Genomic DNA, 55423 nt, shown 5'->3' with positions numbered 1-55423 from the left:
AAAGGCAGATCTGCGCGGCCAGCTGGTCGAGGTGATGGAAAAGGTCATCAAGTGGCATCGGTTGCAATTGCAGACAGCGGCGGCGGCCGAGGCGCGCGATTATCTGGCACGGCGCGGCCTGAGCGCGCAGGCGCTGGCGCGGTGGGATATCGGCTTTGCACCTGCGCAGGGCGGGGCGCTGGCGCATCTGACCGCACAGGGGGTGGATGCCAAGCTGGTGATCGCCGCGGGCATCGCCGCTGAAAGCGACCGAGGTGGTGCGCCTTATGACCGGTTTCGGGGCAGGATCATCTTTCCGATCCGTGATGCGCGAGGCCGCGCCATCGGGATGGGGGGTCGCGCGATGGACCCCAACGCGCCTGCGAAATATTACAATTCCCCCGAAACGCCGCTGTTCGACAAGGGCCGCAGCCTGTTCAACCATGGCCCCGCGCGCGAGGCGGCGGGCAAAGGCAAGCCTTTGATCGTGGCCGAAGGCTATATGGATGTGATCGCGCTGGCAGAGGCGGGATTTACCGCGACGGTGGCCCCCCTTGGCACCGCGATTACCGAGGATCAGTTACGCCTGCTCTGGCGGATTGCCCCCGAACCGATCATCGCGCTGGATGGTGATACCGCCGGTCTGCGTGCCGCGATGCGCTTGATCGATATCGCGCTGCCGCTGTTGGAATCGGGGCAAAGCTTGCGTTTCGCGCTGATGCCGCCGGGGCTGGACCCTGATGATGTGATCAAGACGCAAGGCGCGGGCGCGATGCAAAAACTGCTCGATGCCGCGATCCCGATGGTGCAGCTGTTGTGGCAGCGCGAGACCGAAGGCAAGACTTTCGACAGCCCCGAACGCAAGGCCGCTTTGGACAAGGCGCTGCGTGACAAGATCAAGCTGATCGCCGATCCATCGATTCGCAGCCATTACGGCGAGGCGATCAAAGAGATGCGCTGGGCCTTGTTCAGCACCCGCCGTCCCGCCGCGCCCAGGGCCCAAGGCGGGACATGGTCGCGCAATGCCGATCCGTGGAAACGCACGATCAGCCCCGTGGCCACGGCGCGCAATTCCATGCTGGGGGCGGGGGCCGTCAGCCAAGAACATCTGCGCGAGGCGGTTATTCTGGCCACGATGATCGTCGCCCCCGGTGTAGCGGTAGAGTTTGGTGATGCGCTAGAACGCATTGATTGCCGCGATCCGGCGCATCGTGACCTGCAGGCAGCGATTTTGCGCCATCTTGGACATGCCGATCTGCAAACCGCTATTTCGGCTGATCTGGGGGCAGATGCTCTTGAAAAGCTGCTGACGCAAAGCCATGTCGCAATCAGCCCCGCGGTGCGCCGCAAAGGGCAGGCCGAGGTCGCGCGCCTGTGCCTGGCCGAGGAATTTGCGAAACTGACCGCCCGCCGCGGCCATGCCCGCGAGATCGAAGATGCGGTCGAAGACCTTGGTGGGCTGGCCGATGAGGGGCTGACATGGCGGCTGGCACAGGCCAGTGCGGCGGTAGACAAGGCCGGACGCGGCGATAACGAGGACCGCGCCGAATATGCGGTTGGCCCCAACGGGGCGCGAATGAAAAAGGACGAGCGCAGTGCATTGGACCAATTGCTCGACCAGATCAATTTTGCCAAAGGACAGGACCGGCCTAGGTCATGACATGGCAACAGAACTGAAAAACACGCGGTCGCCTGCTTGCGGTTCACGCCGATGCAGGGTTGATTCGGGAATGACCGAATCAGCCGAATCACCCTGGCTGCGTAACGACGACTTGGAAGGGTCCCTTTGATGGCTGCGAAAGACACCGATGATCGCAAGGACAACGACCAGGATGGGGATATCAGTCTTGATATGAGCCAGGCCGCGGTCAAGCGAATGATCGCCGATGCCCGCGAACGCGGCTACATTACATATGACCAGCTGAACGCGGTCCTGCCACCTGAACAGGTGTCGTCCGATCAGATCGAGGACGTGATGTCGATGTTGTCCGAAATGGGCATTCAGGTCACCGAGGAAGAAGAATCAGAAGAAAGCGATGATGGCGCCGGCGGCACCGACATTGCCACCGTATCTGGGTCGCGCGATGTCACCATCGGCGGGGCCGAGGCGGAAAAGCTGGACCGCACCGATGACCCCGTCCGCATGTATCTGCGCGAAATGGGATCGGTTGAGCTTTTGTCGCGCGAAGGCGAGATCGCCATCGCCAAGCGGATCGAGGCTGGCCGCAACACGATGATTCTGGGCCTGTGTGAAAGCCCGCTGACCTTTCAGGCGATCACCATCTGGCGCGACGAATTGCTGTCAGAGGACATCCTGCTGCGCGACGTGATCGACCTTGAAACGACCTTTGGCAACCAATTGGGCGAGGAGGGCGAGGTTGAAACCGTCGTCACCGCTGCCTCTGTGTCCGACACCAAGGAGGATGGCGGCAGCGAGTTGGATGCTGACGGCAACCCAATCAGCAAGGACGATGACGACGACGATGACGATCAGGCCAATATGTCGCTGGCCGCAATGGAAGCCGCGCTGAAGCCGCGCGTGCTGGAAACGCTGGAAATCATCGCGCGCGGCTTTGCGGATCTGTCCGACATGCAGGACGCGCGGATGTCCGCGACCTTGAACGAAGATTCGTCGTTTTCGGTCAAAGAAGAAGAACGCTATCAGACGCTGCGCTCCGAAATCGTGGTGCTGGTCAATTCGCTGCACCTGCACAACAACCGGATCGAGGCGCTGATCGACCAATTGTATGGCATCAACCGCCGGATCATGTCTATCGACAGCGCCATGGTGAAACTGGCCGATCAGGCCCGCATCAACCGCCGTGAATTCATTGACGAATATCGCGGGCGCGAATTGGACCCGAACTGGCTGGAACAGATGGCCGAGAAATCAGGCCGCGGCTGGCAGGCCTTGGTCGAAAAGTCGACCGACAAGATCGAAGAATTGCGCAATGATATGGCGCAGGTCGGGCAATATGTCGGCGTCGATATCACCGAATTCCGCCGTATCGTCCAGCAGGTCCAAAAAGGTGAAAAAGAAGCGCGGCAGGCCAAGAAAGAAATGGTCGAGGCGAACCTGCGTCTGGTGATTTCCATCGCCAAGAAATACACGAACCGTGGCCTGCAATTCCTTGATCTTATTCAAGAAGGTAATATCGGCCTGATGAAGGCCGTCGATAAATTCGAATATCGCCGTGGCTATAAATTCAGCACCTATGCGACATGGTGGATCAGGCAGGCGATCACGCGCTCTATCGCGGATCAGGCCCGCACGATCCGGATTCCGGTGCATATGATCGAGACGATCAACAAGCTGGTCCGCACGGGCCGCCAGATGCTGCATGAAATCGGCCGTGAACCCACGCCAGAGGAATTGGCCGAAAAGCTACAAATGCCGCTCGAAAAGGTCCGCAAGGTGATGAAGATCGCCAAGGAGCCGATCTCGCTCGAAACGCCGATTGGCGACGAGGAAGACAGCCAGCTTGGCGATTTCATCGAAGACAAAAACGCGATCCTGCCGCTGGACAGCGCCATTCAGGAAAACCTGAAGGAAACCACGACCCGCGTGCTGGCCTCGCTCACGCCGCGCGAAGAACGTGTGCTGCGTATGCGGTTCGGCATCGGGATGAACACGGATCACACGCTCGAAGAAGTTGGCCAGCAGTTCAGCGTCACCCGCGAACGCATCCGCCAGATCGAGGCCAAGGCGCTGCGCAAGCTCAAGCACCCCAGCCGGTCACGCAAATTGCGGTCGTTCCTGGACCAGTGATCCGGTCAGGCCTGCCCAGTCGGTTGCATCGGCTGGGCGGTGCTTGCCCCAGCCGCATGTCTGGCGCCGCAGCCGGTAACCTGGCCCAGTGAAATTGCAGATCCAGCGATCGCGTCAGGCTTTGGTTTGACGCGACAAGGCGTCGAGACATCTGCTGGCAAAAGCATGGCGGTTTGCTGGCTGCCCGCTTATCACCTGCCTGTCTCATGCTGTATCTAGCGGTCTAAAATCCCCCCTACCCAAAACCAAGGCGGGTTCTTATAGTGGCTGTGGATAAGTGGGGTCTTGCCCCAACACATAGACCCAAAGGACCCCCTTATGCGTTGCCCTTTTTGCGGAAATGTCGATACTCAGGTCAAGGATTCCCGTCCCGCCGAGGACCATGTCGCGATCCGGCGCAGGCGGTTTTGTCCGGCCTGTGGCGGGCGGTTCACGACCTATGAACGCGTGCAATTGCGTGATCTTGTGGTGATCAAATCCAATGGGCGGCGCGAGGATTTCGATCGCCAGAAGCTGGAACGCTCGATCCGGATCGCGCTACAAAAACGCCCTGTTGAACCAGAACGGATGGATCAGATGATCAGCGGCATCGTGCGCAGGCTGGAAAGTCTGGGCGATACCGACATCCCGTCTGGCACGATTGGCGAGATCGTGATGGAAAGCCTCGCACGGATCGACACGGTCGCCTATGTGCGCTTCGCCAGCGTTTACAAGAATTTTCAGGCGGCGGATGATTTCGATAAATTCGTCAGCGAATTGCGCCCGCACGCAGCCAAAGAAGACGAGTGACCGACGCCCGCTACATGGCTCTCGCGCTGCAACTGGGGCGGCGCGGGATGGGCCGTGTCTGGCCCAATCCGGCTGTTGGCTGCGTGATCGTCAACCATGGCCGCATCGTCGGGCGCGGCTGGACACAGGATGGCGGGCGTCCGCATGCCGAAACCGTCGCCTTGGCGCAAGCCGGGCCGAATGCATGCGGCGCAACTGTCTATGTCACGTTGGAACCTTGTGCGCATCATGGCCAGACGCCGCCCTGCGCCGCGGCGCTGATTGCCGCGGGTGTGGCGCGGGTCGTCGTGGCGCTCGGTGATCCCGATGCGCGGGTTGCGGGGCGCGGCATTGCGCTGTTGGAACAGGCGGGGATCGCGGTGGACACGGGGCTGCTGGCCGATCAGGCGCGCGCCGATCACGCGGGGTTTTTGTCGCGGATCACGGCCGCGCGGCCTTTCGTGACGTTGAAGCTGGCGGGCACGCTGGATGGCCGGATCGCCACCGCCAGCGGCGAAAGCCAATGGATCACCGGAACAGAGGCCCGCCGCGCGGTGCATATGATGCGCGCGCGCCATGATGCGGTGCTGGTGGGCGCAGGGACCGTGCGTGCCGATGATCCCGCGCTGAGCGTGCGCGGTCTTGGCATCCCCCGCCAGCCTGTGCGTATCGTCGTATCGCGTGCCGTGAAACTGCCGCTGACCAGCCAATTGGCGCAAACCGCGCGCCAATCGCCGGTCTGGATCTGCCACGGGGCGGAGGCCGATGTGGCCGATTGGCTGGCGCTGGGCGCTGTCAGCCTGCCCTGTGCTGTGCGCGCAGGACAGGTCGAACCAGAGGCGATGATGCAGGCGCTCGCAAGCGCAGGGATCACGCGGGTGTTTTGCGAAGGCGGCGGGATGTTGGCCGCCTCATTGCTGGGCGCAGGGCTGGTCGATGATCTGGTGGTGATGACTGCGGGCTGTGCGATCGGGGCTGAAGGCACGCCTGCGCTGGCCGCGATGGGAATCGGGCGGCTGGCGGATGCGCCGCGCTTTGCCTTGCATGATCTGGCGCGTCTGGGCGATGATGTCATGACGCATTGGCGGCGGGTCTAGGGTTGCACGGGGCGCTGCCCCGTACCCCGGAGTATTTTTGGAAAAGAGAAGTTAGCGCCACAAAGGCGCTGCGCTGGCGAACAGCCCTTGCAGTTTTGCTGTGGCGCGGTTGAGGCGCGTGGCGGGCGGGATATCGCCATGGGTGAGCCTGTCTACGATCACCTCGACCGGGCAGGGCAGGCCGCTGACCGGATCGCGGTAGCGCGGATAGGCAATCAGCGCGGCGTGAACAAGCGCCGTGAGGTCCAGTGTTTTGTTGCGCCGTGACAGTGGCATCGCGCGGTCATCGGTCAGCCCCCAGCCGGCATAGAACGGCATCCCCAGACAGCTGACCGGGCGGTCGTGCAAGAGCGCCTCGAACCCCAGAAGCGATGTCATGGTCCAGACGCAATCGCAGGCCTGGATGGCGGCGATCGGGTCAGCATCTTCTAGCACCAGATCGGCCCAGTCGCGTGCGTTGGATATATGGCCGGGCCGCAGATTTGCGCGCACGTCGGGGTGCGGTTTGTAGATGATCACGGCGGCGGGGTTTGCTGCGCGCACCGCTTGCAGCAGTGCGGCGTTGCTGCGCACGGCACCCGTGCCCAGCCGGATGCTGGCGTCGTCCTCGACCTGCCCCGGCACAAGGATGCGCCGCCCTTTGGGCAGGTCGGGCAGGGGTGTGCCCTGCAGATTGTATTTTGACAGGCCCGCCGCCCTTATCCGCTTGATCAGCGCCGCTGCGCGGTCTCGGGCGGTGTCGGGGAGCGTGGTTGATCCGGCGATCAGCGCCTCGAGCCTGCTGGGGCGGGTTGCGTCGTAATAGATGCCCAGATCGTCCAGCACCAAGGACAAGGGCGCCACCAGATCGGCACCCAGCCCGCGCGAGCGCACAAAACCATCCTCGACCAGCACCGCGTCGCGCGCATCCGTGCTGGCCCAGCGCATCAGGCGGCGGTTGGTTTGTTCGGCCTGCGGTGCCGCCTTGGCCCCGCGCGCAAACCTGACCTGCGCGTATTGGCCGAAGAATTGCTGCAAGGGGCTGCGTTTCCACAGCCGCATGTCGGCCGCGACCCAGCCCTGGTGGTCGTCACGCCAGGCGCGGGTCAGCGCCGACAGGCTGGCTGTTGCTTCCTCGAAGCTGCACAGCCGGTCGTGATAGGGGTCGTACCATGTCGGGTAAAGGATCATCGCGCCCGCGAAAAGCTGCGCCCGCGTCAGGCGGCGTTGGCGGCGCGGCAACGGTTTGCGGTCATCGCTGAGCCCCCAGCCCGCATAGAATGGCTGGCCGAAGACCACGGGTTTGTGGCCAGCCAAGATCGCCTCGAAACCCAGTTGCGATGTGACGGTGTAGACCGCGACCGCGCCTGCCAGCAGCGCCCAGGGCGAGACGGGGGCGGCACACAGGCTGATCCGGTCGCTGGTATCGGCAGCGGTGAAATAGCCCGCCTTGTCGCCGGTCATGGTTTCGGGATGGGTTTTGATCACGATCCTTTGGCTGGGATGTTCGGTTTGGGCGAAAAACAGCATTTCGCGGAACGTGTTGCTGTCGGCACCGCTGGCGGTGATTGACGCATCCATGCGGGTCTGGTCGATGACCAGCACATAGCCGGCATCTGGCACGGGCGTCGCGGGATCAAAACAGCTGTATTTCGATAGATGTTCGGCCTGCAAGGCGCTGATCCCCGCCTTGGCGCGGTTCAGCAGGACGGTATCGTCCAGCGGATCATGCGCAAGGATCATTTCCAGATCGGACGGGGTGGCGCGGTCAAAATGCACGCCGCGCCGGTCGATGTTCAACCCGATCGGCAGATCACCGGACCGTCCGGGCCGGACCGAGCGCAGAAAACTGTCCTCGACCCGGATCAGCCCCGCACCTTTGTGCCGCGCCACAGCCTCGCCCCTTAGGGCGGTGGGGCTTTGGCCCCAGACGCCGACATTGTCTTGGGGTCCGGGCGCGCCGAGCCGGATGTCGAAGCCTGCCAGCGTCAGGATGCGCCGGATGCGGGGCTGGGTCAGGAAACCGCCCGAATAGACATAAAGGTTCTGGCGCGGTTCGTCTGGCATTGCGGCAGGCTAGGCCACGCGCTGTGTCTTGGCCAGCGCGGCGGTTTGCAGATCGTGCGCCTGATCATCGCCGCAAGGTGCGGCATAGGGACCCGCTTCGGCCAGCATCATCGGGACGACATGCCGGATCAGGTTGCGCCGGCCCTTGGCGGAATAGAACCCGCCGGGTACCTGACTGGTTTGCAAAAGGAATTTCCGGAAATCGCGATAGGCTTGGGTGTCGGGGGGGCACGGGGCGGCGAAAAAGGCGGGCAGCGGTTGGTCGGACACGAATTGCGGCTTGTCATAGACTGCTGCGCCGAAAATCCGCAATGGGATCCCGCGCCATAGCACCTGCTGGCCCGCGGTAGAATTGACCGTCACCGCCGAGAGTGCGGAATCGAGCAATCGCGCCAGTTTGCCACCGCGCACAAAATGCACGCGATGCGCGATACCCTGCGCTGTTGCTGCCTGCCGGATCAGGCGGCGCAGCGGTTTGCGCCCGTTTTCCAGCGGATGCGTCTTGAAGACAAGATGATGGCCCGCCGGTGCGCCTTTGGCAAAACCGGCGATGACCACGTCGATAAAGCTTTCCATGTCGCGGAACGGTGAATGAATCTGAAAGCTTGAGTCATGCTCCAGTTGCAGCAGCGCCATGTGATAGGGATAGCCGCCCGCCTTGATCCGCAAGGTGGCCAGCCCGCGCAGCAGCGCCATAATCGGCATCATCAGCAGACGGCCTGTGTAAAGCTGCGCCTCGGTGCGCACCGGCAGGGCGCGATGCGGGCGGAATTGCGGATAACTTGCGTTTCGGAACATCACGAACCAATGATAGAGCGCGCCGTAAAAGATATGCTGGCGCATGTCGCCCCAATGGGACGGCGGCGTCGGCTGGTCTTGCCCCGGCTGGGCCAAATGCGCGCGCATGTCAGCGATGCTGAGGCTGCGTAGCTGCGAATGTCCGTTGCTGCCGCCGCGTTCATAGGTCACCCAATAGGGGCGCAGATAGCCTTCTTCAAAGACATGGATGCGCAGACCGGTGGCGCGGGCCTGGCGCACCGCCTCGGCATGGATCGGGCGGGTGTCGCCGTAAAGGACGATATCGGTGATCTGTTTGTCGCGCAGGGTGTCGGCCAATGCGCTGGGCCATGCGTCAGGATTGTCGCGAAACGGCAGATAGCCGGGGCTGCGCCACCAGAAAGCCGCATCGCCCGCGTTGAACCCGACGCGCCAGACATCGGCCCCTGATGTGCGCAGGGCCGCCGCGATCTGGCGAAAGAACGGGCCATGCGGCCCCTGCAGGAAAAGGAAGCGGCGTTGGGAACTCATAACACTGAACTGACTGAACAAACTAAACGCCAGCTTAACACGGCAATTCTGGCGGTAATGCGGCAAGCCGCCTGCTTGCCTGCACGCCTGCAAGCCGCTAGGTCAGGGGCAAGCGGAAAGGAAAGCGCATGTTCACAGGAATTGTCACCGATATCGGGCGGGTGCTGGCATTGGACCAGCAGGGCGATCTGCGCGCGCGGATCGGCACTGGCTATGACGTGGCAGGGATCGACATCGGGGCGTCGATTGCTTGTAATGGGGTCTGCCTGACGGTGATCGCATTGGGCCGTGATCCGCAGAACTGGTTCGACGTGCAGATTTCGGCGGAAACCGTGGGGGCCACAAATGTCAGTGGCTGGACGGTCGGCAAAATGCTGAACCTTGAACGCGCGCTGAAGGTGGGTGACGAATTGGGCGGGCATATTGTGTCAGGCCATGTCGATGGCGTGGCCGAGGTTGTGGCGATGTGCGATGAAGGTGACAGCACCCGCGTGACATTCCGCGCGCCAGAGGCGCTGGCGCGGTTCATCGCGCCCAAAGGGTCGGTGGCGCTGGATGGCACATCGCTGACCGTGAACGAGGTTGCGGGCCGCGATTTCGGGATCAATTTCATCCCCCATACCAAGACCGCCACGACATGGGGTGATGTTGCGGTGGGTGATTTGATCAATATCGAGATTGATACGATGGCCCGCTATGTCGCGCGGTTGCAGGATTACGCCTGATCACGCGGCCCTGTAGGGCTGTGGCGTTTTTGGCGTAAGGTGGGTCAAGACCCACGCTGCGACCTGCGCCCCTTTTCAAACCGTGGATGCTGGGCTATCTGGCAGGCAACCAAGCTGCGGGGTCGCATATGTCCATCACTTTCGAAACACCGGGTCCGGTTGAACAAGACTGGTCCGATGCGATCAGCAAGATCGAGGATATCATCGATGATGCCCGCAACGGGCGGATGTTCATCCTTGTCGATCACGAGGACCGCGAGAACGAAGGCGATCTGGTGATCCCTGCGCAGATGGCCACACCTGACGCGATCAATTTCATGGCCAAGCACGGGCGTGGGCTTATCTGTCTGTCGCTGCCCGGCAGCCGGATCGACGCGCTGGGCCTGCCTTTGATGGCGTCCAACAATTCATCGCGCCATGAAACAGCCTTTACCGTCAGCATCGAAGCGCGCGAAGGCGTCAGCACCGGCATTTCAGCGGCCGACCGTGCGCGCACCGTGTCGGTGGCGATCGACGCGGCCAAGGGCGCGGCCGATATCGCCACGCCGGGCCATGTGTTCCCGCTGCGCGCGCGCGACGGCGGTGTGCTTGTCCGTGCCGGCCATACCGAGGCTGCTGTCGATATCAGCCGTCTGGCGGGGCTAAACCCGTCGGGCGTGATCTGCGAGATCATGAAAGAAGACGGCGAAATGGCGCGTCTGCCCGATCTTGTCGCCTTTGCGCAATTGCACGGGCTGAAGATCGGCACGATCAGCGATCTGATCGCCTATCGCCGCCGCCATGATAATCTGGTTGTGTTGCGCGACAGCCAGACCATCACATCCGAATTCGGCGGTGACTGGGAGATGCGGATTTTCGTCGATGAAACTCAAGGTGCCGAACATATCGCGCTGATCAAAGGTGATATCACCACGCCTGACCCTGTGCTGGTACGGATGCATGCGCTGGACCCGATGCTGGATGTTGTCGGTGTCGGCCCCAAGGGGCGGCGCAACGAATTCGGCGATGCCATGCAGCTGATCGCCGATGAAGGGCGTGGCGCGCTGGTCTTGCTGCGCGACCTGCAGATGAAACTTGATCCAAGCGAAGAGGCGACACCCCAGACGCTGCGCCAGTACGGCCTTGGCGCGCAGATCCTGTCGGCGCTGGGCCTGCATGACATCACGCTGCTGACCAATTCACCCAAGCCGCGTGTCGTGGGCCTTGATGCTTATGGTCTCGAAATCGTCGGCACGCGCAAAATTTCGGAGATTGGTTGATGGCCGGACCCTCACACCATATCCTGCCGTTGCCAGAGTTTGACAAGCCGGTGAAGATCCTGATCGCCGCCTCGCCCTATTACAAGGATATCAGCGACCACCAGATCGCCGGAGCCTTGGCCGAGATTGCAAAGGCCGGTGCCAGCCATGAGATCGTGCATGTCCCCGGTGCGCTGGAAATTCCCACCGCCATCGGCATTGCCGCACGGATGAGCGATTTTGACGGCTATGTCGCGCTTGGCTGTGTGATCCGGGGCGAGACAACGCATTACGACACCGTCTGCAACGACAGCAGCCGCGCGCTGCAATTGTTGGGACTGCAGGGCCTGTGTATCGGCAACGGCATCCTGACCGTGGAAAACTATGCCCAGGCGGTCGTGCGTGCGGATGCAGCACAGATGAACAAAGGCGGCGGTGCTGCTGCGGCGGCGTTGCATCTGGTGGCGCTGGCGCGCAAATGGGGCAAAGCTGAAAAAGGCGTGGGCTTTACCCGCGACATCCTGATGACAGGTCATACAACCGCATGACGATTTCCAATAACCAGCGCCGCAAGATGAAATCCGCTGCACGGTTTTACGCCGTGCAGGCCCTTTTCCAGATGGAAGCCACTGGCCAGACCGTCGAAGGCATCGTGCGCGAATTCGAAGACCACCGTTTCGGCGAGATCATCGACGATGTCGAACTGGTCGAAGGCGATGTCGATACCTTTCGGCGCATGATGGACCGCGCCGTCGATCTGCAGGCCAGCATCGACCAGATGACCGACCGCGCATTGGTAGAGAAATGGCCGATCGCGCGGATCGACCCCACATGGCGCGCATTGTTTCGCGCGGCAGGGGCAGAGCTGTTGGACAAGGACACGCCGCCCAAGGTGGTGATCAGCGAATTCGTCGCTGTGGCCGAGGCGTTTTCGCATGACGGCAAGGAACCGAAATTCGTCAATGCCGTGCTGGACCATATGGCCCGCCAAGCACAGCCAGAGGCATTCTGAGCCTGCCTGCGATTGCCGGGCAAAGGGTTTGGATATGCGGCGCTTGCGCGGCATCCGGACCGATATGATCCCGATGCCGCGCACCAAAGCCTGGCGTCAAAGCCAATCTGTCCTTACGAACCCTTAGCGCGGCTGCTGGTCCGGGATGACCGGTACCAGGCCAGTCTGCTGCGCAAAGACTTGCTCGGTCTCCTCTCTCAGCAACCCTGCCGCGACGCCGAAATCGAACGTCCCGTCAAACCCCAGATCAAGGCCGAAATAGGTTTCATCATATAGATGTGCCGCACCGATGGTGGCGCGCCAGGATTGGCTGACCAGCATGTAATCCAGACCGATCGTGGCCACGTTGCTGTCATCTTCGTTATCCGAAAAGATCCTGACGCCGAGACCTGTATCAATGCTCTGCGGGCCATAGCTGACCGACAGGCCAAACCCGATGGTCGGATCGGCAGATGCCGGTGCTGCGGCAATCATCATGGCGATGCTGATGGCACAGGCTGCCTGTTTTGGTGCGCTGGCGCGTGACAGGCGCTTGGTGATGGTTTTCATGATACTCATTCCCTCGTTTATTGGTGAACCGTGACGTCACCCGATCATCACGTCAGCGCCGGATATTGTGTTGAAATCAGACCATTCTGGGGCCGATGGCGGACATTAATATGAACAAGTGATTAAGATCATCGCAGCCCGCGCGCTGCCTGCGGGGTCGTGCCGGGCGGCAAAGGACGGGGGCAGCAGGGCGCGCGATCAGGCCATGGCTTGTTTTTCGGCGCGCATGGCTTAGCTAAAGATCACAAGGGGGCGCTGCCATGACACATGACCAGGAACCAGATCTGATGCGGCTTTACCTGCGCCATTGCGCGGTGGGTTTTGTGATCGCGGCGGTCTTTGTGGCGATGCTGCTTTGGTATGATGTGGCGCGCCTTGGCAGCCTGGTGGCCAATTCCGATATCGGCTGGCTGGCGCTGTTCTTGCTGTGGTTCTTTCACGGCACCGTTTTCGGCAGCGTGCAATTCGCGATCTCGATCATGCTGAATGCGCAGGATGATGATGACGATGAACAGTCGGGCGGGCAATTGATCCCGATCCGCGTGACCGCCGGGCCGCGGCGTGGGCGGTAGGCGACGGGCACCACATCTGCCGTAGCGGTAGCTAATCCCGAGGACCTGTTTTTACAGGTGGGCGCCAGGTAGACTGACCAGGGCCAGAACAGAGCCAGCTCCCTCGGAGTTGCTTAAGGCCACTGGATTTGTACCGATGGTATACATGCAGCGCAGAAACCCGTCTGACAGACAGTTAGGGCGCAATGCGGGGTTCCACAAGTGGCGTGATCTTATTCTTCGATATCCCCACGGATCAACCAGCCATCACGGCCGACCATGGCGGCGGGCGCATAGCCCAGCAGCACCCGTTCAGCCAGAGCGATGGTCAGCAGCGCCATGCAGGTTTCGAAAAAAGTGATACTGGCGATCAGTGACATGTCAGCGCCCTTTGTAACTGGGGTGCAGGATAGCAGCGAAACCTGACCAAATTCTAAAGATCACCCGATGTTTGACCTTATGCAACGCAGGCCAGCCGCCGCGCGATTGCAATCTGTTCCCCTCTTGTTCAATATCGCGGCATGTCTTCCGGCTTTGCCTCTTCCGCCCTGCAACCCGGCCAGAGCCTCGCCCGGGGCGTCTGTCGCCATTTGCGCGGCCATGATTTCGTCAGCGTCGAGGAATTGGTGCCGACCTCGGGTCTGCGCGTCGATGTCATGGCGCTGGGGCCGAAAGGTGAAATCTGGGTGATCGAATGCAAATCCAGCCGCACCGATTTTCAGACCGACCGCAAATGGCAGGGCTATCTGGCGTGGTGCGACCGGTTTTTCTGGGCGGTAGATGCCGCGTTTCCGCTGGATTTGCTGCCTGATGATACCGGGCTGATCATTGCCGACAGCTATGATGCCGAAATCCTGCGGATGGGGCCGGACCGGCCGTTGCCACCCGCACGGCGCAAGATGCTGACGCAGAAATTCGCGCGCCATGCCGCGATCCGCGCGCAGATGGCGCGCGATCCGGGCTTTGTCAGCGCTTTTTGACGGCGCGTGCGGCTTGGGCTGCGGCGCGGATCTCGTCGGCGATTTCCTCGGCCTCTTCGGGTTCGAAATCCATCGGGATCTCTGTGTCGCCGGCCTCGATGAAAATGCGCACCATGCCCAGTTCGGTCGGGCCGATCTGCATATTGGCCTCGATATCGCGTTCGCTGTTGATACCCATGATCTGTTCCTTACTGTCTTTTGCCTGCCTACAGCGCTGCGCGATCGCTTGGCAAGTGCCGCGCGCGAAAAGCCGTGACTAGCCCTTGCAATCATGCGGTCATGCAGCTAAATCCGGCGCCAGTGCCGCCTTAGCTCAGTTGGTTAGAGCGCTTGATTGTGGATCAAGAGGTCGCTGGTTCGAGACCAGCAGGTGGTACCACCCCCTTTTCAGCCCGCAGATGATGACGGAGAACTTGATGGGGCCGACCCTGATCACATTCACGATTGCCCAAAACCCGCCGCCACGGCTGGACAAGGCGCTTGGCCGCGACGTGCCGGATGATGCCGCGCTCAGCCGGTCGCGTCTGGCCCGGCTGATCGCGGATGGCGCTGTGGCCGTGGACGGGCAGGTGGTCACCGACCCGCGTTTTCGCATCGCTGAGGGCGCGCAAGTCGCGGTCACCGTCGCCGTCGCTGTCGAAAGCCATATCGAGGCGCAGGATATCACGCTGGATGTGGTGTTTGAGGATGACGACCTGATCGTGATCAACAAACCCGCCGGCATGGTCGTGCATCCCGCCCCCGGCACGGCGGATGGCACATTGGTCAACGCGCTGATCCACCATTGCGGCGACAGCCTGTCGGGCGTGGGCGGCCTCAAACGCCCCGGCATCGTCCACCGGATCGACAAGGACACGTCGGGCCTGCTGGTCGTGGCAAAATCCGACCGCGCGCATCATCATCTGGCCGATCAATTCGCCGATCACACGGTGGAACGGCGCTATATTGCTGTCTGCTATGGCGTGCCAGAGGCCAATGACCCCCGCCTGCGCGGCATCAAGGGCACGTCCTTTGAACCCGGCAACATTCTGAAAATCCAGACCCAGCTGGGCCGGCACCGCACCGACAGGCAGCGGCAGGCGGTGTCCTTTACCGCCGGGCGGCACGCTGTGACACGGGTGCGAATCCTTGCCGCCTTGGGCGCAATGCCTGTCGCGGCGCTTGTCGAATGCTGGCTGGAAACTGGCCGCACGCATCAGATCCGCGTGCATCTGGCCCATTGCGGCCATGCGCTGATCGGTGATCCGACCTATGGCAGCCGGCGCAAGATGTCGCCCAAAGCATTGGGCGAGGCCGGCGTCGCCGCCGTCGCTGCCTTTCCGCGTCAGGCGCTGCATGCCGCGACCTTGGGTTTCGTACATCCGGTGACCGAAGAATTCCTCGAATTTTCAGCACCTTTGCCTGCGGATATGCAAGCATTGCTGGCGGCAATGGGCGCGCCGGTCTGAAATACGCTATCCCATCTGCGTGAGCGCACACAAAGGCCACTCGCAAAACTGAACTGAATGGTTCATATTGTGTTGACCAGAAGTAAAGACCGAGACTTGAAAATGGCCGCAGCGCGACCATATCTATGTTAAGCCTTTATACATAATGGAGGGCACGACAGTGAGCGACTATAAAAATCTTCCCGCACCAACCCCTGAAGGTGGATTGAACCGCTATATGCAGGAAATCCGCAAGTTCCCGATGCTGGAACCCGAAGAAGAATACATGCTGGCCAAACGCTGGGTGGACCACGAAGACACCGAAGCCGCGCATAAGATGGTGACATCGCACCTGCGACTGGCTGCCAAGATCGCCATGGGCTATCGCGGCTACGGCCTGCCGCAGGCCGAGGTGATATCGGAGGCGAATGTGGGCCTGATGCAGGCGGTCAAACGGTTCGACCCCGAAAAGGGTTTCCGCCTGGCGACTTATGCGATGTGGTGGATCCGCGCCTCGATCCAGGAATATATCCTGCGGTCCTGGTCGCTGGTGAAAATGGGCACGACATCGGCGCAGAAGAAACTGTTTTTCAACCTGCGCAAGGCAAAGAACCGCATTGGCGCGCTGGAAGAAGGCGATTTGCGCCCCGAGAACGTCAAACAGATCGCCAATGATCTTGGCGTGACCGAGGACGAGGTGATCTCGATGAACCGCCGCCTGTCGGGGGGCGATGCCTCGCTGAACGCGCAGATCGGCTCAGACGGTGAAGGGTCGATGCAATGGCAGGACTGGCTCGAAGACGACAGCGCCAATACCGCCGCCGATTACGAGGAACATGACGAACTCGACGCCCGCCGTGCCCTGTTGGTCGAAGCCATGACCGTGCTGAACCCGCGTGAAAAGGATATTCTGGTGCAGCGCCGTCTGGCCGAAGAAACCGTCACCCTCGAAGATCTGAGCGCGCGCTACGAGGTCAGCCGCGAACGGATCCGCCAGATCGAAGTGCGGGCGTTTGAAAAGCTGCAATCGCGCATGACCCAGCTGGCGCGCGAAAAAGGCATGCTGGAAAGCGCCTGAACTTTTCCGCGACCCGTCGTCCCTGTGATCCCCGTCGGAGCCTCCGGCGGGGATATTTTTTCTCGGAAGATGGGAAAGGGGAATGGCAGCGGCCGGATGATAGCGCTAGCATTCTCAAAAGGGAGATGACCATGACACCAATCCGCTGGGGCATTCTGGGTGCCGCCGATTTCGCCCGCCGTTTCATGGGCCCTGCCATCCATGCCGCCAAAGGAGCCGAGCTTTACGCGCTGGCCACATCCAGCCCCGCCAAGGCGGCACATTTCGCGGATTTCGCGCCGCACGTCATTGTGCATGACAGCTATGATGCGCTCTTGGCCGATCCGGCTGTTGATGCGGTCTATATCCCGCTGCCCAACCATCTGCATGTGGATTGGTCGCTCAAGGCGTTGGCCGCTGGCAAACACGTGTTGTGCGAAAAACCCATGGGGCTGGCGGCGGCGGATTACGACCGGCTGATCGCTGCGCGCGATGCGGCGGGGCTGCTTGCAGCAGAGGCGTTCATGATCGTGCATCACCCCCAATTTGCGCGCGCGCGCGCTCTTTATGCCCAAGGCGCGATTGGCAAGCTGATGTATGTCGATGCGACCTTTACCTATAATAACGCGGATGATGTGACCAATATCCGCAACCGGCCCGAAACCGCAGGCGGCGCGCTGCGCGACATTGGCGTTTACACCTTTGGGGCCGCCCGTTTCGTGACAGGACAGGAACCCGATGCGATCACCTACGCCGATTTGCGGCTGGAAAATGATGTCGATGTCTTCGCGCAGATCGCTGCGCGTTTTCCCGATTTTACCTATTCCGCCATTGTCTCGATGCGGATGCATCCGCGCCAGCAAATCACCTTTCACGGTGACAAGGGTATTTTGCGCCTGACCTGTCCTTTCAACGCCAATGTCTTCGACATGGCGCAATTGACACTGGAAACTGACGGGACCAGCACCATCAGCGAACGCTGGCCTGGCGTGAACCATTATATCGTGCAAGTCGAAAACTTCGGCCATACGCTGCGCGGCACGGCCCGCTATCCTTGCGCGCTGGAATTCTCACGCGGTACGCAGGCAATGATGGACATGGTCTTTGCGGCGGGCGCGCGGCGTTAACCACGCGCCACCCAACTTCTTATTTCCAAAAATACTCCCCCGCCGGAGGCGCTGGCGCTACAGCGCCTCCAACTCGTCGATCATGCTTTCGATCAGCGCCAGCCCCTTGTCCCAGAATGCAGGGTCCGAGGCATCCAGCCCGAACGGGGCCAGCAAGTCCTTGTGATGCTTGGACCCACCCGCGCGCAGCATCGCGAAATATTTGTCACGGAAATCGGGATCGCCTTCCTCGAACACAGCGTATAGCGCGTTCACCAGCCCGTCGCCAAACGCATAGGCATAGACGTAGAATGGCGAATGCACGAAATGCGGGATATAGGCCCAGAAGGTCTCGTACCCATCCGCGAAATCGAACACCGGCCCAAGGCTTTGCGCCTGCACCGACATCCACAGCGCGTTGATGTCATCCGGCGTCAGTTCGCCTGTCGCGCGGGCCGCATGCAACTTGCATTCGAAATCATAAAACGCGATCTGGCGCACCACGGTATTGATCATATCCTCGACCTTGCCCGCCAGCAGCACCTTGCGGTCTTGCGGCGTCTTGGCATTGTCCAATAGCTGCCGGAAGGTCAGCATCTCGCCAAAAACCGACGCCGTTTCGGCCAGCGTCAGCGGGGTGGATGATAAAAGCTCGCCCTGTTCGGCCGCCAGCACCTGATGCACGCCGTGGCCCAGTTCATGCGCCAGCGTCATCACATCGCGCGGTTTGCCAAGGTAGTTCAGCATTACATAGGGATGCACCGGCGTCACCGTGGGATGCGCAAAGGCACCGGGCGCCTTGCCGGGTTTGGTGGCCGCATCAATCCAGCCTTTGTCGAAAAACCGGCCCGCGATTTCGGCCATGCGCGGATCGAAACCGGCATAGGCGGTCAGCACGGTGTCGCGCGCCTCTTCCCAGCCGATCACGCGGGTCTGGTCCATCGGCAAAGGCGCGTTGCGGTCCCAGACCTGCATCCTGTCCAGCCCCAGCCATTTGGCCTTCAGCGCATAGTACCGGTGCGACAGGCGCGGATAGGCGGCAACGACGGCGTTGCGCAGGGCCTCGACCACTTCGGGTTCGACATGGTTGGCCAGATGGCGCGCGGCCTGCGGGCTGGGCATCTTGCGCCAGCGGTCGTGGATTTCCTTTTCCTTGGCCAGCGTGTTGTGGACACGGGCAAAGATCTTGATGTTCTCGCGGAAAACCGCCGTCAGCGCATGGGTCGCAGCCTCGCGTTTGGCGCGGTCAGGGTCGGTCAAAAGGTTCAATGTGCCTTCAAGGCTCAGCACATCGCCGTCCACGACAAATTCAAGCCCTGCCATGGTTTCATCGAACAGCCTGTTCCACGCGGCAGCCCCGACGGTGGATTGGTCATGCAGGAATTTTTCCAGCTCGTCGGACAATTGATGCGGTTTCATCGCGCGCATCCGGTCGAATACGGGTTTATAGCGCGCCAGATCGGCATTGGCGGCCAAAAGACCCGCCAGATGCATATCCTCCAGCCGGTTGAACTCCAGCCCGTAGAACACCAGCGGCGTGGTGAAACGGGTGATCTTGTCCTGACAATCGGCCATGAACTTGGCGCGATCGCTGTCGGTGGTGATCTGGTAATAGCGCAGGCCCGCAAATGACATGATCCGCCCTGCAATCACGTCGATCTGTTCATAGCGTTGTACCGCGCCCAGCAAACCCGCCGCGTCCAGCGATGCAAGCTTGCCTTCATAATCGGCGGCAAAGGCTGCGCATTCGGTTTCCAGCCATGCCATGTCGCGGGTGATTTCGGGGCTGTCCGGGCTGGGATAAAGGTCGGTCAGGTCCCATTCGGGCAGATCGCCAAAGCTGTTTTTTCCAGACGTATTGGCATCATAGACGGGGTTTTGCATGGCGCGGCTTTCATTGCTGTTTAGCCTATTACTTAGAGTGTCGCACTGGCGCAGGGAACCCTGTCAGCCGTAAAGCCGCAGCATTTCGCGCAGATCGTCAAGCGTATTGGCCTCGGCTACGGGTTTGTCCTGCCGCCAGCGCAACATCCGTGGAAACCGCAAGGCGACGCCGGATTTGTGCCGCGGGCTTGCGTTGATGCCTTCAAAGGCGATCTCGAACACATGGACGGCCGGCACCTGCCGGACGGGGCCGAATTTTTGCAATGTGTTCTTGCGCACCCAAGCAGTGATCTGGCGGAATTCGGCATCGGTCAGGCCGGAATAGGCTTTGGTGAAGGGGACCATTGCATCACCATCGCGCACGGCAAAGGTGTAATCGGTGAACAGATTGGCCCGCCGCCCGCTGCCCGATTGCGCATAGATCATCACGGCATCAATGGTCAGCGGATCGACCTTCCATTTCCACCAATCACCTTTCTTGCGCCCTGCCAGATAGGGGCTGTCGTGGCGTTTGAGCATCAGCCCTTCGGCCCCCACATCCCGCGACTGGCTGCGTGCGGCGGCCAGATCGTCCCAGGTGCCAAACGTCACCTGCGGGGACAAGCGCAGCGGCGCGCTGGTTGAAACCCGCGCAACGAGCCTTGCCAAGGCCGCGCGTCTGTCTGCAAAGGGCAAGGCGCGGATGTCGCGCCCGTCGTGTTCCAGAAGGTCATAGGCCATCAGGATCACGGGCGCCTCGGTCAGCAATTTGCGCGGCACTGTTTTTCGCCCGATGCGTTTTTGCAAAGCGGCAAAGGGCAGGGGGACATCATCCGCAAAGGCCAGCACCTCACCGTCGATCACGGTGCCGTCGGGCAATGCATCGCAAAGCTGGGCAAGCTCGGGAAAGCGGTCTGTCATCAGGTCTTCACCGCGCGACCACAGGTAATGGGTGCCGCCGCGCAGGATGAACTGCCCCCTGATCCCGTCCCATTTGCGTTCCGCCGACCAATCGGCGGGCGGGCCGAGGGTGGCGAGATCCTCCAACCCGTACGCCAGATAGAACGGATAAGGGCGCGACGCGTCGGTGCCGGGATCATCCGCCTCGATCAGGCTGGCCCATGTGACGCTGTCAGGCGTCCAATTGCCCATCAGCTTATGGGTCAGTTCCGGTTCCGGCTGGCCCGTGGCATGTGCCAGCGCGCGGGTCATCAGTTTCGCGCTGACCCCGATGCGCAAACCGCCCGTCAAGAGCTTGGTAAACAAGAACCGTTCCGCAGGCGGTAGCCGGTCCCATGCGGCGATGATGCCGGCCTTGCGCGCGTCATCATCCTGCATGCCCAGCGCGCGCAGATGCATGATCCAGTCGGTCAGGCTTGCGTCGCTGGTCGCGCGCGGCGCTGGCAGCACGAGTGCGATGGTTTCGGCCAGATCGCCCACGATGCTATAGCTTTCTTCGAACAGCCAGTCGGGCAGGCCTGCCACCTCTGCCGCCCAGAGGCGCAATTTGGAGGCTGTGATGACCCGCTTCGGCCTGCGTCCGGTGAACAGGGCTATGGTCCACAGTTTGTCACTGTCTGGCGCGGTGCGGAAATAATCGGCCAAGGCCGCGACCTTGGCGCTGGTCTTGGTGCTTTCGTCAAGCGCGCTGAACAGGGTGGCGAAGGCTTTCATGCCGCATCCTCGCCGCTGTCGAACCCTTCGCCTTGGTAATCGGTGCTGACGGTATGCGCGTCATGGCCCTGCTCGCGCAGCCATTGCTGAAAGGCGGTGGTATAGCCATGGGTGACAAAGATTTTCTCTGCCCCTGTCGCGGTGATCGCCGTGTTCAGCCCTGCCCAATCGGCATGGTCGGACACGATGAACCCCCGATCCGCCGCCCGTCTGCGCCGCACACCGCGCAAGGCCATCCAGCCACTGGCAAAGGCGGTCGAGGATGGCCCGAACCGCCGCGCCCAGGGCGTGCCAAGCGCGGCAGGCGTGGCCAGCACCAACGCACCGGGGTGGGATTTGGCGGTCATGGTGGTATCGACGCGGGTGGTGGCGGGCAGGGGGATGGCGATGCCGCGCAGCACGTCATTTGTGTTTTCCACCGCGCCATGTGTCAGGATCGGCCCGATGGCAGGGTCAAGCAGGCGCAAGAGCCTTTGCGCCTTGCCCAAGGCATAGGCCCCCAGGATTGCGGTCTTGCCTGCGGCGGCACTTTCGGCCCACCAGCGGTTGATCTGGTCGCGCAGCACATCCTGCGGCGTCCAGTTGAAAATCGGCAGCCCGAAGGTGCATTCGGTGATGAAGGCGTGGCAGGGGACGGGGGCGAAAGGTTCGGACAGCCCGTCGTCTACAATCTTGTAATCGCCCGAGACGACCCAGACCTGCCCTTTGACCGCCACCCTGATCTGCGCCGATCCCGGCACATGGCCTGCGGGGTGGAAAGACACCACTGCATCCCCGATGCGCAGGGCGCTGTCATAGGCAATCGTCTGCACCGCGATATCGCCCAGCCGGTGCCGCATGACGGCGGCGGTGGTAGGGGTGGCCAGATAGCTGTCCATCCCCCAGCGGGCGTGATCGCTATGCGCATGGGTGATCAGCGCCCGTGGCACGCGGCGCCAGGGGTCGATGTAGAAATCGCCCGCGGGGCAGTAGATCCCGCTCTCGGTGAAGGTCAGCACATCCGCCATGATGCATAGATAGGGTTTTTGACCGGTCTGCCAATGGCGGGCCTGTGTGGCGGGGGAGAGACCTGAGCCTCCGGCGGGAGTATTTTTTGAAATAAGAAGATGTGGATTGTGCCGTCAGCGGTGCGCGTCGAAATGTGCGATGGTCGTGGCATTGACGCTGTCGCGCATCGCAGGTTTGTCCATCAGCATTTCGTGCAAGCCGCCCTTGATGTCATGCAGCACACCGCCCCGCCAGCGCGCCATGCGGGTGCGGATCGCCGCTGGGTCGACGATGGATTCCTTGCTGCCCAAAAAGGTGATGCAGGGGGTCGCTGGGGCGGGCAGGCGGGCGAGATCACGCATTTCATGCAGCGATCTGTTCAGCCATCGTAAGCTAGGCCCGCCAAGGCCGAGGGCGGGATGCGCCGCGATCTGGCCGCGCAGGGCGGCGTAGATTTCGGGATCATCGGTCAGCATATTGCCTGCGAAGGGCTGGATCAAAGGATAGCTGGTGGCGGATTGGCCGAGGACCAGTTTTTCGTCAAATTTGAATGACAGGCTGAGCGTTGTCAGGCCCCAGGCAAAGGCGCGTGTGGCAGGGGGCATCTGGATGCCCCACATGGGCGCGGAAAACATCACAGCCTTGACATCAAGGCCGTTCATCAGCGACCGCAGGCCGATGCAGCCCCCCATGGAATGGGCGATCAGAAAGAACGGACGCGGCAGGCCCAGCGCCATGGCATGGTCCAGCAAAGCCGCCACATCGTGCTGATAATCCGCGAAATCGCCGATATGGCCGAGGTTCGGATCGCTGATCAGCCGGTCCGCCAGCCCCTGGCCGCGCCAGTCTACGGCCAGCACGCTATAGCCTGCCGCCGTGAGCGCCTGTGCCGTGATCCCGTATTTTTCGATATATTCGGTGCGGCCGGGAAAGATCAGCACGGTGCCTTTGGCCCCGTCCCCCGGCCAGTGACCGGCGCGGATGCGCCTATTGTCGCGGGTGGTCAGCCAATGCGCGGCCCCGCCCGCCGGGCCGTTTGCGACATCATCGAAAAACGGGGCCGCGGGTGCCATCAGCCAAGCACGCTGGTCAATTTCATGGCAACGCCCATATCGCCGTCAACGCTGAGCTTGCCGGTCATAAAGGCCGTTGTCGGGTTCAATTCATCGTCAAGGATCGCCTTGAACACATCCGCACTGGCGGTCAGGGTCACATCGGCGTCGTCATCGGCGGCGCGTGCGCCGGTCTGGTCGATGATGATTGCGCCTTCGTCCTCAATGACGAATTTGGCACTGCCGTCGAACCCATTCCCGCCCATCTTGGCGTTCAGCTGACTGACGGCTTCGGTGATAACATCGCTCATGATTTTGATCCTCTTGTGATGAATTGCGGTGGCATGGCTCTGGTGTCCGCCGCATGATGCGCTACATTGCTTTATATGATAGCTGATCCTCTTCGCTTCAAATGTATCGTAGCGGCACTTGTGCTGGTCTTGGGCTTTTCGTTGCCTGCGGTCGCACAAACCGACCGGCTGGACCAGCTTTTCGCGGAATTGTCACAGACCGATGAAGACGGGTCCTTGCGCATCGAACAGCAGATTATCGCGGAATGGAGCAAGAGCGGGTCGGCGTCTATCGATCTGTTATTGCAGCGCGGACAGGATGCGCTGGATGACGGCGCGGCCGAGGCCGCGCTCGATCATTTTTCGGCGCTGGTTGATCATGCGCCGGATTTCGCCGAAGGGTATTTCCTGCGCGCCACGTCGTTTTATCTGCTGGATGAAATCGGCCCGGCCATGGCCGATCTGGGCGAGGCGCTGACCCGCAATCCGCGCCATTTCGAGGCGATGCGCGGGCTGGCGGTGATGATGGAAGAAACCGGCCGCCCGCAAGCGGCACTTGAACTTTACGACATGATCCTTCAGATCGTGCCATATTCCATGCAGGCCCGCGAAGACCGCGCGCGCCTGCACCAACAGCTGGACGGCCAGGCGATCTGACCGCCCGGCCCTGACGGGGACGAAAATGCAAGGTTCCCGGATCACGGCCGTTCTCGGGCCGACCAATACTGGCAAGACCCATTACGCGATCCAGCGGATGCTGTCCTACCGCACCGGCGTGATCGGCCTGCCTTTGCGCCTGCTCGCGCGCGAGGTCTATGACCGTATTGTTGCGATCAAAGGGCCGGGCGTTGTGGCGTTGGTGACTGGCGAGGAACGGATCGTGCCGCCGCGCGCTGCCTATTGGGTTTGCACGGTCGAGGCGATGCCCGATGGCATGGGCTGCGATTTTCTGGCTGTCGATGAAATTCAGCTTTGTGCTGATCCCGAACGCGGCCATATCTTCACCGACCGGCTGCTGCATGCGCGCGGCTTGCACGAAACCCTGTTTCTGGGGGCCGAAACCATGCGCGGTGCGATTGCCGCGCTTGTGCCGGGTGCGCAATTCATGGTCCGCGACCGCATGTCAGAGCTGACTTATACCGGATCGAAAAAGATCAGCAGGATGCCCGCAAGGTCGGCCATCGTGGGGTTTTCCGTCGATAACGTCTATGCCATCGCCGAATTGTTGCGCCGCACCAAGGGGGGCGCCGCCGTCGTCATGGGCGCGCTGTCGCCGCGCACCCGCAATGCGCAGGTGGAAATGTATCAAAACGGCGATGTCGATTACCTTGTCGCCACGGATGCCATCGGGATGGGGCTGAACCTTGATATCAGCCATGTCGCGTTTTCATCGCTGACCAAATATGACGGCCGCCGGATGCGCCATCTGGAACCGCAGGAGCTGGCGCAGATCGCAGGCCGCGCGGGGCGGCATATCGAGAACGGCACGTTCGGGGTGACAGGCGAAGCCCCGCCCTTGGACGATGCTGTCGCCGAGGCGATCTGCAACCACCAGTTCCGCCCTGTCGCCAAATTGCAATGGCGCAACAGCCGGTTGCAGTTCGGATCTGTCAAGCGGCTGATTGGATCCCTTGAGGACCGCACTGACGATCCATGGCTGACCCGCGTGCGCGAAAGCGATGATCTGGCCGCGCTGAAAACCTTGGCGCAGGATGCAGAGGTCGCGGCCCGCGCAACCGATGGGCCATCGGTGAAACTGCTTTGGGATGTCTGTCGCATCCCCGATTTCCGAGGCATTTCGGCGGGCGAACATGCCGGTTTGCTGACACAGATTTACAACGATCTGCACCAGCTTGGGCATGTGTCGGCCAATTGGTTCGCCTTGCAGGTCCGCCGGATTGACCGCACTGACGGGGACATTGATACTTTGTCCAAACGGCTGGCCTATATCCGGACCTGGACCTATGTGGCTCAACGCAAAGGTTGGCTTGTTGACGATTCTCATTGGCGCGATGAAACCCGCGCTGTAGAAGACCGTTTATCAGATGCGCTGCACGGCGCGTTGACGCAAAGATTTGTGGACCGGCGGACCAGCATCCTGCTTCGCCGGCTCAAACAAAAGGAGAGCCTGTTGGCCGAGGTGAATGAAAAAGGCGAAGTGACCGTCGAGGGCGAATTTGTCGGTCGTCTGGAAGGGTTCCGTTTCCGCATGGACAAAGCAGGAAGCCCCGACGAGGCGAAAACCTTGCGGCAGGCGTCCCAGCAGGCGATTGCGCCGCATCTGCATCTGCGCGCGGATCGGTTCTATAACGCGCCCGATACCGAGATTGATTTCACCGAACAGGGTGGTCTCATGTGGGGCGATCAGGCCGTGGGCAAGCTGGTGGCGGGGTCTGACCCGCTGAAACCCGGCGTGGCGGTTTTCGTTGATGACGAGGCAGGGCCGGATGTTATTGCCAAGGTCCAGCGCCGGTTGCAGCATTTCATCGACCGCAAGATCGCAGCAGGGTTCGAACCGCTGCTGGCGCTGAAAAATGACGAGACCCTGACAGGGGCCGCCAAGGGGTTCGCCTACCGAATGGCCGAACATTTCGGCATCATCCCGCGCGGCGATATCGCGGACGAGGTCAAGGCACTGGAACAGGACGCGCGGTCTGCGTTGCGCAAACATGGGGTGCGCTTTGGCCAGTTCACGATTTTCCAGCCGCTGCTGCTGAAACCTGCACCCACGCGTCTGCGCCTTGTGCTGTGGTCGCTGGCCCGCGATCTGCAGGAATTCCCGCAAAGCCCGCCCCCCGGTTTGGTCACTGTGCCAGCCGCGAAGGATGCCGTGCCCGGCTATTACGCGATGGCCGGTTACCGCGCGGCGGGCGAGCGTGCGATCCGTATCGACATGCTGGAACGGCTGGCCGATCTGCTGCGCGACAAGGACAGCCGGGCTGGGTTCGAGGTAAACCCCGACATGCTGTCGATCACTGGCATGACGCTGGACCAGTTCGCCGATCTGATGGCCGGTTTGGGCTACAAGGCCGAAAAGGCCGAACGGGCCAAGGTCAAACCAGCGCGCGCGGATGTGACGGGCGATCCTTCTGTCGCGAAACCTGCCGACACGCCGGATCACGCCGACAATGCAGCAATGCCAACGGCCGATGTGCCTGACGCCACGCCGCAGGAAATGCCGCAGGAAATGCCGGCTGGCGCATCTGTCGAAACCCCCGACGCGCCCGAGATGGAGGTGTTCTATACCTTCACATGGGGCGGACGGGCTGTGCGCCCGGCACGCCCCACGGGTGGCGACCGCCCGCGCGGCAATCCAAAATCCAAGGGCAAGCCCAAGGGCAAACCGACAGCACAGGCGAGCAAGCCTGACAGCTATCAGGCTAAGCCACGCTATGAAAAACCGATTGATCCCGATAATCCGTTTGCGGCGGCCTTGGCGGGGTTCAAAAAGGCTTGACCGATGCGCCTCGGCCCACGATCCGGCTGGACAAATGGCTCTGGCATGCGCGGTTTTTCAAATCGCGCAGCATTGCCGCCGGTGTGGTGACGGGGGGCAAGGTGCGGGTGGGTGGCAATCCTGTCAGCAAACCTGCCCGCGCCGTAGGGCCGGGCGATGTGCTGACCTTCGTGCAGGCCGATGTCGCGCGGGTGATCCGCATCCTTGCATGCGGCACGCGCCGTGGCCCGGCGCCAGAAGCACAAGCGCTTTACGAGGACCTGACGCCAGTGACGGTGCCTGTACCCCAGACCCCCGGCAGCGACCGCAAGGGACGCCCCACCAAAAAGGACCGGCGGGATATGATGACGCAGCGTGGGATGGATGACCCTTTCACGCTTGAATGACCGCGCGATCCGATTTAGCAAACCGGCAAAGAATTACGGATGATCCCATGACCTATATCGTAAATGACAATTGTATCGCCTGCAAATACACCGACTGCGTCGAGGTATGTCCGGTGGATTGTTTCTACGAGGGCGAAAATATGCTGGTGATCCACCCTGATGAATGTATCGATTGTGGTGTCTGCGAACCAGAATGCCCGGCAGATGCGATCCGCCCCGATACCGAACCCGACATGGAAAAATGGGTCGAGTTTAACCGCAAATATTCGGAAATGTGGCCGGTCATCATCACCAAGAAAGACCCGCTGCCCGGCGCCGAAGAGATGGATGGCAAGCCCGGCAAGCTGGACCTGTTTTCCGAAGCCCCCGGCGAAGGCGGCTAAGGCAAGCGCCTGATTTCAAATGCGTTTCGTATCATACGCGGGGACGCTTCCGAAGGGCGCGTTTTTGTGGTATGATTCCCCCAATGACGCGAATGATGTGATCCCGCCCATAGGTATGAACCCGCCGGTGACGCTTGTTACCGACGGTTTTTTGTCGCCTGACGTGCCGGATTGCCATGAAAGGACAATCATGACCAAGAAGAAAAGCGAATTCAGCCCCGACCAATTTGTCGTCTATCCGGCGCATGGCGTGGGCAAGATCGTCTCTGTCGAAACGCAAGAAGTGGCCGGATTCGAACTCGAGATGTTCGTGATTGCCTTTGAAAAGGACAAGATGACCCTGCGGGTGCCGACGCATAAGGCGACCGATGTGGGCATGCGCGCGCTGGCGACACCTGATGTCGTCAATCACGCGCTGAAAACTCTGCGCGGCAAGGCCAAGGTCAAAAAGGCCATGTGGTCGCGCCGTGCGCAGGAATACGAGCAAAAGATCAATTCCGGCGACCTGATCGCCATCGCCGAAGTCGTGCGCGACCTGCACCGCCAAGACGACCAGCGCGAGCAAAGCTATTCCGAGCGTCAGCTATATGAAGCGGCCCTCGAACGCCTGACCCGCGAATTCGCCGCCGTTGCAGGCGATGACGAGAATGCGGCAGCCGCACAGATCGGGTCTGTTCTGGTCGGTCGCGCTGCTTAAGCGGATGTGAAATCAACAAAAAGCCGCGCCAGCGAGCGCGGCTTTTTGCGTTTCACAACGCCCGCCAGCCGATGTCGGACCGGTAAAACCCGCCCGGCCAGTCGACGCCTTGCGCCATGGCATAGGCCTGTTCATGCGCCTCGGCCAATGACGCGCCGCGCGCGGTGATGTTCAGCACCCGCCCGCCATGCGCCTGATACTGGCCCTCAACCCGTTTTGTGCCTGCATGGAACACCATGTGGAAACTATCCGCAGGCTGGCTGTCCAGCCCGCCGATCACGCTGCCCTTGGCGTAATCACCCGGATAGCCGTTGGCCGCCATCACGATGGTCAGCGCATGGTCATCGGCCCAGTTCACGGATATTTCGTGCAGGCGCTGCTCGGCGCAGGCTTGCAGCAGGTCCAGCACTTGCCCGCCAAGGCGCATCATCAGCACCTGACATTCGGGATCGCCGAAACGCACGTTGTATTCCACCAGCCGTGGCTGGCCGTTTTCGATCATCAGCCCGCAGAACAGCACGCCTTGAAACGGGGTGCCGCGCCGCGCCATTTCATCCATCGTGGGTTGGATGATCTCGCGCAGCGCCTTTTGCGTGACCTCATCGGTCATCACGGGCGCGGGCGAATAGGCACCCATGCCGCCCGTGTTTGGCCCTTGGTCGCCGTCGAAGGCGCGTTTGTGGTCCTGCGCGGTGCCTACCGGCAGGATCGTGGTGCCATCACAGAGCACGAAAAACGACGCCTCTTCGCCTTCCATGAATTCCTCGATCACGACAGCGGTGCCAGCGGGGCCGAAACTGCCGTCGAACATGTGATCAAGGGCGTCCAATGCCTCGTCCACTGTCATGGCGACAGTGACACCCTTGCCAGCGGCCAGACCGTCAGCCTTGATCACGATGGGCGCGCCTTGGGCCTGGACATAGGCGCGCGCGGGGGCCGCTTCGGTGAAACGGGCATAGCCGGCGGTGGGCGCGCCGGCCGCATCGCAGATCGCCTTGGTAAAGGATTTCGACGCTTCCAGCTGAGCGGCGGCTTGCGACGGGCCAAAAACCAGCGTGCCGGTGCGGCGCAGCCGGTCTGCGACACCGGCGGCCAGCGGGCCTTCGGGGCCGATGATGACAAAATCAATCGTGTTTTCTTCGACGAAATTGGCGACGGCATCGCCATCAAGGATATTGAGATCGGCACAATCCGCGATTTGCGCGATGCCTGCATTGCCCGGCGCCACGATCAGCCGGTCGCATTTGGGGTTCTGCTTGATCGCCCAAGCCAGACTATGTTCGCGTCCGCCGCTGCCCAGAATAAGGATGTTCATGGCCGTCTCTCCGCCTTTGAAAACTTGGGGCGGTCTTAGTCAGGGCTGCGGCAGATCACAAGGCCGGGCTTGGCCTTTGGGTGGCGCCGCCTTAGGATGCGGCCCAAAGCGCACAGGATCACCCCGATGATGGATTTGTTCGAAGACGGCCCCACCGACAAAAGCGCCGACAACACGCCTGAATTTTCCGTGTCCGAGATTTCGGGCGCGGTCAAAAAGACCATCGAAGGCGGCTTTGCCCATATCCGCGTGCGCGGCGAATTGGGGCGCATCTCGCGCCCGTCATCAGGGCATATCTATCTGGATCTGAAAGACGACCGGTCGGTTCTGTCGGGCATCATCTGGAAAGGCCGCGCCACTGCCCTGACCCACCGGCCAGAGGAGGGGATGGAGGTCATCGCCACTGGTAAATTGACGACCTTTCCGGGCCAGTCGAAATACCAGATGATCATCGAAGACATCCAGCCCGCCGGTGCCGGTGCCTTGATGGCGATGCTGGAAAAACGCCGCGTGATGCTGGCGGGCGAAGGGTTGTTTGATGCGGCGCGCAAGAAACCGCTGCCCTATCTGCCCGAGATCATCGGCGTGGTCACATCGCCATCGGGGGCGGTCATCCGCGATATCCTGCACCGCCTGCGTGACCGTTTTCCGCGCAAGGTGCTGGTTTGGCCGGTCGCCGTGCAAGGCCAGAAATGCGCAGCCGAGGTCGCCGCGGCCATCGACGGGTTCAACCGCCTGACGCCGGGCGGTGCCTTGCCGCGCCCTGATCTGATTATCGTGGCGCGTGGCGGCGGATCGCTGGAGGATCTTTGGGGGTTCAACGAGGAAATCGTTGTGCGGGCGGCGGCGGCATCCGACATTCCGCTGATTTCCGCCGTGGGCCATGAAACCGACACCACGCTGATCGATTTTGCTGCCGATATACGCGCACCCACGCCGACGGCGGCAGCGGAACTTGCCGTGCCGGTGCGGATCGAGCTTTTGGCCTTTGTGGACCAGCAAGGCGCGCGGCTGGTGCGCGCGCTGTCCAACGGCGTGCAGACCCGCCGCCAGCGATTGCGCGATCTGGCGCGCGCCTTGCCGCGGGTGGACACGCTGGCCGATGGGCCACGCCAGCGGCTGGATTACCTGGCCGACCGGCTGCCAGCAGCCCTGCGGCAGGCGGCGGCGCAAAAGCGGCTGCAACTGAGCGATGCGGCCCTGCGCCCCGCGATCTTGCAACGCCGACTGGCCGAGGATCGCAGGCGGCTGTCGGCACTGTCGGACCGGCTCGCGCCCGCCTTGCAACGCCGTAGTCGTGATGCAGCGGTGACGCTGGAACGGGCAGGGCGCGGATTGCGCTGTGATCTGTTGCAGACACGGCTGGACCGGCAGGCCGAACGGCTGAGCAGCGTGCTTGCGCGCCTGTCGGACCGCGCGACGCGCCAACAGACAGAACGGACTGCAAGGCTGGCCGCCCTTGACCGGCTGCGCGAAACCTTGGGGTATATGGAAACGCTCAAACGCGGCTATGCGGTGGTGCGTGCGGGCGATGTGCTGGTCACCGATACGGTGGCTGCGGCCAAGGCGGATCATCTGGAAATCCAGTTCGCCGATGGTCGGATCGCGGTGGCGTCACGACGATAGATTGTTGCAGATCAGCGGTTCGTCGGCATCGGTTTCATAGATCACGGTGCCATCGGGGACATTGATAAATGTGGCCCACATCGTGCCCTTTTGCAGATAGGTCGCCCAGCATTTGGGTTCGGGGTCGTCATCGTAAATAAAGCAGATATTGCCTTCGCTTTCATACCAGGTTCCGTACATGCAGGTTCCGTCAAAGGCCGACCACATGACACGGCGACCTGGCAGATAAGCCTCGATTCCATAGGCGGGGTTGGTGTCGGTACGAAAGGTGATCGTGCGGCCTGTGACATGGGCGTCAAATGCCTCGTCTGTCATCTTGTTCTGAGCATTGGCTTGTGTTGTCAGCAGCAACAGCAAACCGACATAGCGCAGCGCGCCAGCTGCCCACCGATATATCCGTGATCTGCATCCGTGCAGGCAATCTTGGCGCAGGGCCGGGGGCGTGGGGTCGATCATCCGTCAAGATTAGCACGGCCGCTGCCTGCGATGAAGCGAAACTGCGTGGCTGCGTGCTTTGGTCTCTGGGGCGTCGCTTTTGCGTGGTTTGCAGGGCAGGCGCGGGCTATGCTGCGCCAAAATAGGGGAATGCGGGCATGGCCAAGGACAACCAAGACGGCATCTGGAAATCCGGCAAAGGCAAAGGGCGACATACCACCAAGGGTCGCCAGTTGGATGATGGCGCCATGGCGGATATCCTTGCGCTGTTGGGCGACAGGCCGCGCCGCCGCGATCTGCTGATCGAGTTTCTGCATCTGGTGCAGGATGCATATGGCCATCTGTCCGCCGCCCATTTGCGTGCGCTGGCCGAGGAAATGCGCCTGTCACAGGCCGAGGTATACGAGGTCGCTACCTTTTACGCCCATTTCGACGTGGTCAAGGAAGGCGAGACACCCCCGCCCGCCCTGACGATCCGCGTTTGCGATAGCCTGTCATGCGAATTGGCCGGTGCGCAGGCGCTGAAAGCGGCGCTGGAAGACGGGCTTGACCCCGCACAGGTCCGTGTTTTGCGCGCGCCTTGCATGGGGCGCTGTGATACCGCGCCTGTGCTGGAAATCGGGCACAACCATATCGACCATGCCACCCCTGCAAAGGTGCAGGCGGCGATTGTGGCGGATGACACCCATGCGCATCTGCCCGATTACCAGACCTTGGCGTCCTATTGCGCCGATGGCGGCTATGCCGTGCTGGAACACTTGCGCGCGCAAGGCGACTGGCAGGCGGTGCAGGACAAGGTGCTGGCCTCTGGCCTGCGCGGATTGGGTGGTGCGGGCTTTCCGTCGGGCCGCAAATGGGGTTTCGTGCGCGCCCATGCCGGCCCCCGCTATCTGGCCGTGAACGGGGATGAAGGCGAACCTGGCACGTTCAAGGACCGCTATTATCTGGAACGCACGCCGCATGTCTTTCTCGAAGGGATGCTGATCGCCGCCTGGGCGGTCGAGGCGCAGACCTGTTTCATCTATATGCGCGATGAATATCCCGCCGTGCTGGCGATTCTGCGCCGCGAGATTGCGGCACTGGAACAGGCGGGGATCGTTGCGCCCGGTTTCATCGACCTGCGACGGGGTGCAGGCGCCTATATCTGCGGCGAGGAATCCGCGATGATCGAAAGCATCGAAGGCAAGCGTGGTATCCCCCGCCACCGCCCACCTTTCGTGGCCGAGGTCGGTCTCTTTGGCCGCCCGACGCTGGTGCATAATGTCGAAACCCTGCTTTGGGTGGCGCGGGTGTGCCGCGAGGGGCCGGATATCCTGAGCAGCGTGGAAAAGAACGGGCGCAAGGGGCTGCGGTCCTATTCCGTTTCGGGGCGGGTGGCGCAGCCGGGCATGTATGTCCTGCCCGCAGGATCGACGATCACCGATATCATTGCGGCGGCGGGCGGGATGGCGGCTGGCCATGTGTTCAAAGCCTATCAGCCGGGTGGGCCGTCCTCGGGGCTGTTGCCTGCGACGATGGCGGATGTGCCGCTGGATTTCGATACATTGCAGCCGCACGACACGTTCATTGGGTCAGCCGCCGTTGTCGTCCTTTCGCAGCAGGACCGCGCGCGCGATGCCGCCCTGAACATGCTGCGGTTTTTCGAGGATGAAAGTTGCGGACAATGCACGCCCTGTCGTGTCGGTTGCCAGAAAGCGGTGCAACTGATGCAGGCCCCAGAATGGGACCGCGCCTTGCTGGGCGATCTGTGTACCGCGATGGCGGATGCATCGATCTGCGGGTTGGGGCAGGCGGCCCCGAACCCGATCCGGCTAGTGATGCGCCATTTCAGCGACGAGATCTGACGCTGCCTGCGGCTGTGCCGCAGTTGCGGCGCTCCGCGCGGGGATATTTATGCTCGGAAGATGGCGGGGCGTGGTCTTTTCAATTCCGGGCGGAATGGCTAGGTCTTTTCGCAGAAGTCATGAAAGGCTGTTCCGATGGCGTTCTTCAGCAAGCTCAAAGAGAGGATGTTCAAATCCTCGGCCAAGATTGACGCCGGGTTAGATGCAATTGTCGCAGAGCCCGCGCCGAAACCTGGCCTGATCGGTAGGCTTTTGGCGCCGACCGAGGCGCAGCGCCGCGCGCTTGACGATGCCATGCTCGAAGAGCTGGAAGACCTGCTGATCGCGGCCGATATGGGCGTCGAAACTGCGCAGCGCGTGATCGCCAATATCGCCGAAGGGCATCTGGGCAAGCGTGTCTCGGTCGAGGAGGTCAAGCGCCTGCTGATGGCCGAGGTGGTGCGGATCATGGAACCTGTGGCGCGCCCTTTGCCGATCTATGCCAAAACGCCGCAGGTCGTGCTGGTCGTCGGCGTCAACGGATCGGGCAAGACCACGACGATCGGCAAGCTGGCCAGCCAGTTCCGCGCGGCCGGCAAGAACGTGGTGATCGCAGCGGGTGATACGTTTCGCGCTGCGGCCGTTGAGCAATTGCAGGTCTGGGGGCAGCGCGCGGGCGTGCCGGTGCTGACAGCGCCCGAAGGGTCGGACCCTGCCAGCCTGGCCTATGATGCGATGACCAAGGCGCAGGCGGATGGCGCCGATCTTTTGATGATCGACACCGCAGGGCGGCTGCAAAACCGTGCTGACTTGATGGAAGAGCTGTCCAAGATTGTCCGCGTGATCCGCAAGAAAGACCCAGATGCGCCCCATAATGTGTTGTTGGTGCTGGATGCCACCACAGGGCAGAATGCGGTGCAGCAGGTCAAGGTGTTTCAGGAACTGGCTGCTGTGTCGGGTCTGGTGATGACCAAGCTGGATGGCACAGCCAAGGGCGGCGTGCTGGTGTCGCTGGCCGACAGGTTCGGCCTGCCGATCCATGCCATCGGCGTGGGTGAACAGATCGACGATCTGGCACCTTTTGATCCCGAGGAATTCGCCGCGGCCCTTGTCGGTCTGGACCTATAGGCGGCGTTGGACAATCTTGCCGCCTATCTGATCGCTGTTGCTGGCACGCCAGAGGGCGCGCGGCTGGCCACGATCCTTGCGCTGGTGTCGGCGCTGGCCCATGCGGTGTTCGGGGCGTTGCAAAAGGGGCGCCATGATCCCTGGCTGACGCGGGGCGCGATTGATTTATGGCTGGTGGTGTTTTCGGCCCCTGTCGCGCTGTTTGTCGTGCCGTGGCCGAATGCGGCGACCGCGCTGATCCTTGTGGGGGCGGTTGGCATCCATTTCGCCTATAAGGTCGCAATGGCAAGCGCCTATGAAAAGGCCGCGTTTACCGTGGTTTACCCCGTGGTGCGCGGCACCGGGCCGCTGGTCACGGTGATCGCGGCATCGGTGTTTTTCGGGGAACATTTCACGCCATTGCAATGGGTTGGCATGGGCTGTTTGTCAGGGGGCATCTTGTTATTGGCGCTGCGCAACCTGGCTGAAGAAAAGCTTGATCCCGCCGCGCTGCGTGCTGGGCTGGCCTGGGCGTTGATGGGCGGGCTTCTGGTGGCGGTCTATACCACCTATGACGCTTACGGCATCCGGCAGGCGCCGGACCCTTTCACCTTTTTGGCATGGTTCTTTTTCGTCACCGCGCTGGATTTTCCGGTGTTGGCACTGCATCGGTACCGGCGGATGGATAACCCGCCGGTGCTGGCCCCGCTGATGTGGCGCGGGGTGATCGGGGCGCTGGTGGCTTGGGTCAGTTTCGGGGGCGTGATGCTGGCCACCATGGTCGGCAAAGTCGGCGAGGCGGCTGTGCTGCGCGAAACATCCACCGTTTTTGCCGCGTTGATCGGCTGGTTCATCCTGCGCGAAAAGGTGGGGCCACGCCGATTGTTGCTGATGACATTGGTTGCCTTGGGCGCCGTGATCGTGGAAACGGGAGGCTGAAGGAGATACGCATGACCAAAACCATCAACCCGATCCTGAAACAGGTGCTGGAACTGGGGCCAACGCTTGCGTTTTTCCTGATCTATCTGCGGATCAAGGATGATACGTATACTTTTGCGGGCACCGATTATTCGGGTTTCATCGTGGCCGCGCTGGTTTTCGTGCCGATCCTGCTGGTGGCGATGGCGATCCTATGGGTACTGACCGACAAGTTGAGCCGTATGCAGGTGTTCACTGCTTTCATGGTGATCTTTTTCGGCGGGCTGACGGCGTATTTCAACGACGAGCGTTTTTTCAAAATGAAAACCACCATCGTTTACGGGGCCATGGCGGGGCTTTTGGGGATCGGTCTGTTGCGCGGGCAGAGCTATCTGCAGTTCGTGATGGAAGAATTCCTGCCGATGCAGCGCGCAGGATGGATGATTTTCACCAAACGGCTGGCCTTTATCTTTGTCGTGCTGGCCATCGCTAACGAAATCATCTGGCGCACCCAATCGACCGAAACCTGGGTCAAGTTGGAAACCTTTGCCTTTCCGGCCGTGCTGTTCTTGTTCTTGTGGGTCCAGATCATCGGCTTGCAAAAGTACCTGATCGAAGACCCGCAGCAATCCAAGGACTGACGCCACCCATTGACGTGGGCGATGCTGCGGCCTATGCCAGACGCCGTGGTGATTTGTTTCCGGATTGCAGGCCACGTAAAACATTCTGCTAAAAAGGTGGCGGGTTTCATAGCCCCGATACCTTTGCCGGTGTCGGGGTTTTTTGATGCGCCACGGGCGCGAGGGCAGATGATGAGTGACTGGAACAAACGCACCAAGGCGGTGCATCACGGCATCCGGCGCAGCCAGTATGGCGAGGTCAGCGAAGCAATCTTCATGACGCAAGGCTTTGTCTATGACAGCGCCGAAGCCGCCGAGGCGCGGTTCATCAAGGCGGGTGCGGATGAATTCATCTATGCCCGCTATGGCAACCCGACCGTGGCCATGTTCGAAGACCGAATCGCCGCATTGGAAGGCACCGAGGACGGCTTTGCCACTGCGTCTGGCATGGCGGCCGTGCATGGAGCGCTTGCCGCGATGCTCAAGGCCGGTGATCACGTTGTCTCGGCGCGCGCGCTGTTCGGATCGTGCCTGTATATCTTGCAAGAGGTGCTGACCCGTTTCGGGGTTCAGGTAACATTCGTTGACGGCACTGATCTGGCTGCATGGCAGGCCGCGATCCGGCCCGACACCAAGGTGGTGTTTTTCGAAAGCATCTCGAACCCTACGCTGGAAGTTGTCGATATCAAGGCGGTTGCCGATCTGGCGCATGCCCATGGCGCGACGGTGATCGTGGATAATGTATTTTCGACGCCGGTATTTTCGGATGCGGTGGCTTTGGGCGCGGATGTGATCATCTATTCCGCGACCAAACATATCGACGGGCAGGGGCGGGCCTTGGGTGGGGTGATCCTTGGGACGCGCGATTTCATCCGCGGCACGGTTGAACCTTTTATGAAACATACGGGCGGGTCGATGTCGCCGTTCACGGCATGGCTGATGCTCAAGGGGCTGGAAACCATGGAATTGCGCGTGCGCGCGCAGGCGGCCAGCGCGCAGCATATCGCGCAGGCACTGGCGGCTGATGGCACGCTGCGGGTGATCTATCCGGGTCTGGCCGATCATCCGCAACATGCGCTGACAATGGCGCAGATGGGGGCGGGCGGCACCGTGATGGCGATTGACGTAGGCAGCAAGGATGCGGCATTTGCGCTGCTCAACAGATTGGAAATATTCACGATTTCCAATAATCTGGGCGATGCAAAATCAATCGTCACCCATCCTGCGACGACAACGCATCAGCGGCTTGATGCTGCCACTAAGCTGGAGCTGGGGATCACCCCGGGGTTGATCCGTTGCAGCATCGGTCTGGAAGATCCCGATGATCTGTTGGCCGATCTGCGTGCGGCAATCGGGTAATACCGCGAACAAGGCTGGCATAATGCGGGCATTTCCGGCAGGCTTGCGGCGCGACCCACGGCCTGGATGGGTGTGGCTTTTTGCGGCAAAGGTGATGTGGGGATGTCTGACCTTCGTGCCGATTTGTTACAATTCTGCCGCATCATGTCTGGACATGCGCCGCAGCTGCGCCATCTTCGCAAGGCGGATGCACCACAAGAGGGTCTTGATATGAATATCCACGCACGCGACATGGATCGCCAGCCCACAAGGTCCGATGCCGAGGCAGCGTTGGCGCTTTTGCGGCGCTGGGCGGGTGATGTCAGCCCCGAAGAAGTGGCGACGCTTGACCCTTTGGTGTCGCGTCTGATCCCCGGACAGGAAGTGTCGAACTACCCCGCACTTGCCCGCGCCTACCCCGAGGATTTCGCGGTGGACGAGGCCTATAAGGCGTCGATGCCCGATCTGCAGAACGGGCCGTCAAGCCTGATCCGCGGTGCCAAGCAGCAAATCCAGCATGTCGGCATTTCCAACTTTCGCCTGCCCATAAGGTTCCGCACCCGCGACAATGGCGATCTGACGCTGGAAACTTCGGTGACCGGCACCGTGTCGCTAGAGGCGGAAAAGAAGGGCATCAACATGTCCCGCATCATGCGGACATTTTATAAACATGCCGAGGAAACATTCAGCTTTGAAGTGATCGAGCGCGCGCTGGATGCTTATAAATCCGACCTCGACAGCTTCGATGCACGCATCCAGATGCGGTTCAGCTTTCCGATGAAGGTGCAAAGCCTGCGCTCGGGGCTGCAAGGCTATCAATATTATGATATCGCGCTGGAACTGGTCGAAAGTGCGGGTGTGCGCAAAAAGATCGTGCATCTGGATTATGTCTATTCATCCACCTGTCCCTGTTCGCTGGAATTGTCCGAACATGCCCGCCAGTTCCGCGGGCAATTGGCGACACCACATTCGCAACGGTCCGTCGCGCGGATTTCGGTGCTGGTCGAAGACGGGCCGATCCTGTGGTTCGAGGACCTGATCGAACGCGCCCGTGCCGCCGTGCCGACCGAAACCCAGGTGATGGTCAAGCGCGAGGATGAGCAAGCCTTTGCCGAGCTGAACGCCGCCAACCCGATCTTTGTCGAAGACGCGGCGCGTCTGTTCACCGAACAATTGCAGCTGGAACCGCGCGTGTCCGATTTCCGCGTGATCGCCAGCCATCAGGAAAGCCTGCACAGCCATGACGCCGTGTCGGTCCTGACCGAGGGGGCGACCTTTGCGACCGAAAGCCTTGACCCGCGATTGTTTGCCTCGCTTTTCCACGTTGGTTAACGCGCGTAGGGTGGGTCTTGACCCTCCTTACAACCAGCCCTTGAAGCCCCCCGCGCCCGCGCATAGTGTCGGGCGAATTGATGAAGTCGGACATCCGTCCAGGAGAGAGGCATGAACATGCAAGACCCCGTACAAACCTATATGAACCTTGTTCCCATGGTCGTGGAACAGACCGCGCGTGGCGAGCGTGCCTATGACATCTTTTCGCGCCTGCTCAAGGAACGGATCATCTTTCTGAACGGCCCTGTCCATGACGGGATGAGCCAGCTGGTCGTCGCCCAATTGCTGCATCTGGAATCGGAAAACCCGAAAAAAGAAATCAGCATGTATATCAACAGCCCCGGTGGCGTGGTGACATCCGGCCTGTCGATCTATGACACGATGCAATATATCAAACCCAAGGTCAGCACGCTGGTGATCGGGCAGGCCGCGTCCATGGGGTCGCTGTTGTTGACTGCGGGCCATCCCGGCATGCGCTTTTCGCTGCCCAACAGCCGCGTCATGGTGCATCAGCCATCGGGTGGCTATCAGGGGCAGGCGACGGATATCATGATCCATGCCGCCGAGACCCAGAAGCTCAAGACACGGTTGAATGAAATCTATGTCAAGCACACTGGCCAGCCGCTGAAAAAGGTCGAAACCGCCCTTGAGCGCGACAATTTCATGTCACCCGAAGAAGCCAAAGAGTGGGGCCTGATCGACGAGATCGTGGTCAACCGCGAAAAATCATCCGAGTGATCTGATGTCATTCACCACAGTGAAAAAGTGACCCTGAAACTGGTCATTTTGACATTGTAGACCTTGGCGGGCTGTCCTAGTGTCGACACAGGGCAGCCCGTTCATGTTTTACGGGCCACAGGCCGAGAGGGTTGATATGGCGACGACGACCGGAAATGACAGCAAGAACACGCTTTACTGCAGCTTTTGCGGCAAAAGCCAGCATGAGGTACGCAAGCTGATCGCCGGTCCGACTGTGTTCATCTGCGATGAATGTGTCGAACTCTGCATGGATATCATCCGCGAGGAAACCAAGGCATCTGGCCTGAAATCCGGTGAAGGCGTGCCGACACCCTCGGACATCTGCGCTGTTCTTGACGATTATGTGATCGGGCAGGTCCATGCCAAGCGTGTGCTTTCCGTGGCCGTGCATAACCACTACAAGCGCCTGAACCACGCCGATAAATCCGATATCGAACTGGCGAAATCCAACATCATGCTGATCGGGCCGACCGGCTGTGGCAAAACGCTCTTGGCACAAACGCTGGCGCGGATTCTGGACGTGCCTTTCACGATGGCCGATGCCACCACCCTGACCGAGGCCGGTTATGTCGGTGAAGACGTCGAAAACATCATCCTGAAATTGTTGCAGGCTTCTGAATATAACGTCGAGCGTGCGCAGCGCGGGATCGTCTATATCGACGAGGTCGACAAGATTACCCGCAAGTCCGACAACCCCAGCATCACCCGTGATGTGTCGGGCGAAGGCGTGCAGCAGGCCCTTTTGAAGATCATGGAAGGCACTGTCGCATCCGTGCCGCCGCAGGGCGGGCGCAAGCATCCGCAGCAGGAATTCCTGCAGGTGGACACGACCAATATCTTGTTCATCTGTGGCGGGGCTTTTGCCGGTCTGGACAAAATTATTGCGCGCCGCAGCAAAGGGTCCGGCATGGGCTTTGGCGCGGACGTCAAAGACGTGGACGAACGTGGTATCGGCGAAGTGTTTCAGGATCTCGAACCAGAGGATTTGCTGAAATTCGGCCTGATCCCCGAATTCGTTGGCCGTCTGCCGGTGATCGCCACGCTGACCGATCTGGACGAAGACGCGCTGATCACCATTCTGACCAAGCCCAAGAACGCCTTGGTCAAGCAATACCAGCGCTTGTTCGAGCTGGAAAACACCAAGCTGACCTTTACTGATGACGCGCTGACCGCGATCGCCAAACGCGCGATCAAGCGCAAGACCGGCGCGCGCGGGTTACGCTCGATCATGGAAGGCATCCTGCTCGACACGATGTTCGACCTGCCCGGCATGGACACCGTGACCGAGGTTGTCGTGAACGAAGAGGCGGTGACATCCGACGTGCAGCCTTTGATGATCCACGACGATGTGAAGAAAAAAGAACCCGCGACTGCGGGTTAAAACGCCACTGCCGGTGGCCCCGATCCGTGGGAGCCGCCGGCAGGATATATCTTTTTAAACAAGATGGGACGGGGTGCGCCTGCTGGACCTTTGGCGCACGATAGGGCATGAAAGCCGCAGTTTACCGGAGACGCAGCATGGGCCTTGGTCAGTCAATCAAACGTATCTTTACCTGGTGGGATGGTCAGACCTATGGCACCCAGCTATGGACATCGCGCAAGGGTGTGCGCGTGGGGCAAGATGCGCAGGGCAATATCTATTATCACAACGCCGACGACAGCCGCCGCTGGGTGATCTACAACGGCGAAATCGAAGGGTCGCGGGTCAGCCCTGAATGGCATGGCTGGCTGCATCACACATGGGATGAACCCCCGACCGAGGCACCTTTGCCGCGCAAGTCTTGGGAAAAGCCGCATCAGCCAAACCTGACCGGCACGATGGCGGCCTATGCGCCTGCAGGATCTATCCGTCATGTGGCCCCCGCCACGCGCAAGGATTACGACGCCTGGACCCCCGAATAGGGCGATGAAGCGGCTGTCAGCCATATTGGCCTGCCTGCTGCTGGCCGCCCCCGCGCCCGCGCAAGAGATGCTGTCAGGCATCGGCGCTGACATCCGCATTCTGGACAAGCTGACCGGCGCTGTCACCGATCTGGAGGTGTCCAACGGGCAGACCGACAATGTCGGCGCTTTGTCGGTCACGCTTGGTGACTGCCGGTATCCGGCCGAAAATGTTGCAAGCGAAGGCTATGCCGCGCTGGTGATCCATTACCGCGCTGAGGTGGCGCCGATCTTTGCGGGCTGGATGCTGGCGTCATCACCGGCGCTGAACGCGCTGGACCATCCGCGTTATGATGTCTGGGTTCTGCGCTGTATCACGTCGCTGGGCGCTGGCACCGCGCCCGTGAATCGCGCGGATTGACCGACCGCCGCCGCCAGCATCCTGTGATATTGCGCGCGGGTGATTTCCACAGCACCAAGGCTGGCCAGATGCGGCGTCAGGAATTGCGTGTCAAACAGGGTAAAGCCGCCACTGCGCAGGTTGTGCAGCAGATAGGCCAGCGCGACCTTTGACGCATCAGTGGCGCGGCTGAACATGCTTTCCCCGAAAAACGCAGCCCCGATGCGGATGCCATAGACGCCGCCGACCAGCTGCGCATCTTTCCAGACCTCAACGGCATGGGCATGGCCCTGGTCGTGCAGCGTGATCGACAGGTTGCGGATACTGGGGTTGATCCAGGTTTCTGCCCGGTCAGCGCAGCCATCGACGACATCGGCAAAGGCCGTGTCGAAACTGACCCGAAACCCGCCCCGCCGGATGGTGCGCGCCAAACTGTGACTGATGTGAAACCGGTCCAGCGGGAAGATACCCCGCCGGCGCGGATCGACCCAGAAAACGTCTGGGTCGTCGCGGCTTTCGGACATTGGGAACACCCCCAGACGATAGGCTTGCAGGACAAGCGCAGGCGTCAGGGGAAGATCCGCGTTTTGCACGTCAGGACAGGTGTGTTTCCAGCCAATGTTCCAGCCAGTGGATGTTGTAATCCCCCGACTGCACCGCAGGTTCGGCCAGCAGCGCATGGAACAATGGGATGGTCGTGTCGACACCATCGACGATCAATTCACCCAAGGCGCGCCCCAGACGGGCCAGCGCCTCTGGCCGGTCGCGGCCATGCACGATCAGCTTGCCAATCAGGCTGTCGTAATAGGGCGGGATCCGGTAGCCATCATAGAGTGCCGAATCCATCCGCACGCCCAAGCCGCCGGGCGCGTGATATTGCGTGATCGTGCCGGGGCAGGGCGTGAAATTGGGCAGCTTTTCGGCGTTGATCCGCACCTCGATGGCATGGCCGTTGATGCGCAGATCGTCCTGCGTAAACGACATCGGCAGGCCAGAGGCCACGCGCAGCTGTTCGCGCACCAGATCGACGCCAAAGATCGCCTCGGTCACCGGATGTTCGACCTGCAGGCGCGTGTTCATCTCGATAAAATAGAATTCATCGTTTTCGAACAGGAATTCGATCGTGCCTGCGCCGATATAATTGATCGCGGCCACGGCATCGGCGCAGACCTTGCCGATGCGCGCGCGCAGTTCGGGCGTGATGACCGGACCGGGGGCTTCTTCGAATACCTTTTGGTGGCGCCGTTGCAGCGAACAATCACGCTCGCCCAGATGGACAGCATTGCCCTTGCCATCGCCGAAGACCTGAATTTCGATGTGGCGCGGCGTGGTCAGGTATTTTTCGATATAGACTTCGTCATTGCCAAAGGCGGCCTTGGCTTCGGCACGTGCGCCATGAAATGCTTTTTCCATATCAGCGGCGGTCAGGGCCACCTTCATGCCGCGCCCACCGCCACCGGCTGTGGCCTTGATGATCACGGGATAGCCGACTTCCTCGCCCACGCGCTGCGCGTCTTTCAGGGTCGGCACGCCGCCGTCAGATCCGGGCACGCAGGGGACGCCAAGTGCCTTCATCGTGTCCTTGGCGGTGATCTTGTCGCCCATAATGCGGATATGTTCGGCTGTGGGGCCGATAAAGGTCAGACCATGGTCTTCGACCGCTTGCACAAAGGCCGCGTTTTCCGACAAAAAGCCATAGCCCGGATGGATCGCCTGCGCGCCGGTGATTTCACAGGCCGAGATGATCGCAGGAAACGACAGATAGCTTTGCGCCGATGACGGGGGGCCGATGCAAATCGCCTCGTCGGCCATGCGCACATGCATCGCGTCGCTGTCAGCGGTGGAATGGACGGCAACGGATTTCACGCCCATTTCGCGGCAGGCGCGCACGACCCGCAGGGCGATTTCGCCGCGGTTCGCAATCAGGATTTTTTCAAACATCGCAGCCTCTATTCGATGATGACAAGAGGTGCGCCATATTCGACCGCGCCGCCATCTTCGACCAGAATGCGCCGGACCGTGCCAGCGCGCGGAGCGGGGATATGGTTCATCGTTTTCATCGCTTCGATGATCAGAATCGTGTCGCCTTCGCGCACTGTCTGCCCGATGGCCACGAAGGGGGCGGCGGTTGGTTCGGGTGCCATGTAGACGGTGCCGACCATCGGCGATGTCACGGCACCTGGATGGTTGGCGGGGTCGACATTGGTGCTGGCGGCGGGGGCCGCAGCGGCGGCAGGTGCGGCGGGCATCGCTGTAGCAGCGGGCGCGCTGGCCTGAACCATTGTTTGCGTGTGACGGCTGACGCGCACGTTCAGGCTGTCATTTTCGCCGTAGTCCCGCTTGACCTGCAATTCCGTCAGGTCGTTCTGGCGCAGCAATTCTGCCAGCGCCTGGATAAAGCTGACATCGCTATCGTGGGAGGTTTTATTGCTCATTTGTTCCTCGGCCCGTTGCCCATGGTTCAACGCCCGCTTGTTGCGGGCTTTTCACATCCTGCCTGCTTATAGGGTAAGCGGGCCATGGTGGGAAGCGGCAGAGGCGCAAAATGCGCAACCTTGCGTCAACGACTTACAATTTCTGCGGGCGGTCTTGCGTGGCGGGTTGCGCCATGATGTCGTCATCTGGCTTGTCTGCGGGCAACATCGGCACGCCGTAGGGGCGCAGGATTCGGTCATCTGGCAGGATTTCGGCAGGGTCTTCGGCAAAGCTGCTGTCAAGCCGTGCGGCGACCGCCTGTGCCACGAAGGGGCGTTCTGGTGGCAGCGTGGCTGAACCCTGCGCCGATCTGACCGGTGCGACCAAGGTATCAGGCAACTGCCGCTGTTGCGCGGTATAGGGCATTGCAGCGGGTGCTGTCGGCGTCAGGTGTAAAGACGGGTCCATGGCGTTCATCCATCAATGGGATACTGTGCCCATAGAATCCGCCTTGAAACTTACCAAGGCGTTAACGGGCCAAAGCCGAATATCTTGGATTTGAACCAATTGCGCAGGCAGGGTTGTCATAGCATCAGTTGCGCGTAGTAAATCTTGTAAAAGAAATCCTGACGTTCCAGATTGGCGCGGCCACAGCCGGACAGGACCAGATGACGATAGAACGCATGACCGGCACACGGATCCGGGAAAAACGGATGGATATTGGGCTGCGGCAGGCCAGTTTGGCGTCTGCCGTGGGCATATCGCCGTCTTATCTGAACCTGATCGAACATAACCGACGCCGGATTGGCGGCAAGCTGCTGACCGATCTGGCGCGCGCGCTGGGGGTCGATCCGTCCCATCTTGCGGGTGGCGCTGACCGCGACCTGCTGGACCAGTTGCACAGCGCCGCGACGCTTGCTGGTGACATGGCCGAGATCGCGCGCGCCGAAGAACTGGCCGCGCGCTTTCCGGGCTGGGCCGGGCTGATCGCGCTGCAGGCGCGCCGTTTGGCGGTGCTGGATGAACGCATCGGCGCCTTGACCGACCGCATGGCGCATGACCCGTTTCTGGCGACCGCCTTGCATGACGTGATTTCGGCGGTGACCGCGATCCGGTCAACAGCGGCGATTCTTGTCAGTCAGGAACAGATCGACGCCGACTGGCAGCGCCGTTTTCACGAAAATATTCATACCGACAGCCTGCGTCTGGGTAAAAGCAGCGAAGCATTGGTCGCCTATCTGGAGGCACCTGCCGATGCCGAACAATCGCCTGACACGCCGATGGGGCAGGTTGATACTTTTCTTGCCAAGAACGGCTATCACCTGCCGATGATCGAGGCGGAAACGGCCACGCCAGACGAGGTTGTCAGACTTTCTGGGCTGACTGGGGCGGCGGCGGCCCTGTTGGGCGGGATCTGCCGGCAATATGCTGCGGATGCGCGCGCCTTGCCGATGGCCGCTTTCGCGCAGGCAGCGCAGGCTTGCAATTATGACCCTGCTCTGCTGGCCACGCGATGTGGTACGGATTTCGCCACGATCCTGCGGCGGTTGCCGTGCCTGCCACCTGACGCGGGCCATCCGCCGATCGGGCTGGCCGTTTGCGATGCTGCGGGGGCTTTGCTTTATCTCAAGCGGGTGCCGGGCTTTGCAATGCCTACGGCAGGCGGGGCATGCCCGCTCTGGCCGCTGTTTGGGGCGCTGAGCCGCCCAAGCCAGCCATTGCGCGCCGAAGCGATCCTGCCAGGAGCGACAGCGTCACATCTGCTGTGCTATGCCATTGCGACGCCGCTGGCGGTGCATCATTTCGATCTGCCACCCGTGTTGCGCAGCACGATGCTGGTGATGCCCGATATGGCCCAAGGCAGCGCGGCCCCGGTCCCTGTCGGCATTGCCTGCCGCATCTGTCCGCGCGCAGATTGCCCCAGCCGCCGCGAACCTGCGATCATCGGGACGGTAACTGCGCTTTGACACCCCGCCTCGAAAGGGAGATAGTCCCCATCAAGAGGAGCCCGCGCGTCAGCGCGGCGAATGAAGGGGAGGCGATGAGATGGGCAAACGCGTCCTTCTGATCGAGGATGAACCGAATATCATAGAGGCGATCGGGTTCATCCTGTCGCGCGACGGCTGGACCGTGCATACCCATCAGGACGGCCAGACTGCGATGGCCAAGGTTTTGGCGCTGCCGCCGGATATGATCATCCTTGACGTGATGCTGCCCGGGCGCAGCGGGTTCGAGATTTTACGCGAATTGCGCAGCACCGATGTGACCAAGGATATCCCCGTCATGATGCTGACCGCGCGCGGCCAGGACAAGGACCGCGACCTTGCGCTGCGGCTGGGGGCGAACCATTTCATGACCAAACCCTTTTCCAACAGCGATGTGCGCGATTATGTCCGCGCCATGATGGACCCATGAAACCGCCCGCCAAACCGCCGGTGTTTCTGGAACGCGCCAGTTACCGGCAACGCCGGCTGGGTGATGCTGCGCAATTCCTGCCATTGTTGGGGGCAGTTTTGTGGTTCATTCCGTTGCTCTGGGCGACCGATGGCCCAGAGGCACCATCGAAATCCAGCATGCTCACCTATATCTTTGTGATCTGGCTGGTCCTGATCGGGCTTGCGGCCCTGCTGTCGCGGCTGTTGCCCGATACCGACGAAGCATCCGACGACATGCGGCGGTAATGGTTTCCTTCAATATCCTGATCCTTGTCGCGCTCAGCTATGTGGCAGTATTGTTCTTGGTCGCGTTCCTGGCCGAACGGCGCGCAGCGGTGGGCGAGGCGAATTGGCTACGCTCGCCGGTCATATATACGCTGTCGTTGAGCATCTATTGTACGGCCTGGACGTTCTATGGCGCCGTCGGCTATGCCGCGCGGTCGGGGCTGGAATTCGTGACGATTTACCTGGGGCCGTCGCTGGTGATGGTAGGCTGGTGGTGGATCTTGCGGCGGTTGGTGCGGATCGGGCGGGCGCAGCGGATCACCTCGATCGCTGATTTGATTTCGTCGCGCTTTGGCAAATCGCGCTGGTTGGGAGCGATTGTCACCGTGATCGCGGTTGTCGCAGCCACACCCTATATCGCGCTGCAGATCCAGTCTGTCACGTTGTCGCTGGCGGTGTTCGCACAAAGCGAAGGAGCAGCCTGGAGCGATGGCGATTTCGTGCGTGCCGCGATGTGGTTCGCTGCGGGGCTAGCGGTTTTTACCATCCTGTTCGGCACCCGTAATCTGGATGCCAACGAACGCCATCCCGGCATTGTTACAGCCATCGCGGTCGAGGCGGTGGTCAAGCTGTTCGCCTTGATTGCTGTCGGTGTTTTCGTGGTCTGGGGGCTGGGCGGCGGGCCTGTGCAGATGATGGCGCGGATCGATGCGTCTGATCTTGATCTGTGGGATCAGGACACGAACCGCTGGTTCGGGTTGATCTTTGTGTCGGCGGCGGCGTTCATCTGCTTGCCACGGATGTTCCAGGTCATGGTCGTGGAAAACGATGACGAGGCCCAAATGCGCTTTGCCAGCTGGGCCTTTCCTGCCTATCTGCTGGCGATGAGCCTGTTCGTCGTACCCATCGCAGTCGTGGGGCTGGATCTGATGCCTGCAGGCAGCAACCCCGACTTATTCGTCTTGACCATTCCTTTAAGTCAGGGCGCTAATGGTCTGGCAATGCTGTCTTTTTTGGGTGGGTTTTCATCTGCGACATCCATGGTGATCGTGGCGACGATCGCGCTGGCGACGATGGTGTCGAACCATATCGTCGTGCCTTTTTGGTTCTCTTTGCAGGGCGATCAGCGCGGTGCGATGTCGGGCGACGTGCGCCAGCTGACGCTGCTGGCGCGGCGGCTGTCGATCGCGGGGGTGCTGGCGCTGGGGTTTATCTATTACCGGTTGTCGGGGGGCGGTACGGCGCTGGCCGCGATCGGGCTGATCTCTTTCGTTGGCTCGGTGCAGGTGCTGCCCGCGTTGATCGGCGGCATTTTCTGGCGGGGTGCGACGCGGCCTGCGGCGGCAGCCGGATTGCTGACGGGGCTGGTGGTCTGGCTTTGGACAATGTTCCTGCCCAGCTTTGGCCCCGGTGCCGTGATCCCGGTGGCAGTGTTCGCCGATGGCCCGTTCGGGATCGGCTGGTTGCGTCCTGAGGCCCTGTTCGGGATCGGTGGAATAGACCCCTTGGTACATGGCATATTGTGGTCGATGCTGCTGAACAGCGCGATCTTTGTCGCGGTGTCGCTGATCACGTTTCCATCGCCACTGGAACGGCTGCAAGGCGCGCAATTTGTCAACGTTTTTGAACATGGTACCGGCGCGCGCACATGGTCGCGCCTGGTTGCCGATGCAGAAGACCTGCTGCTGATGTCGCAACGCATCATTGGTCAGACCGAGGCGCAGCGGATGTTCGCGCGTGAAGCCGCAAGCCAGGGCATCCCGGGCCAAATGCCCAAGGCCACGCCCGATTTCGTCGCGCGGCTGGAACGCGAATTGGGCGGGTCTGTGGGGGCCGCAACCGCCCATGCCATGATCGGCCAATTGACCGGCGGCAGCGGCGTGTCGGTCGAGGACCTGATCGCCGTGGCTGACGAGGCGGCGCAGATCCTTGAATATTCCAACCGGCTCGAGGCGAAATCCGCCGAACAAGAGGCGACGGCGCGCGCCTTGCGCGATGCCAATGCCAAGCTGACGGCGCTGTCGATCCAGAAAGACGCGTTTCTCAGCCAGATCAGCCATGAATTGCGCACGCCAATGACCTCGATCAGGTCGTTTTCGGAAATCCTGCGCGATGATGATTTGGCCATCAAGGATCGCAACCGGTATGCGGGGATCATCCTGGACGAATCGATCCGGCTGTCGCGGCTGCTGGATGATCTGCTGGATTTGTCGGTGCTGGAAAACGGGCAGGTCGTGCTGCGCCCGCAGACGGGGCGGCTGTTGGCGCTGCTCGACCGCGCGATCGCGGCGGCGGGGCTGCATGAACGCAACCTGATCATCCTGCGCGACCGCGCGGCCGAAGATATCGAGATTACCGCCGATCTGGACCGGCTGGTGCAGGTATTCATCAACCTGATCTCAAATGCTGCCAAATACTGCGATGCGAAAAAGCCCGCCCTGACAATTCGTGTCAGCCGCACAAAGAGCCGGTACCGGATCGATTTTCTTGATAATGGCATCGGGATTGCGGCGCAGAACCAGGAACTGATCTTTGAGAAATTTTCCCGACTTGCCGATGAATCCAAGGCGGGCGGTGCGGGCCTTGGTCTTGCCATCTGCCGCGAGATCATGCACCGCCTGCAAGGCGATATCACCTATCTGCATGGCACATCCGGCACGGCGTTCCGCGTGACCTTGCCCGTGATGTCCGCGCCGGTTGGGTCTTAGCGGAAAAGTAATCACTGCTGGATTAGTCTGATGTCAGACCCAAGGCAGGCGCATGACTGACAGCTCACATATCTCCATTCTGCGACGGATGGCGGGGCAGGCCATTGACACGCCCCCCGTCAGCCCGCTGACCACGTCGCGCGCGGTGCGGCTGGCGCTGGTGAAGGCGGCCAGCGATGCGGGCGGGCTGGTGTTGCGGGTGGCCAGCACGGCGGATGATGTCGGGCAGCTGGATGATCTGCTGGGTGGTCTGGACAAGGGGCTGATGTTGGTCGGGCTGGACCGGCGGGGCGCATTGGCGGGCTTTGTCGCGGTGGATATGCAATTGCGCGCCGCCATGGTCGAGGTGCAGACGACAGGCCGCCTGTTGGACCAACCCGCCGATGACCGGCCTGCGACCGGCGCTGACAAGGCGCTGTGCGATCCTTTGCTGGTCGCGTTTCTGTCCGCCTTGCCGCCTGCGGTGATGGGTACCGCCTATGAAGGCTGGGTGGATGATGTGACCGTTGGTGACAGGTTGGCCGACAGCCGATTGGCCGGTTTGCTGCTGGAAGATGGCGACTACCGCGTGCTGCGGATGAATGTTGAACTTGGCTCCGGCGACCGGCTGGGCGAGGTGATGCTGGTCCTGCCGGTGCAGGCCGCACCCATGATGCCAGAAGAGCCAGCGCCAGTGATGGATTGGGATACCGCGTTCAGCGCAGCGGTGCAGGATGCGCCTGCGATGCTGACCGCGCGGTTGCACCAGTTCAAAATGCCGCTGGGGCGCGCACAGGCTTTGCGGGTGGGGCAGGTGGTGCCGCTGCCCGGGTGCACTGTCAATTCGGTGCGTCTGATCGCCACCGATGGCCGCTGCGTGGCACAGGCCAAGCTGGGCCAATCGGCCGGACACCGCGCCGTGCGGATCGAGCTGGCCCCCGGCCCGGAAATGGATGATTTGGTCAGCACCGCCGTGTCACTGCCAGAGGTGGCATTTTCCTTTGACACCGCCGAAGAAGGCGAGATTTTGGAAGGGGTGTAGAATGGTTTGCGCTTGTTGCGTCAGGTAAACATCATCACACAATGCTTTGAAATTAAAATAAAAAAGCATAATTTTTTTATTTAAAACGGATCAGGGCGCGACGCCGGATCACCCCGCGCCACGCCCTGATCTTGGCAATCTGGCGGATGGGGTCTTACCCCTTTGCCAGCATATCCAGCTGCCCGCGCATCCCGCCAAGGTCATAGCCCGCCTGCGCCGTAGCCTGAATGATCGCATCGGTCGGCATCTTGCCTGCCTGTCCAAGCGACCAGACGATCGAGGACCGCGTGCCTGACGCGCAATAGGCCAGCACCGGACCCGAGGATGCGCCAGCCGCGGCCATCTGGCTGTCAACCATGCCCATGTTCAGCCCCTGATGGGTCACGGGATTGATCGCAAAGGTGATCCCCGCCGCCTCGGCCGCGGCGCGGATCGTGTCGGCCTGATGCGAAGGTGGCACTTCGGCATCGGGCCGGTTGCAGATGATCGTCGTGAAACCGGCCTCGGCTATTGCGGCGATATCGGCCACCTCAATCTGGGGCGAAACCGCGTAATCGGGGGTGATGTGTCGGATATCCATGATCGTCCTCTTAAGTTGCAGGCACGGCGCGGTCAAAACGGACCCGCAGCGCCGGTGTCAGCATCATTCCTGCCAGCATTGCGGCCAGAAAGACAAGACCACCTGTCCCGCCATAGCTGAGCGAGGCGAGTGCAGGCCCGGGGCATAGCCCTGCCAGACCCCAGCCCGCACCGAACAAGGTGGACCCGATCACCAGATTACGCCCGATCCGTGGTTCGGGTGGCGCGGGAAAGGCTGCCGCCAGCACTGGTTTGCGCCCGATGGTGAACCGCCATGCGATGGCCATCGGAATGATCGCGCCGCCCATCACAAAGGCCAGCGTCGGGTCCCAGTCGCCGAACACATCCAGCCAGCCCTGCACCTTGGTGGTGTCAGTCATGCCCGAAATCAGCAGGCCCAGCCCGAACAAGCCGCCCGTCAGAAAAGAAACAATAGTGCGCATCAGATCACTCCCAGCACATGTTTGAACAGGACCATCGTCAGACCGCCTGCGCCGATATAAAACGCGGTGGATACAATCCCCCGTAGTGACAGCCGCGAAATCCCGCAGACCCCGTGGCCAGAGGTACAGCCATTGGCCAGCCGCGTGCCGACGCCGACCAGAAGGCCCGCCGCGACAATGACGACCCAGTTGCCGGTCAGGTTCGTTTCCGACCCGCCGATAGCCAGCGCCGCGATGGCAGGCACGATGACCAGCCCCACAATCAGCGCCGCCCGTTCTTGCCAGTCACTGCGCCCGCTGCCATCGACCAGCCCGCCAATAATGCCAGAGGCGCCCATGACGCGCCCATTCACCAGCAGGAAAAAAGCCCCTGCCATCCCGATCAACCCGCCGCCGATCAGGCCCATGATCCAGTCTTGTTGCATTGTCTTTCCTTATGTTTTCACGATCAAAGCTGGTTGATCGGTACTTTGAAATAGCGCGCGCCGTTGTCTTCGGGTTCGGGCAGGTTGCCCGCGCGCATGTTGGTTTGCAGCGATGGCAGGATCAGTCGGGGCATGCCCAGCTGGGCATCGCGCGTGGTGCGCATAGACACGAAATCTTCCAGCGGTTTGCCCGCGCCGATATGGATATTCATCGCCTTTTGTTCGCCCACGGTGGTTTCCCAAGCGAATTCATCGCGGCCTGGGGCCTTGTAATCGTGACCCACGAAAATCCGCGTGTCGTCGGGCAGGGCCAGGATTTTCTGGATCGAGTTATACAGATCCTCTGCCGACCCGCCGGGGAAATCGCAGCGTGCGGTGCCGAAATCGGGCATGAACAGCGTATCACCCACAAAGGCCGCATCGCCGATCACATAGGTCAGGCAGGCGGGGGTGTGGCCGGGCGTGTGCAGCACATCCGCGCGCAGCTGGCCGATGTGGAATGTGTCTGCTTCATTGAACAGCGCATCAAACTGCGATCCGTCGCGCTGAAAAGCGGTCCCTTCGTTAAAGATCTTGCCGAATGTGTTCTGCACGACGGTGATGTTGGACCCGATCCCGATCTTGCCGCCCAAATGCTCTTGCAGATAGGGGGCGGCGGACAGATGGTCGGCGTGGACATGGCTTTCGAGGATCCAGGCAACATTCAGCCCCTGATCCTTGACCCAGGCAATAATCGCATCGGCCGATGTCGTATCAGTGCGGCCTGCGGCGGGGTCGTAATCCAGAACGCTGTCAACAATCGCGCAAGTGTTGCCCTGTGGTTCGCGCACAACGTAGGAAATCGTGTTGGTGGCTTCATCGAAGAAGGCTTTGACTTCGGGTTTCATGTTGATTCTCCTTTATGGCTATAGAATAAGGGTTTCTGAAAACATTTCAATGTTGAAATGTATAAAAAGTTCGGATAGAGTAATCCCATGAGCCAAGCGACCGATTTCCAACTAGACCCGATGGATGCCGCAGCGACCGAAGCGGCTGACCTGCTCAAGGCGTTATCCAATCCGGGGCGCCTGCGTATTCTTTGCGCGCTGGTCCCGGGTGAAATGTCAGTGGGTGATCTGGAAACCGCCCTTGGCGCCAGCCAATCTTATGTGTCGGGCCAGTTGCTGCGCCTGCGCAACGAAGGTCTGGTGTCGTGCACGCGTGACGGGCGCAGCATCCGTTATCAATTGGCGGATCCGCGCGTGCGCCCGCTTTTGGAACGGATCTACGAGATTTTCTGCCCCGCAGTATAGCGCGCAAGCTCGGCACGGGCGACCTGTCTGCGATGTACCGCATCGGGGCCGTCCGCCAGCCGCAGGGTGCGCAGATGCGTCCATTGCCGCGCCAGTGGTGTGTCTTGCGATACGCCCGCTGCGCCGAACATCTGCACCGCCATATCGGTGATCTTCAGTGCGACAGCAGGGGCCACGACCTTGATCTGGCTGATCCACGGCGCTGCGGCGCGTTTGTCGCCCTGATCCATCATCCACGCAGCCTTAAGACATAACAGCCGCGCCTGTTCGATCTCCATCCGCGCAGTGGCGATCAGATCGTAATTTTCGCCCAGTTCAGCCAGAGGTTTGCCAAAAGCCGCCCGGCTGACCGAGCGTTCGCACATCAGTGCCAGCGCCTTTTCCGCCTGTCCAATCGCGCGCATGCAATGGTGGATGCGCCCGGGGCCAAGCCGGCCTTGGGCGATTTCAAACCCGCGCCCTTCACCCAGCAGCAGATGATCGGCAGGCACGCGGACATTGTCATAGCGAAAATGCATATGGCCGTGCGGCGCGTCGTCGTGGCCGTAAACCTCCATCGCGCGCAATTTTACGATGCCGGGTGTGTCGGCAGGCACCACGATCATGGAATGGCGTTGATGCTTGGGCGCGTCATCGCTGGTGCGCACCATGACTATATGTACGGCACACCGCGGATCACCGGCACCAGTGGCCCACCATTTCTGCCCGTTCAGCACATAATCATCGCCATCGCGCACACAGCTCATGGCGATATTGGTGGCATCTGAACTGGCCACATCGGGTTCGGTCATCAGATAGGCTGACCGGATTTCGCCCGCCATCAGGGGTTTCAGCCAGCGGGTTTTCATTGCATCCGTGCCGTAGCGCGCAAAAACCTCCATATTGCCGGTGTCGGGTGCATTGCAGTTGAACACTTCGGCGGCCAGATGGCTTTTGCCCATCTCCTCGGCCAGATAGGCATATTCGACGGTGTTCAGGCTGGGGCCATCGCGGAATGTGTCCCAGAAATTCCAAAGGCCGCGCTCGCGCGCCTTGGCTTTCAACCCTTCGAGAATCTCGGCCTGACGCGGGGTGAATTGCCAGCGGTCGCCAATATCGACCTGCGACAGAAATTCATCGTCCAGCGGTGCGATTTCTTCTGCGATCATCGCCTTGACGGCGGCAAGCACGGGTTTCAGCCGTGCGGTCTGTCCAAGGTCCATGGTGATCCTCCCCTACGTCATGGTGCATTCGTTGGCGGCAGTGTCAATCAACGGCTTGCGCTACTTGGCGTCACATGGCCCTATCAGCCCATGATCGACGCGGCGAAAGATATCGGCATGTCCCTTGCCACGCTTGACGGCACCCTGTCGCGGGTTGTGCCGGGGTTTGCGGGCGCGCAAAAGGTCAGCAAATTCGGCACCGGCCAATCCAACCCGACCTATCTGATTACTGCGGCCAGCGGGCGCTATGTGCTGCGCAGCAAACCGCCCGGTGCGCTGCTGCCCTCTGCCCATGCGGTCGAGCGTGAATTTCGCGTGATGCAGGCGCTGGCGGGCAGTGGCGTGCCGGTGCCGCGCGTGCTGCATCTGGCCGATGCCGCCACATCGCCCAGCGGGCGCGCGTTTTACGTGATGGATTATCTTGACGGGCGCATTTTCTGGGATCCGGCCTTGCCTGAGGTGGCACAAGACGCGCGGGCCGCAATCTATAACGCGATGAACGCCGCGCTTGCGGGTTTGCATGATGTTGATGTTGCGGCTGTGGGCCTGTCGGATTTCGGCAAGCCCGGCAATTATTTTGCGCGCCAGATGGATCGCTGGGGGCGGCAATATCTGGCCAGTGTGGCCGCACCTTCCCCTGATATGGCACGGATCATGGCATGGCTGGAACAGGCAATGCCGCCCGATGACGGGCAGGTGGCGCTGGTACATGGTGACTGGCGG

Annotated in this window: 57 protein-coding genes, 1 tRNA gene and 1 riboswitch (2 of these 59 only partly in view); of the genes, 37 read left to right on the top strand and 21 right to left on the bottom strand. The window is 61.2% G+C overall.

The features are described 5' to 3' along the window. From dnaG to ribD, 4 genes are all read left to right on the top strand, one after another. Positions 1 to 1639, top strand: the 3' portion of a protein-coding gene (dnaG, locus tag ACPF9B_RS08325) for a DNA primase (RefSeq protein WP_424176664.1). 326 nt of this gene lie to the left of the window's left edge; 1639 of the gene's 1965 nt are visible here — the last part of the coding sequence; its start codon lies off the left edge, out of view; it ends in the stop codon at positions 1637 to 1639. A gap of 129 nt (positions 1640 to 1768) precedes the next feature. Further along, the gene (rpoD, locus tag ACPF9B_RS08320; RefSeq protein WP_007204347.1) at positions 1769 to 3748 is read left to right on the top strand and encodes an RNA polymerase sigma factor RpoD; all 1980 of its coding nucleotides are present in this window, start codon (positions 1769 to 1771) and stop codon (positions 3746 to 3748) included. Positions 3749 to 4066: 318 nt separating this feature from the next. After that, complete coding sequence (gene nrdR, locus ACPF9B_RS08315; RefSeq protein ID WP_007204348.1) at positions 4067 to 4537, top strand: transcriptional regulator NrdR; 471 nt, start codon at positions 4067 to 4069, stop codon at positions 4535 to 4537. Next, positions 4534 to 5613, top strand: coding sequence for a bifunctional diaminohydroxyphosphoribosylaminopyrimidine deaminase/5-amino-6-(5-phosphoribosylamino)uracil reductase RibD (gene ribD / locus ACPF9B_RS08310; protein WP_424176661.1), 1080 nt, complete (start codon positions 4534 to 4536; stop codon positions 5611 to 5613). The genes nrdR and ribD overlap by 4 nt, the downstream gene beginning before the upstream one ends. A 51-nt stretch (positions 5614 to 5664) precedes the next feature. On the opposite strand, the gene ACPF9B_RS08305 is transcribed toward ribD, so the two are convergent. Further along, on the bottom strand, positions 5665 to 7659 hold the full coding sequence (locus ACPF9B_RS08305; RefSeq protein WP_424176659.1) for a capsular polysaccharide biosynthesis protein: 1995 nt from the start codon (positions 7657 to 7659) through the stop codon (positions 5665 to 5667). Positions 7660 to 7668: 9 nt separating this feature from the next. Next, positions 7669 to 8967, bottom strand: coding sequence for a capsule biosynthesis protein (locus ACPF9B_RS08300; protein ID WP_424176657.1), 1299 nt, complete (start codon positions 8965 to 8967; stop codon positions 7669 to 7671). A gap of 128 nt (positions 8968 to 9095) precedes the next feature. On the opposite strand from ACPF9B_RS08300, the gene ACPF9B_RS08295 reads away from it, so the two are divergent. The 4 genes from ACPF9B_RS08295 to nusB all read left to right on the top strand — a co-directional run bounded on the left by ACPF9B_RS08295 (position 9096) and on the right by nusB (position 11942). Further along, complete coding sequence (locus tag ACPF9B_RS08295) at positions 9096 to 9692, top strand: riboflavin synthase (RefSeq protein ID WP_424176655.1); 597 nt, start codon at positions 9096 to 9098, stop codon at positions 9690 to 9692. Positions 9693 to 9820: 128 nt separating this feature from the next. After that, positions 9821 to 10951: a 3,4-dihydroxy-2-butanone-4-phosphate synthase gene (ribB, locus tag ACPF9B_RS08290; protein ID WP_207327907.1), complete on the top strand. Its 1131-nt coding sequence runs from the start codon at positions 9821 to 9823 to the stop codon at positions 10949 to 10951. Beyond that, complete coding sequence (locus ACPF9B_RS08285; protein WP_007204355.1) at positions 10951 to 11478, top strand: 6,7-dimethyl-8-ribityllumazine synthase; 528 nt, start codon at positions 10951 to 10953, stop codon at positions 11476 to 11478. Before ribB ends, ACPF9B_RS08285 begins: the two co-directional genes overlap by 1 nt. After that, positions 11475 to 11942 (top strand): transcription antitermination factor NusB, encoded by a 468-nt coding sequence (gene nusB / locus ACPF9B_RS08280; RefSeq protein ID WP_007204356.1) that lies wholly within the window; start codon positions 11475 to 11477, stop codon positions 11940 to 11942. The genes ACPF9B_RS08285 and nusB overlap by 4 nt, the downstream gene beginning before the upstream one ends. A 123-nt stretch (positions 11943 to 12065) precedes the next feature. Here nusB and ACPF9B_RS08275 read toward each other — a convergent pair whose 3' ends face one another. Next, positions 12066 to 12491 (bottom strand): hypothetical protein, encoded by a 426-nt coding sequence (locus tag ACPF9B_RS08275; RefSeq protein WP_424176652.1) that lies wholly within the window; start codon positions 12489 to 12491, stop codon positions 12066 to 12068. A gap of 260 nt (positions 12492 to 12751) precedes the next feature. Between ACPF9B_RS08275 and ACPF9B_RS08270 the strand changes: the two genes are divergently transcribed. Then, a complete protein-coding gene (locus tag ACPF9B_RS08270; protein ID WP_424176650.1) occupies positions 12752 to 13063 on the top strand; it encodes a hypothetical protein in 312 nt (103 codons plus the stop codon). Between the two features lie 212 nt (positions 13064 to 13275). Here the strand turns inward: ACPF9B_RS08270 and ACPF9B_RS08265 are convergent, their stop codons facing one another. Next, the gene (locus ACPF9B_RS08265) at positions 13276 to 13422 is read right to left on the bottom strand and encodes a hypothetical protein (protein ID WP_204248661.1); all 147 of its coding nucleotides are present in this window, start codon (positions 13420 to 13422) and stop codon (positions 13276 to 13278) included. A gap of 141 nt (positions 13423 to 13563) precedes the next feature. Here ACPF9B_RS08265 and ACPF9B_RS08260 point away from each other — a divergent pair, with 141 nt between their 5' ends. Continuing rightward, entirely contained in the window at positions 13564 to 14022 is a 459-nt protein-coding gene (locus tag ACPF9B_RS08260; RefSeq protein WP_424176647.1) for an MmcB family DNA repair protein, read from the top strand. Here ACPF9B_RS08260 and ACPF9B_RS08255 read toward each other — a convergent pair. Next, a complete protein-coding gene (locus ACPF9B_RS08255; RefSeq protein WP_007204361.1) occupies positions 14009 to 14200 on the bottom strand; it encodes a DUF6324 family protein in 192 nt (63 codons plus the stop codon). The two genes, ACPF9B_RS08260 and ACPF9B_RS08255, sit on opposite strands and share 14 nt — an antisense overlap. 124 nt (positions 14201 to 14324) lie before the next feature. Between ACPF9B_RS08255 and ACPF9B_RS08250 the strand changes: the two genes are divergently transcribed. The 4 genes from ACPF9B_RS08250 (at position 14325) to ACPF9B_RS08235 (ending at position 17633) form a co-directional block, all read left to right on the top strand. Beyond that, positions 14325 to 14401: transfer RNA gene (locus tag ACPF9B_RS08250), tRNA-His, on the top strand. A gap of 37 nt (positions 14402 to 14438) precedes the next feature. After that, entirely contained in the window at positions 14439 to 15470 is a 1032-nt protein-coding gene (locus tag ACPF9B_RS08245) for an RluA family pseudouridine synthase (RefSeq protein ID WP_424176645.1), read from the top strand. 160 nt (positions 15471 to 15630) lie between these two features. Beyond that, the gene (gene rpoH, locus ACPF9B_RS08240; RefSeq protein ID WP_424176643.1) at positions 15631 to 16527 is read left to right on the top strand and encodes an RNA polymerase sigma factor RpoH; all 897 of its coding nucleotides are present in this window, start codon (positions 15631 to 15633) and stop codon (positions 16525 to 16527) included. A gap of 131 nt (positions 16528 to 16658) precedes the next feature. Then, entirely contained in the window at positions 16659 to 17633 is a 975-nt protein-coding gene (locus tag ACPF9B_RS08235; protein ID WP_424176641.1) for a Gfo/Idh/MocA family protein, read from the top strand. 57 nt (positions 17634 to 17690) lie between these two features. Here ACPF9B_RS08235 and ACPF9B_RS08230 read toward each other — a convergent pair whose 3' ends face one another. The 5 genes from ACPF9B_RS08230 to ACPF9B_RS08210 form a co-directional block, all read right to left on the bottom strand. Continuing rightward, entirely contained in the window at positions 17691 to 19496 is a 1806-nt protein-coding gene (locus tag ACPF9B_RS08230; protein WP_424176639.1) for a M3 family oligoendopeptidase, read from the bottom strand. Positions 19497 to 19559: 63 nt separating this feature from the next. Continuing rightward, complete coding sequence (locus tag ACPF9B_RS08225; RefSeq protein ID WP_424176637.1) at positions 19560 to 21149, bottom strand: ATP-dependent DNA ligase; 1590 nt, start codon at positions 21147 to 21149, stop codon at positions 19560 to 19562. Continuing rightward, the gene (locus tag ACPF9B_RS08220) at positions 21146 to 22156 is read right to left on the bottom strand and encodes a ligase-associated DNA damage response exonuclease (RefSeq protein WP_424176635.1); all 1011 of its coding nucleotides are present in this window, start codon (positions 22154 to 22156) and stop codon (positions 21146 to 21148) included. Before ACPF9B_RS08220 ends, ACPF9B_RS08225 begins: the two co-directional genes overlap by 4 nt. 114 nt (positions 22157 to 22270) lie before the next feature. Further along, positions 22271 to 23209, bottom strand: a complete 939-nt coding sequence (locus ACPF9B_RS08215; RefSeq protein ID WP_424176633.1) for an alpha/beta fold hydrolase — start codon at positions 23207 to 23209, stop codon at positions 22271 to 22273. Further along, positions 23209 to 23499, bottom strand: coding sequence for an SCP2 sterol-binding domain-containing protein (locus ACPF9B_RS08210; protein ID WP_424176631.1), 291 nt, complete (start codon positions 23497 to 23499; stop codon positions 23209 to 23211). The genes ACPF9B_RS08215 and ACPF9B_RS08210 overlap by 1 nt, the downstream gene beginning before the upstream one ends. A gap of 75 nt (positions 23500 to 23574) precedes the next feature. On the opposite strand from ACPF9B_RS08210, the gene ACPF9B_RS08205 reads away from it, so the two are divergent. From ACPF9B_RS08205 to ACPF9B_RS08185, 5 genes are all read left to right on the top strand, one after another. Continuing rightward, complete coding sequence (locus ACPF9B_RS08205) at positions 23575 to 24135, top strand: tetratricopeptide repeat protein (protein ID WP_050752694.1); 561 nt, start codon at positions 23575 to 23577, stop codon at positions 24133 to 24135. A 25-nt stretch (positions 24136 to 24160) separates the two neighbouring features. Beyond that, entirely contained in the window at positions 24161 to 26935 is a 2775-nt protein-coding gene (locus tag ACPF9B_RS08200) for a helicase-related protein (RefSeq protein ID WP_007204371.1), read from the top strand. Further along, positions 26932 to 27321 (top strand): RNA-binding S4 domain-containing protein, encoded by a 390-nt coding sequence (locus ACPF9B_RS08195; protein ID WP_007204372.1) that lies wholly within the window; start codon positions 26932 to 26934, stop codon positions 27319 to 27321. The genes ACPF9B_RS08200 and ACPF9B_RS08195 overlap by 4 nt, the downstream gene beginning before the upstream one ends. Before the next feature lie 47 nt (positions 27322 to 27368). Continuing rightward, a complete protein-coding gene (gene fdxA / locus ACPF9B_RS08190; RefSeq protein ID WP_007204373.1) occupies positions 27369 to 27704 on the top strand; it encodes a ferredoxin FdxA in 336 nt (111 codons plus the stop codon). 190 nt (positions 27705 to 27894) lie between these two features. Next, positions 27895 to 28401 (top strand): CarD family transcriptional regulator, encoded by a 507-nt coding sequence (locus ACPF9B_RS08185; protein WP_040483067.1) that lies wholly within the window; start codon positions 27895 to 27897, stop codon positions 28399 to 28401. Positions 28402 to 28453: 52 nt separating this feature from the next. On the opposite strand, the gene purD is transcribed toward ACPF9B_RS08185, so the two are convergent. After that, complete coding sequence (gene purD, locus ACPF9B_RS08180; RefSeq protein ID WP_424176628.1) at positions 28454 to 29716, bottom strand: phosphoribosylamine--glycine ligase; 1263 nt, start codon at positions 29714 to 29716, stop codon at positions 28454 to 28456. A gap of 126 nt (positions 29717 to 29842) precedes the next feature. Here purD and xseA point away from each other — a divergent pair, with 126 nt between their 5' ends. After that, on the top strand, positions 29843 to 31342 hold the full coding sequence (gene xseA, locus ACPF9B_RS08175) for an exodeoxyribonuclease VII large subunit (protein WP_007204376.1): 1500 nt from the start codon (positions 29843 to 29845) through the stop codon (positions 31340 to 31342). On the opposite strand, the gene ACPF9B_RS08170 is transcribed toward xseA, so the two are convergent. Continuing rightward, entirely contained in the window at positions 31331 to 31657 is a 327-nt protein-coding gene (locus ACPF9B_RS08170) for a hypothetical protein (protein WP_424176625.1), read from the bottom strand. The two genes, xseA and ACPF9B_RS08170, sit on opposite strands and share 12 nt — an antisense overlap. Positions 31658 to 31935: 278 nt before the next feature. On the opposite strand from ACPF9B_RS08170, the gene ACPF9B_RS08165 reads away from it, so the two are divergent. The 10 genes from ACPF9B_RS08165 to ACPF9B_RS08120 all read left to right on the top strand — a co-directional run bounded on the left by ACPF9B_RS08165 (position 31936) and on the right by ACPF9B_RS08120 (position 41976). Then, positions 31936 to 33621, top strand: a complete 1686-nt coding sequence (locus ACPF9B_RS08165) for an NAD(P)H-dependent oxidoreductase subunit E (RefSeq protein ID WP_424176623.1) — start codon at positions 31936 to 31938, stop codon at positions 33619 to 33621. A gap of 135 nt (positions 33622 to 33756) precedes the next feature. Further along, positions 33757 to 34728 carry a signal recognition particle-docking protein FtsY gene (ftsY, locus tag ACPF9B_RS08160; protein WP_007204379.1) on the top strand — a complete coding sequence of 324 codons (972 nt, stop codon included), beginning with the start codon at positions 33757 to 33759 and terminating at the stop codon, positions 34726 to 34728. A gap of 6 nt (positions 34729 to 34734) precedes the next feature. Continuing rightward, entirely contained in the window at positions 34735 to 35646 is a 912-nt protein-coding gene (locus ACPF9B_RS08155) for an EamA family transporter (protein WP_424176621.1), read from the top strand. An 11-nt stretch (positions 35647 to 35657) separates the two neighbouring features. Next, positions 35658 to 36266, top strand: a complete 609-nt coding sequence (locus ACPF9B_RS08150) for an inner membrane-spanning protein YciB (protein ID WP_424176619.1) — start codon at positions 35658 to 35660, stop codon at positions 36264 to 36266. Between the two features lie 35 nt (positions 36267 to 36301). Then, a riboswitch (SAM riboswitch) is annotated at positions 36302 to 36379 on the top strand. 55 nt (positions 36380 to 36434) lie between these two features. Next, positions 36435 to 37604: an O-succinylhomoserine sulfhydrylase gene (metZ, locus tag ACPF9B_RS08145; RefSeq protein WP_007204382.1), complete on the top strand. Its 1170-nt coding sequence runs from the start codon at positions 36435 to 36437 to the stop codon at positions 37602 to 37604. A 210-nt stretch (positions 37605 to 37814) separates the two neighbouring features. Beyond that, positions 37815 to 38915: a GTP cyclohydrolase FolE2 gene (folE2, locus tag ACPF9B_RS08140; RefSeq protein ID WP_040483069.1), complete on the top strand. Its 1101-nt coding sequence runs from the start codon at positions 37815 to 37817 to the stop codon at positions 38913 to 38915. Between the two features lie 117 nt (positions 38916 to 39032). Next, positions 39033 to 39653 (top strand): ATP-dependent Clp protease proteolytic subunit, encoded by a 621-nt coding sequence (locus ACPF9B_RS08135; protein WP_040483070.1) that lies wholly within the window; start codon positions 39033 to 39035, stop codon positions 39651 to 39653. A gap of 136 nt (positions 39654 to 39789) precedes the next feature. After that, on the top strand, positions 39790 to 41055 hold the full coding sequence (clpX, locus tag ACPF9B_RS08130; RefSeq protein ID WP_007204385.1) for an ATP-dependent Clp protease ATP-binding subunit ClpX: 1266 nt from the start codon (positions 39790 to 39792) through the stop codon (positions 41053 to 41055). A gap of 137 nt (positions 41056 to 41192) precedes the next feature. Beyond that, on the top strand, positions 41193 to 41576 hold the full coding sequence (locus ACPF9B_RS08125) for an NADH:ubiquinone oxidoreductase subunit NDUFA12 (protein WP_007204386.1): 384 nt from the start codon (positions 41193 to 41195) through the stop codon (positions 41574 to 41576). A 4-nt stretch (positions 41577 to 41580) separates the two neighbouring features. Next, positions 41581 to 41976: a DUF2155 domain-containing protein gene (locus tag ACPF9B_RS08120; RefSeq protein ID WP_007204387.1), complete on the top strand. Its 396-nt coding sequence runs from the start codon at positions 41581 to 41583 to the stop codon at positions 41974 to 41976. On the opposite strand, the gene aat is transcribed toward ACPF9B_RS08120, so the two are convergent. The 4 genes from aat to ACPF9B_RS08100 all read right to left on the bottom strand — a co-directional run bounded on the left by aat (position 41904) and on the right by ACPF9B_RS08100 (position 44838). Then, on the bottom strand, positions 41904 to 42479 hold the full coding sequence (aat, locus tag ACPF9B_RS08115; RefSeq protein WP_424176616.1) for a leucyl/phenylalanyl-tRNA--protein transferase: 576 nt from the start codon (positions 42477 to 42479) through the stop codon (positions 41904 to 41906). The two genes, ACPF9B_RS08120 and aat, sit on opposite strands and share 73 nt — an antisense overlap. 70 nt (positions 42480 to 42549) lie before the next feature. Then, a complete protein-coding gene (gene accC / locus ACPF9B_RS08110) occupies positions 42550 to 43896 on the bottom strand; it encodes an acetyl-CoA carboxylase biotin carboxylase subunit (RefSeq protein ID WP_007204389.1) in 1347 nt (448 codons plus the stop codon). Between the two features lie 8 nt (positions 43897 to 43904). Next, entirely contained in the window at positions 43905 to 44390 is a 486-nt protein-coding gene (accB, locus tag ACPF9B_RS08105; protein ID WP_424176613.1) for an acetyl-CoA carboxylase biotin carboxyl carrier protein, read from the bottom strand. 133 nt (positions 44391 to 44523) lie between these two features. Continuing rightward, positions 44524 to 44838 carry a hypothetical protein gene (locus ACPF9B_RS08100; protein ID WP_110549057.1) on the bottom strand — a complete coding sequence of 105 codons (315 nt, stop codon included), beginning with the start codon at positions 44836 to 44838 and terminating at the stop codon, positions 44524 to 44526. A gap of 200 nt (positions 44839 to 45038) precedes the next feature. Between ACPF9B_RS08100 and ACPF9B_RS08095 the strand changes: the two genes are divergently transcribed. The 5 genes from ACPF9B_RS08095 to ACPF9B_RS08075 all read left to right on the top strand — a co-directional run bounded on the left by ACPF9B_RS08095 (position 45039) and on the right by ACPF9B_RS08075 (position 50759). Then, entirely contained in the window at positions 45039 to 46337 is a 1299-nt protein-coding gene (locus ACPF9B_RS08095) for a helix-turn-helix domain-containing protein (RefSeq protein ID WP_040482749.1), read from the top strand. A gap of 79 nt (positions 46338 to 46416) precedes the next feature. Beyond that, a complete protein-coding gene (locus ACPF9B_RS08090) occupies positions 46417 to 46785 on the top strand; it encodes a response regulator transcription factor (RefSeq protein WP_007204393.1) in 369 nt (122 codons plus the stop codon). Continuing rightward, positions 46782 to 47051 carry a hypothetical protein gene (locus ACPF9B_RS08085; RefSeq protein WP_007204394.1) on the top strand — a complete coding sequence of 90 codons (270 nt, stop codon included), beginning with the start codon at positions 46782 to 46784 and terminating at the stop codon, positions 47049 to 47051. Before ACPF9B_RS08090 ends, ACPF9B_RS08085 begins: the two co-directional genes overlap by 4 nt. Next, the gene (locus ACPF9B_RS08080) at positions 47051 to 49738 is read left to right on the top strand and encodes an ATP-binding protein (protein ID WP_424176610.1); all 2688 of its coding nucleotides are present in this window, start codon (positions 47051 to 47053) and stop codon (positions 49736 to 49738) included. The genes ACPF9B_RS08085 and ACPF9B_RS08080 overlap by 1 nt, the downstream gene beginning before the upstream one ends. Positions 49739 to 49790: 52 nt before the next feature. Continuing rightward, positions 49791 to 50759, top strand: coding sequence for a FliM/FliN family flagellar motor switch protein (locus tag ACPF9B_RS08075; RefSeq protein WP_424176608.1), 969 nt, complete (start codon positions 49791 to 49793; stop codon positions 50757 to 50759). A gap of 154 nt (positions 50760 to 50913) precedes the next feature. Here the strand turns inward: ACPF9B_RS08075 and ACPF9B_RS08070 are convergent, their stop codons facing one another. Genes ACPF9B_RS08070 through ACPF9B_RS08055 form a run of 4 tightly spaced genes read right to left on the bottom strand, consistent with a single transcriptional unit; the run spans position 50914 to position 53093 of the window. Next, positions 50914 to 51339: a TIGR01244 family sulfur transferase gene (locus ACPF9B_RS08070; RefSeq protein ID WP_424176606.1), complete on the bottom strand. Its 426-nt coding sequence runs from the start codon at positions 51337 to 51339 to the stop codon at positions 50914 to 50916. Between the two features lie 10 nt (positions 51340 to 51349). Then, a complete protein-coding gene (locus ACPF9B_RS08065) occupies positions 51350 to 51781 on the bottom strand; it encodes a DUF6691 family protein (protein WP_424176604.1) in 432 nt (143 codons plus the stop codon). Next, positions 51781 to 52206, bottom strand: coding sequence for a YeeE/YedE family protein (locus ACPF9B_RS08060; protein WP_424176602.1), 426 nt, complete (start codon positions 52204 to 52206; stop codon positions 51781 to 51783). The genes ACPF9B_RS08065 and ACPF9B_RS08060 overlap by 1 nt, the downstream gene beginning before the upstream one ends. Before the next feature lie 23 nt (positions 52207 to 52229). Beyond that, entirely contained in the window at positions 52230 to 53093 is an 864-nt protein-coding gene (locus tag ACPF9B_RS08055) for an MBL fold metallo-hydrolase (protein WP_007204400.1), read from the bottom strand. A gap of 87 nt (positions 53094 to 53180) precedes the next feature. Here ACPF9B_RS08055 and ACPF9B_RS08050 point away from each other — a divergent pair, with 87 nt between their 5' ends. After that, positions 53181 to 53498, top strand: coding sequence for an ArsR/SmtB family transcription factor (locus ACPF9B_RS08050; protein ID WP_007204402.1), 318 nt, complete (start codon positions 53181 to 53183; stop codon positions 53496 to 53498). Here ACPF9B_RS08050 and ACPF9B_RS08045 read toward each other — a convergent pair. Continuing rightward, on the bottom strand, positions 53471 to 54700 hold the full coding sequence (locus ACPF9B_RS08045; protein WP_424176599.1) for an acyl-CoA dehydrogenase family protein: 1230 nt from the start codon (positions 54698 to 54700) through the stop codon (positions 53471 to 53473). The two genes, ACPF9B_RS08050 and ACPF9B_RS08045, sit on opposite strands and share 28 nt — an antisense overlap. Positions 54701 to 54817: 117 nt before the next feature. On the opposite strand from ACPF9B_RS08045, the gene ACPF9B_RS08040 reads away from it, so the two are divergent. After that, positions 54818 to 55423 carry the 5' portion of a phosphotransferase gene (locus ACPF9B_RS08040; RefSeq protein ID WP_424176597.1) on the top strand. It continues 411 nt past the right edge of the window, so 606 of the gene's 1017 nt are visible here — the first part of the coding sequence; the start codon lies at positions 54818 to 54820; the stop codon falls past the right edge of the window.

The organism is Yoonia sp. TsM2_T14_4 (assembly GCF_049602355.1).
GTDB classification, from domain to species: domain Bacteria; phylum Pseudomonadota; class Alphaproteobacteria; order Rhodobacterales; family Rhodobacteraceae; genus Yoonia; species Yoonia vestfoldensis_A.
This window is presented reverse-complemented; position numbering and strand designations above follow the sequence as displayed.

Bases quoted from the DNA above. Each gene is read 5' to 3' on its own strand.
- rpoD (WP_007204347.1), top strand. From the start codon at position 1,769: ATGGCTGCGAAAGACACCGATGATCGCAAGGACAACGACCAGGATGGG.
- nrdR (WP_007204348.1), top strand. From the start codon at position 4,067: ATGCGTTGCCCTTTTTGCGGAAATGTCGATACTCAGGTCAAGGATTCC.
- ACPF9B_RS08305 (WP_424176659.1), bottom strand. From the start codon at position 7,659: ATGCCAGACGAACCGCGCCAGAACCTTTATGTCTATTCGGGCGGTTTC.
- ACPF9B_RS08300 (WP_424176657.1), bottom strand. From the start codon at position 8,967: ATGAGTTCCCAACGCCGCTTCCTTTTCCTGCAGGGGCCGCATGGCCCG.
- ACPF9B_RS08295 (WP_424176655.1), top strand. From the start codon at position 9,096: ATGTTCACAGGAATTGTCACCGATATCGGGCGGGTGCTGGCATTGGAC.
- ribB (WP_207327907.1), top strand. From the start codon at position 9,821: ATGTCCATCACTTTCGAAACACCGGGTCCGGTTGAACAAGACTGGTCC.
- ACPF9B_RS08285 (WP_007204355.1), top strand. From the start codon at position 10,951: ATGGCCGGACCCTCACACCATATCCTGCCGTTGCCAGAGTTTGACAAG.
- nusB (WP_007204356.1), top strand. From the start codon at position 11,475: ATGACGATTTCCAATAACCAGCGCCGCAAGATGAAATCCGCTGCACGG.
- ACPF9B_RS08275 (WP_424176652.1), bottom strand. From the start codon at position 12,491: ATGAAAACCATCACCAAGCGCCTGTCACGCGCCAGCGCACCAAAACAG.
- ACPF9B_RS08270 (WP_424176650.1), top strand. From the start codon at position 12,752: ATGACACATGACCAGGAACCAGATCTGATGCGGCTTTACCTGCGCCAT.
- ACPF9B_RS08265 (WP_204248661.1), bottom strand. From the start codon at position 13,422: ATGTCACTGATCGCCAGTATCACTTTTTTCGAAACCTGCATGGCGCTG.
- ACPF9B_RS08260 (WP_424176647.1), top strand. From the start codon at position 13,564: ATGTCTTCCGGCTTTGCCTCTTCCGCCCTGCAACCCGGCCAGAGCCTC.
- ACPF9B_RS08255 (WP_007204361.1), bottom strand. From the start codon at position 14,200: ATGGGTATCAACAGCGAACGCGATATCGAGGCCAATATGCAGATCGGC.
- ACPF9B_RS08245 (WP_424176645.1), top strand. From the start codon at position 14,439: ATGGGGCCGACCCTGATCACATTCACGATTGCCCAAAACCCGCCGCCA.
- ACPF9B_RS08235 (WP_424176641.1), top strand. From the start codon at position 16,659: ATGACACCAATCCGCTGGGGCATTCTGGGTGCCGCCGATTTCGCCCGC.
- ACPF9B_RS08230 (WP_424176639.1), bottom strand. From the start codon at position 19,496: ATGCAAAACCCCGTCTATGATGCCAATACGTCTGGAAAAAACAGCTTT.
- ACPF9B_RS08225 (WP_424176637.1), bottom strand. From the start codon at position 21,149: ATGAAAGCCTTCGCCACCCTGTTCAGCGCGCTTGACGAAAGCACCAAG.
- ACPF9B_RS08220 (WP_424176635.1), bottom strand. From the start codon at position 22,156: ATGGCGGATGTGCTGACCTTCACCGAGAGCGGGATCTACTGCCCCGCG.
- ACPF9B_RS08215 (WP_424176633.1), bottom strand. From the start codon at position 23,209: ATGGCACCCGCGGCCCCGTTTTTCGATGATGTCGCAAACGGCCCGGCG.
- ACPF9B_RS08210 (WP_424176631.1), bottom strand. From the start codon at position 23,499: ATGAGCGATGTTATCACCGAAGCCGTCAGTCAGCTGAACGCCAAGATG.
- ACPF9B_RS08205 (WP_050752694.1), top strand. From the start codon at position 23,575: ATGATAGCTGATCCTCTTCGCTTCAAATGTATCGTAGCGGCACTTGTG.
- ACPF9B_RS08200 (WP_007204371.1), top strand. From the start codon at position 24,161: ATGCAAGGTTCCCGGATCACGGCCGTTCTCGGGCCGACCAATACTGGC.
- fdxA (WP_007204373.1), top strand. From the start codon at position 27,369: ATGACCTATATCGTAAATGACAATTGTATCGCCTGCAAATACACCGAC.
- ACPF9B_RS08185 (WP_040483067.1), top strand. From the start codon at position 27,895: ATGACCAAGAAGAAAAGCGAATTCAGCCCCGACCAATTTGTCGTCTAT.
- purD (WP_424176628.1), bottom strand. From the start codon at position 29,716: ATGAACATCCTTATTCTGGGCAGCGGCGGACGCGAACATAGTCTGGCT.
- xseA (WP_007204376.1), top strand. From the start codon at position 29,843: ATGATGGATTTGTTCGAAGACGGCCCCACCGACAAAAGCGCCGACAAC.
- ACPF9B_RS08170 (WP_424176625.1), bottom strand. From the start codon at position 31,657: ATGACAGACGAGGCATTTGACGCCCATGTCACAGGCCGCACGATCACC.
- ACPF9B_RS08165 (WP_424176623.1), top strand. From the start codon at position 31,936: ATGGCCAAGGACAACCAAGACGGCATCTGGAAATCCGGCAAAGGCAAA.
- ftsY (WP_007204379.1), top strand. From the start codon at position 33,757: ATGGCGTTCTTCAGCAAGCTCAAAGAGAGGATGTTCAAATCCTCGGCC.
- ACPF9B_RS08150 (WP_424176619.1), top strand. From the start codon at position 35,658: ATGACCAAAACCATCAACCCGATCCTGAAACAGGTGCTGGAACTGGGG.
- metZ (WP_007204382.1), top strand. From the start codon at position 36,435: ATGATGAGTGACTGGAACAAACGCACCAAGGCGGTGCATCACGGCATC.
- folE2 (WP_040483069.1), top strand. From the start codon at position 37,815: ATGAATATCCACGCACGCGACATGGATCGCCAGCCCACAAGGTCCGAT.
- ACPF9B_RS08135 (WP_040483070.1), top strand. From the start codon at position 39,033: ATGCAAGACCCCGTACAAACCTATATGAACCTTGTTCCCATGGTCGTG.
- clpX (WP_007204385.1), top strand. From the start codon at position 39,790: ATGGCGACGACGACCGGAAATGACAGCAAGAACACGCTTTACTGCAGC.
- ACPF9B_RS08125 (WP_007204386.1), top strand. From the start codon at position 41,193: ATGGGCCTTGGTCAGTCAATCAAACGTATCTTTACCTGGTGGGATGGT.
- ACPF9B_RS08120 (WP_007204387.1), top strand. From the start codon at position 41,581: ATGAAGCGGCTGTCAGCCATATTGGCCTGCCTGCTGCTGGCCGCCCCC.
- aat (WP_424176616.1), bottom strand. From the start codon at position 42,479: ATGTCCGAAAGCCGCGACGACCCAGACGTTTTCTGGGTCGATCCGCGC.
- accC (WP_007204389.1), bottom strand. From the start codon at position 43,896: ATGTTTGAAAAAATCCTGATTGCGAACCGCGGCGAAATCGCCCTGCGG.
- accB (WP_424176613.1), bottom strand. From the start codon at position 44,390: ATGAGCAATAAAACCTCCCACGATAGCGATGTCAGCTTTATCCAGGCG.
- ACPF9B_RS08100 (WP_110549057.1), bottom strand. From the start codon at position 44,838: ATGGACCCGTCTTTACACCTGACGCCGACAGCACCCGCTGCAATGCCC.
- ACPF9B_RS08095 (WP_040482749.1), top strand. From the start codon at position 45,039: ATGACGATAGAACGCATGACCGGCACACGGATCCGGGAAAAACGGATG.
- ACPF9B_RS08090 (WP_007204393.1), top strand. From the start codon at position 46,417: ATGGGCAAACGCGTCCTTCTGATCGAGGATGAACCGAATATCATAGAG.
- ACPF9B_RS08085 (WP_007204394.1), top strand. From the start codon at position 46,782: ATGAAACCGCCCGCCAAACCGCCGGTGTTTCTGGAACGCGCCAGTTAC.
- ACPF9B_RS08080 (WP_424176610.1), top strand. From the start codon at position 47,051: ATGGTTTCCTTCAATATCCTGATCCTTGTCGCGCTCAGCTATGTGGCA.
- ACPF9B_RS08075 (WP_424176608.1), top strand. From the start codon at position 49,791: ATGACTGACAGCTCACATATCTCCATTCTGCGACGGATGGCGGGGCAG.
- ACPF9B_RS08070 (WP_424176606.1), bottom strand. From the start codon at position 51,339: ATGGATATCCGACACATCACCCCCGATTACGCGGTTTCGCCCCAGATT.
- ACPF9B_RS08065 (WP_424176604.1), bottom strand. From the start codon at position 51,781: ATGCGCACTATTGTTTCTTTTCTGACGGGCGGCTTGTTCGGGCTGGGC.
- ACPF9B_RS08060 (WP_424176602.1), bottom strand. From the start codon at position 52,206: ATGCAACAAGACTGGATCATGGGCCTGATCGGCGGCGGGTTGATCGGG.
- ACPF9B_RS08055 (WP_007204400.1), bottom strand. From the start codon at position 53,093: ATGAAACCCGAAGTCAAAGCCTTCTTCGATGAAGCCACCAACACGATT.
- ACPF9B_RS08050 (WP_007204402.1), top strand. From the start codon at position 53,181: ATGAGCCAAGCGACCGATTTCCAACTAGACCCGATGGATGCCGCAGCG.
- ACPF9B_RS08045 (WP_424176599.1), bottom strand. From the start codon at position 54,700: ATGGACCTTGGACAGACCGCACGGCTGAAACCCGTGCTTGCCGCCGTC.